Raw genomic sequence first — 57671 nt, forward strand, 5'->3', positions numbered from 1 at the left:
CTATTCGATACGTCAAAGAATTATTTGACTCACCACGAAGCTTATGTTGTTCTCAAAACATAATGAACTATGAATCGCCGTACTTTCCTCGGGTCAATTGGTATCCTCGGAGCCTCCGGGATTGCTGGTTACAGTTTCCTACGTCGCCGATTCTCGAGCTATCCCTACCTGCCGGACAATGCCACGAGTCTCTCGTACACTGTCCACCGTCGGGTAGACAACGGAATCCTGTTGAAGGGCGACTTCAGCGCCGGACTCGCGCTCGTCACAGATGCTGCTGGCCTCGGTCAGTTCCGAACCGACTGGCAAACGGCTGAGGACAAGGCATTCTTCAAAGAGACCGACTTCTCGACTTCGTTCCTTCTCGGCCCCCAAATTATCACGTCGGGGGATTCGACGGGCATCGACATCGTCGATGTCGTACAAACTCCCGACGGGGCAGTTCACTCGTACAGCTACGTGGAAAATCCCTCAATGCAGGACGATGCGTTCCTGCGGGGGTTCGTCGTCCGCGTCGAGCGAACCGGGACGCCACCGACTCAGGCGCACCACACGCATCGAGGAGGGAATACCGACATCGATGTGACGGCGACACCCGCTGGACAAGCCGAAGAGTAAGACGATATATGCACGCTCTGAGTGGGTCGAACAGATCCCTCACCAGTTGGCCGGTGGTTGGTACCCGATACGCACTCTCTGCTCAGCAGAGCTTCGACAGACGATCACCAGCCAAGGATTTCAACAGAGCCACCAGAGACTAACGCCCATATGCTGACTGTTCTATGACAATTAAGCCCGGTTATACTTGATACACTAAATATCTAAACAAGATGGAACGCAAGACAGGGCCGACGTCGTGTGTGCAGACACACCGCGTATTGAGGGAATTACTTCCTGTGGGCAGTATAAGCGGCAGTGAGTACAGGTGGGTCGCTCCTCTCGGAGAGCGTATCCCGTGCGCTGGGATTCGAATGATTAGGTTCGCGTCAGACACGCGCCTGACTGACCTTCTTGTACGTGAACGCCGATGTGTCTGCTATGGAATTCGCAACTGTCGCATGCGTCGCCGAGTTCGCCGCGACAGAGGAGGGTGCGTCGGCGTGACCGAACGGACCGTCCAAATCGAGATTTTAGTCGCCGACTGCCCGGAGGATGCACCTGAAGTGGAGGCGAACTCCCGCGTGGACGTCGCCGTGAACGGGCAGATGTATCCCACCGCAAAACTCGACGACGGCCGGTACGTCGCATGGTGGTTCGAGGCAACGGCACCGGCCCCCGACGACAGCATTACCACGGAGTGGGTCGCCGCCCCAACCCGGTACCTCGCGGCCGCAACGCTGAGTGAACTCTGGGAGGACCCCGCCGCGTTCGACTCTCTCATGAGTGCAAACTGTTAGAAACGGTCTCAAAGACGGTCGATGGCTGACGATCTGGTCGGTCGGGAGGAACTCAGCGACCCCGGGCGATAGCTTCTCCTACGCGATTCCTGTCGACGCTTCGGTGGATGGATTCGAGAACCTCTCTGAGGAACCACCGTCCGACCAGGACACTCACACAGACGTTGAACACGATAACCGGAAGCAGTTCCGACGTGATGAACGCGACGAACAGCCCGGTCAGTAGCACTCTGAGGCTCATCCCGAGCGCGAGCGCAACCGCCGCCGCGGTGAGTATGGTCCTCGTCCAGCCGTACGCCCGTCGCATATCTCCGCGCTTGAAGTGAACCGGCGAACGAGCGACGAACGTCTCTTTTATCCCTCCAACCCCGACTCTCCGGGCAATCGTCGCCGAAACAGTCGTTCGGCCGTAACACTGCGCTAACGATTCTCCCCCCCGACGAGCACGCCGCACCATCAGGAGTTCGTTCAACCGCCTCGATATTCAAACCGCGTCAGTCTCACGTCTGACAGCGCGTTGGTTCCCGACACCGACTGTCCCAAGTCACCCAGCTCCTCCGGTCGCTCTCGTCTCGACCCCTGCCGGAACTTCCACTTCTGTCCGTACGGTTCGTCTCGTCCCCTGAATTCCGAGTGAACTCCCACTGATTCGTCATTTCCTCTCCCAACGTCCTGTCAGATATTTGCTTCACCATCTCTTTGCGCGCGTACACGAAACAACACTATATAATTCGGCATCGAGAGGTTGCCGGACAGTAATGAGTTATTGTAGCGTGGGACGTGTCTGGACTTCACAATGCGCTCTCGATTCGACGTACTTAAATTCTACCGGGCATTTCGATAGAATGCGAACGACGCCTCGTGGTTTGCCCCGCGAGGTGGCCGCCCGAATCCGGCGCATTTACATATGCGATTCCGGGCTCGGGCGAACGAAAACCCAATCCAATGCCCTTAAGTGTATGGGGGCACTCGGATGTGATGTACACGGTGTCCCGCGGTTTGGGACGAACGGAACACACCCAATCCGGTGACCTTAAGTACTACAGGGCACTCGGATTGAATACGAAGCGCCCCCGGCCCACAATCGGCCGAGGGCGGGCGAAATCCGACGCCCTTATATGATAGGGTCGTCAGGATACAAACGCGAAGAAAGACACACAGACGCGATCTGTGAGGCGTTCAACTCGTCTCACAATCTCGGACAAACGAGGTTCGAAGGGTTTAATACCCTTCCTCGCCTCTACTCAAGTCCGAAGGAAATGAGGATTCCACCCCTGCGGTCAGCCGTATACGATGGAATCTGATGTTAGCCCTGGCAGTTCGGTGACACCCGTCCAGTTACTTGGTTCGGGGTCGTCGAACTGACGGACCAACGTATATGCGACACTATACATGCATTAGCATGTCTCCGCCAGACCCACCGAGCATTATGCTCGGCAACCATTCCGGTTGATCCTGCCGGAGGCCATTGCTATTGGAGTTCGATTTAGCCATGCTAGTTGCACGAGTTTAGACTCGTGGCGGAAAGCTCAGTAACACGTGGTCAAACTACCCTATAGACCAGGATAACCTCGGGAAACTGAGGCTAATCCTGGATAACGCTCCCCTGCTGGAATTGCAGGGAGCCGGAAATGCTCCGGCGCTATAGGATGTGACTGCGGCCGATTAGGTAGACGGTGGGGTAACGGCCCACCGTGCCGATAATCGGTACGGGTTGTGAGAGCAAGAGCCCGGAGATGGATTCTGAGACAAGAATCCAGGCCCTACGGGGCGCAGCAGGCGCGAAAACTTTACACTGCACGACAGTGCGATAAGGGAACTCCAAGTGCGAGGGCATAACGTCCTCGCTTTTGTGTATCGTAAGGTGGTACACGAATAAGGGCTGGGCAAGACCGGTGCCAGCCGCCGCGGTAATACCGGCAGCCCGAGTGATGGCCAATTTTATTGGGCCTAAAGCGTCCGTAGCCGGCCAGACAGGTCCGTCGGGAAATCTGCTCGCTCAACGAGCAGGCGTCCGACGGAAACCCGCTGGCTTGGGACCAGAAGACTCGAGGGGTACGTCTGGGGTAGGAGTGAAATCCTGTAATCCTAGACGGACCGCCGATGGCGAAAGCACCTCGAGAGGATGGATCCGACGGTGAGGGACGAAAGCTAGGGTCACGAACCGGATTAGATACCCGGGTAGTCCTAGCTGTAAACGATGCTCGCTAGGTGTGGCACAGGCTACGAGCCTGTGCTGTGCCGTAGGGAAGCCGAGAAGCGAGCCGCCTGGGAAGTACGTCCGCAAGGATGAAACTTAAAGGAATTGGCGGGGGAGCACTACAACCGGAGGAGCCTGCGGTTTAATTGGACTCAACGCCGGACATCTCACCAGCATCGACAATAGCTGTGACAGTCAGTGTGATGAGCTTACTAGAGCTTTTGAGAGGAGGTGCATGGCCGCCGTCAGCTCGTACCGTGAGGCGTCCTGTTAAGTCAGGCAACGAGCGAGACCCGCACTCCTAATTGCCAGCAGCACCCTTGTGGTGGCTGGGTACATTAGGAGGACTGCCGCTGCCAAAGCGGAGGAAGGAACGGGCAACGGTAGGTCAGCATGCCCCGAATGTGCTGGGCTACACGCGGGCTACAATGGTCGAGACAATGGGTTGCAACCCCGAAAGGGGGCGCTAATCTCCGAAACTCGATCGTAGTTCGGATTGAGGACTGAAACTCGTCCTCATGAAGCTGGATTCGGTAGTAATCGCGCTTCAGCAGAGCGCGGTGAATACGTCCCTGCTCCTTGCACACACCGCCCGTCAAAGCACCCGAGTGAGGTCCGGATGAGGCCATCAGGCGATGGTCGAATCTGGGCTTCGCAAGGGGGCTTAAGTCGTAACAAGGTAGCCGTAGGGGAATCTGCGGCTGGATCACCTCCTAACGAACGAGATCAGGCCGACGTGCCTGACTCACTTTGGGATTATCCTCGACGACCTCGACCACGTATCTGGTCGGGCACCTTTGAACTGCCAGGGTTAACATAGCCCTCGCCTCGTGGCGAGGCGGGCCCATAGCTCAGTGGTAGAGTGCCTCCTTTGCAAGGAGGATGCCCAGGGTTCGAATCCCTGTGGGTCCATAGCGTGGGACGGTTCGAATCGTGCCCCTTAAGTAGTGGGCGACGAAACGAACTACTCCCAACAAACCGATGCACCAACCCGTGAAAACGCGGTTGGGAAGGGTTCGATACACGCACTCGGCGACCACCGTGTCGTGTAATGACAACCGTATGTACGTGCAATCCAGACGTCCACTGGACTCACACATCGTGAGTTAACAGTGAAACCAAGTTATTCCAACGTGGCTACTGTGCCACCTGGTGAATGGCTCGGCTCGAGCGCCGACGACGGACGTGCCAAGCTGCGAAAAGCTGTAGGAAGCCGCACGGAGGCCAAGAACTACAGATCTCCGAATGGGAATCCCCCCGCAATTGCCTCGCGCAATGGGGAACGCCGAGAACTGAAACATCTCAGTATCGGCAGGAACAAAAAGCAAACGCGATGTCGCTAGTAACGGCGAGTGAACACGACAAAGTCCAAACCGAAGCCCTCACGGGCAATGTGGTGTACGGACTGACACTCATCGCCGGAACCGTCTCATGAAGTCTCCTGGAACGGAGCATGAAACAGGGTGACAATCCCGTAATGAGAATCAGTACGGCGTGCGTCAGCTCCCGAGTAGCAGGGGTCGGAAATCCCTTGTGAATGTCGCGGGCAACGACCGCGAAGACTCAATACGACTCGAGACCGATAGCGAACAAGTAGTGTGAACGAACGCTGAAAAGCACCCCGAAAAGGGAGGTGCAATAGGGCCTGAACTCAGGTGGCGATGGAGCGACAGGGCATACAAGGCCCACCGAAAAACGACCCGGGCGCAAGCCCGCAGTAGGAATCGGTGGGAGCCGGTGTTCTGTCGTACGTTTTGAAAAACGAGCCAGGGAGTGTATCTAATTGGCGAGCCTAACTCGAGTATCGAGGCAGGCACAGGGAAACCAATACGGCCGCAGCGCTTTGCGTGAGGGCCACCGTCTTCAAGGGCGGGGAGTCAATTGGATACGACCCGAAACCGGATGATCTACGCATGAGCAAGACGAAGCGTGGCGAAAGCCACGTGGAGGTCTGTTAGAGTTGGTGTCCTACAATACCCTCTCGTGACTTATGTGTAGGGGTGAAAGGCCCATCGAATCCGGCAACAGCTGGTTCCAACCGAAACATGTCGAAGCATGACCTTCACTAAGGTAGTTCGTGGGGTAGAGCGACCGATTGGGAGAACCGCCTCCGAGAGGAGTCGGCCTCCCTGTCAAACTCCAAACCTACGGACGCCGTTGATGTGAGGAATCCGGTGCGCGGGGTAAGCCTGTGTACCGTGAGGGAGACAACCCAGAGCCGGGTTAAGGTCCCAAAGTATGAGCTAAGTGCGATTGAAGGTGGTCGCAAGCCCTAAACAGCCGGGAGGTGAGCTTAGAAGCAGCTACCCTCTAAGAACAGCGTAACAGCTTACCGGCCGAGGTTTGCGGCGCCGAAAATGATCGGGGCTCAAGTTCATCACCGAGACCTGGCAGCGCTCTTGACCGAGCGATCTAGTAGGTTGGCATTCTGAATGGGTGGAAGCACGGGCGAGAGTTCGTGTGGACCGTTCAGTATCGAAAATCCTGGCCATAGTAGCAGCGTTAGTCGGGTTAGACCCCCGACGACCTTATGAGTAAGGGTTCCTCAGCAATGCTGATCAGCTGAGGGTTAGCCGATCCTAAGTCCTACCGTAATTCGAATAGGACAATAGGGAAACTGGTTAATATTCCAGTGCTAACACCATTCAAAGTCGACGCTTCAGGAAACATCAAGCCGGGCTTTCGCCCGGTCGAACCGTCAAAATTCGTGGAAGCCGTAATGGCAGGAAGCGGATGAACGGCGGGATAGCGAAAGTTGGTGGTACCCGGAGCCCGTGAAAAGACGAGCGTGTTAATCGTACCGAGATCCGACACAGGTACTCTGGCGGCGAAAGCCAAGGTCTGTCGGGAGCAACCGACGTTAGGGAATTCGGCAAGTTAGTCCCGTAAGTTCGCGATAAGGGATGCCTGCTCTGTATAAGAGCAGGCCGCAGTGACTCGGACGCTCCAACTGTCTAGTAACAACATAGGTGACCGCAAATCCGCAAGGACTCGTACGGTCACTGAATCCTGCCCAGTGCGGGTATCTGAACACCTAGTACAATAGGACGAAGGACCCGTTAACGGCGGGGGTAACTATGACCCTCTTAAGGTAGCGTAGTACCTTGCCGCTTCAGTAGCGGCTTGCATGAATGGATCAATGAGAGCGTCACTGTCCCAACGTTGGGCCCGGTGAACTGTACATTCCAGTGCGGAGTCTGGAGACCCCCAAGGGGAAGCGAAGACCCTATAGAGCTTTACTGCAGGCTGTCGCTGGGACGTGGTCGCTACTGTGCAGACATAGGTAGGAGCCGCTACACAGGTATCCGCGCTAGCGGATCACCGAGGCATCAGTGAAATACTACCCGGTAGTGACTGCGACCCTCACTCCTGGCGGAGGACACCGGTAGCCAGGCAGTTTGACTGGGGCGGTACGCGCTCGAAAAGATATCGAGCGCGCCCCAAGATTTCCTCACTCGGGTCGGAGACCCGAGGAAGAGCGCAAGAGCAAAAGGAAGTCTGACAGTGTCCTACACAACGAGGGACGCTGACGCGAAAGCGTGGTCTAGCGAACCAATGAGGCTGCTTGTTGCGGCCCATTGATGACAGAAAAGCTACCTTAGGGATAACAGAGTCGTCACCGGCAAGAGCACATATCGACCCGGTGGCTTGCTACCTCGATGTCGGTTCCCTCCATCCTGCCCGTGCAGAAGCGGGCAAGGGTGAGGTTGTTCGCCTATTAAAGGAGGTCGTGAGCTGGGTTTAGACCGTCGTGAGACAGGTCGGCTGCTATCTATTGGGGGTGTTACGATACTTGACGAGAACGTTCGTATAGTACGAGAGGAACTACGAATGGGTGCCACTGGTGTACCGGTCGTTCGAAAGAGCGCGTGCCGGGCAGCTACGCACCACGGGGTAAGAGCTGAACGCATCTAAGCTCGAAACCCACTTGGAAAAGAAGTATCACCGAGACCACTCGTAGAAGACGAGTTCGATAGGCTCGGGGTGTACGCACCGAGGCAACGAGGTGTTCAGCCCGCGAGTACTAACAGGTCAACGCCACACAATCATACCGCATACTGGTTTCGCACACACTCTCGTGTGTGAGTCCAGGCGTATACTGGATTGCACGTACATTACGGTTCGTTCGAACCATCAACGATTGGTATCCCTGTCACGGTTCGATTCCGTGAGTTGACGTTAAGGCGGCCAGAGCGACAGGGCGACACCCGTACCCATCCCGAACACGGAAGTTAAGCCTGTCTGCGTTTCGGTCAGTACTGGAGTGCGCGAGCCTCTGGGAAATCCGATTTGCCGCCTCCCACTCATACTCTCATTCATTACCTCCGCACGGAGCCGCTGCTCTGTGCGGGGGTTTTGCTATTTCTATCCGACCAAAAGATTCGTCTCTCTGTAACCATTCTCGGTGACATGTCGTCGGTAATGATTCGTTACCATGCGTGACATGCATACTTTCGAAAAGTGGACACTGAGACGAAAATGACAATTTCGCGGTCCATTGGCCTTTAATAATCTGTCTCGAGAAGGGTAGAAGTAGGAATGGTCTCCATCGACTCTACGAATCGGAAAGCTCTCATCGTCGCTCCGTTGGTCCTGTTGGTTGTGGTTGCGCTCGCTATCAATTTCGTGGACCTTCCGTTGGGCGGAAACCATGAGTCTAACTCCACGCCCTCGAAATCGGTGAAGCATTGCCAGAAGATTTCGAAGCCGGGAAACTACGTTTTGGCGGACGATTTTGGCGGTGCGACTGGGCTGACGGGGAGTTGTCTCGTGATCAACGCGAGTCACGTGACGGTGAACGGCTCCGGTCACACGATTAAAGGACGGGGCGTTACGGATACGACGGGTGTTCTCGTCGATAACGCGAGCGGCGTCTCGGACGTGACGATCCATTCGGTCCGGGTGGTTCGTTGGAATCGTGCGATTCACGTCTCGAACGCGTCGTCGGTGACGGTTCGAAACGTGAGCGCGGTTCGAAGCACGGAGGGAATCACGGTTTGGAACAGTTCCAACGTGAGTATCGAACACTCTCGCTCGGCGCGGAACCTGTTCGGTATTCTCGTCGATAACCGGAGCGAGAATGTGGACTATTCGACGCTCCACTATTACGAAAATCAGTTGAACAGCACGCGGGGACGCGGACAGGTGTCGAGCTAAACGGGCTGTTCGTCGCCCGGTGCTCGTTTCTTCCGTTTTTTGATGCTGGCGGCCCAGTCTGGGTACTCCTTGCGTTCGGTTCCGTCGTATTCCGGGTCGCCGGACATGGATTTGATGGCGCGAGCATCGTCCAGACTCCACACCGCACCGTCTTCGTGGAAGAGGCCGTTGAGGACGCCGTTTCGTCGCATGTACAGCGAAAACGCGGGCTTGAGCATGAGCGACCAGAAGAAGTTTCCGATGCCGGACGTTCGGATGGTGGGTGCGAGGGAAGAGTAGTCGGGGACGGCGGCGTTGCCGTCGACATCGGCGAAAAAGGACTTACCGGGTCGAATCCGCTGCCACTCCGAGAGCCACACCGGTTTTCCGAGTTTTTCTTGGAGGTTGTTCGCCTGCCGGAGCACGCGGTTGTAGAGCGCGGGGTTTCGGGCGAAGTTGTAGTGGAATTGGAGGATGTCCATGCCCCAGTCGAGATACTGGGCGTTGTTCGCCAGACTGGTGGAACCGACGGAGAGAGGGATTTCGCCGCGATAGTGCGTCATCGTGTTCACTATCTGCTTGAAAAATCGGATGTCCTTGTGGTTCCATCCGGGCTCGTTCGTCAGCTCGATGGCGAGGAGACGCTCGTCGTCCCGATACTCCCGCATGACCGAGATGATGAAGTCGCGCGGTTTGTCCCACATGGATTTGGTTCCCATCGTACGGGTGGACGGGGAGAACGATTGGACGGCGGTTTTCACGTCGTCGTGGACGAGGTTTTCGAAGGTTGGTTCGAGTCCAACGCTGTCGAACAGGCCGAGGAGGACGCGCATGTCGTATTTGTCGGCGGTGTCCAACATGTGTTCGAGCGATTCCATGTGGTCTTCGGGTTCAACGAGCCAGTATTCGTAGCTCAGCCACGTTCGGATGGCGTTCAGGTTGAGGCTCGCCGCGTAGTTGAAGTCGCGTTCGATGATGTCCGGGTCGTACTCGTTCCACATCTGATAGCGGTTAAATGCGCGGGCGGGGAGGTAAATCGCGCCGCGGACGTCCACGGGGGCGTCGGTTTCCGGAGGGAGATTCAGCTCCCGTTGCCGCTCGGTTTGTGCGTTGTGCCCGACTTTTCGGACGCTACCGGCACCCGCAACGCTGGAGAAGCCGATGCTTGCACCGATACCGGAGAGGAACTGACGGCGACCAACTCGTCTGCTCATACCGTCCATCCGATTTCGAGAGATAACAATCTATTCCCTGACGATGGCACGCGAAAAATACTGATACATCGAAAATTTTACCGTTTAGGTGAGGTTTTCGGTGCTAACCGCTATCTTAGTCCCACTCCATTTTCCCGCCGTTTCTGTCTGTTTCGATAGCATCCGGGTCGCGCTCCGCCGCCGGGCCGTGACCGCCGCCGCCCGGCGTCAGCACGGTGATGGTCGTCCCGGCCGTCACGTCGCGGGTCATCTTTGCCGGAACGCTCTCGCCGTCGATTTCGTTGCGTCCGGTGGTGCCGTCCGCGCCGCCGGCGATCCCGCGAGGTGCGACTCGCCGCCGTTCGGTGAGGAGCGAGACGGTCGCGTCGGTTTCGACGGTGACGGAGCGAACGACGCCGAGGCCGCCACGAAACCGTCCGCGCCCGCCGCTGTTCTCGCGGAGGGCGTACTCCTCGACGAACAGCGGATACTCGGCTTCGAGCGATTCGACCGGCGTGTTCAGCGTGTTGGTCATCCCGACCTGCACGCCGTCCATCCCGTCCTTCGTCGGTCGCCCACCGAACCCGCCCGCGATGGTTTCGTAGTAGGTGAAGCCGTCGTCGCCGCCGTCACGGCTCCCGATGGTGAGGTTGTTCATGGTTCCCTGTCCGCCCGCTGGCACGCGGTTCGGGACCGCGTGGGCCAGCGCGGCGAACACGACGTCCGTGACTCGCTGACTGGTTTCGACGTTGCCGCCCACGACCGCCGCGGGCGGTCGTGGATTCAACAGCGACCCATCGGGGACAGAGACGGAAATCGGGTCGTAACAGCCGCCGTTCGGCGGTATCTCGGGGTCGGTTACGCACCGAATCACGAAGTAGACGGCGCTCTTTGCGACCGCGAGCGGCGCGTTGACGTTGCCCGCCACTTGCGGCGCGGTTCCCGCGAAGTCCACCGAAATACCCTCGTCGCGTACCGTCACAGCGACCTCGATGGGAATCTCGTCGTCGGTCACGCCGTCCCCCTCTAGCACGTCGCGGGCGCTGTAGGTTCCGTTCGGCAATTCGGAAAGTTCGGCGAGCAGACGGTCGCGCGAGTACGATATCACCGCGTCGAAGGCGGCGACGACGCGGCTTCGTCCGTGTTCGCTCACGAGGTCCCGGAGTCGGTCCTCCGCCCGCTCGTTCGCCGCGATTTGCGCGCGGATGTCCGCCCGGCGCTCGCCGGGATTTCGAACGTTGGCGAGGAGCAAGGCCATCACGTCCTCGTTCACCTCGCCGCCTTTCACGAGACGGACCGGCGGTAGTCGAATTCCTTCCTGATAGATTTCGCGCGCCCCGGCGGGCATGCTTCCTGGCGTCATTCCGCCCACGTCGGCGTGGTGAGCGCGGGAGACGGCGTAGCCGAGGACCTCCCCGTCGACCGTGACCGGCGACACCATGGTCACGTCCGGAAGGTGCGTCCCGCCTTCGAAGGGGTCGTTCAGGACGAACACGTCGCCGGGTTCCGGGTCATAGTCGAGCACGGTGGTCACGGCCTCCGGCATCGCGCCGAGGTGCACCGGGATGTGTTCGGCTTGCGCGACGAGGCGACCCTCGGCGTCGAAGAGGGCGGTCGAACAGTCGCGTCGCTCCTTGATGTTCGGCGAGTACGACGAGGTGATGAGCACCTGTCCCATCTCCTCGGCGACGCCCTCGAACTGGTTGCGCATGATTTCGAGCGTTACCGCGTCGATGTCCGTGTCCGAGTTCGAATCCTCGTGGCTCATTGTTCGTCCCTCCCGAGGACCAGCGTTCCGTCACCGTTCACTGTCCCGCTCCACCTCGGCGGAACCACGACCGTACTCTCGTTTTGTTCGAGGATGCACGGCCCGCTGACGGAATCCGATGCGCCGAGGCCGATTCGGTCGAACACGGGCGTCTCGTGGAACCCGTCGCCGAAGAACGCCTCGCGGCGTCCCTTCTCGGCTTTTCCCTCCGTCCGATACGCAACCGACGGCGACTCGCGGCCGAGGACCGCCGTCGCCCTGAGGTTCACGAGTTCGATGGGGTCGTCCATGACGTAGCCGTAGGCGCTCTCGTGGGCGTCTCGGAACCGCTCGGCGACGGTCTCGGCGTCGAACCCCTCGTCCACCGGAACCGTGAGTTCGAAGCTCTGTCCCACGAATCGAAGGTCGGCGGCCCGCTGTACCGTCGCCTCCTCCGGCCGTTCCACGTCCGACAGCACGCCGTCCGTGAGGTCGTCGTAGGCCGATTCCACATCCTCGAGCGACGCGCCCGCGAGCGGAGTCCTGAGGGTGCGGACCGAATCGTGTTTTTCGTCGGCGGCGAGCAGACCGTAGGCCGACAGCACGCCGCAGGCGTGCGGGACCACGAGTGTGTCCATATCGAGGCTCTCGGCGACGGCGGCGGCGTGCATCGGTCCCGCTCCGCCGAAGGCGACGAGTCCGAACCCGCGCGGGTCGTGGCCCCGTTCGACCGTGACGGCGCGAATCGCCCGCGCCATGTTCGCGTTTGCAACTCGGAAGACGCCCTGAGCGGCCGCGAGGGCGTCGTCCAAACCGGCTTCGTCCGCCAATCTGGAGAGCGCGTCGTGGGCCGCTTCCACGTCGAGTTCGAGTTCGCCGCCGAGCGCCGAACTCCCGCCGATGTAGCCGAGGACGACGTTCGCGTCCGTCACCGTCGGCTCCGTCCCGCCGCGTCCGTAGCAGGCCGGACCGGGGTTCGCACCGGCCGAGCGCGGCCCGACGCGGAGGGCGTTTCCGGCGTCCACCCACGCTATCGACCCGCCGCCCGCGCCGACGGTGTTCACGTCCACCATCGGCGTCTTGATGGGTCGCCCGTTGATTTCGGCGTCCGTCGTCCGCTCGACTTCGCCGTCCCGGACGAGGCTCACGTCGCTCGACGTGCCGCCCATGTCGAAGGTGACGAGGCCGTCCACGTCGCCCCCTCCCGCGGTTTCGGCCGCGCCGACGACGCCCGCCGCCGGGCCGGACATCGTGGTCGTGACCGCGTGTTCGCGGACGGTCTTCGCCGACGCGATGCCGCCGTTGGCCTGCATGATTCGCGGTTCGGGAACGCCGCGTTCCCCGGCGCGCTCCTCCAAGCGGCCGATGTAGGCGTCGATGGCGGGCGTCACGTAGGCGTCGACGACCGTCGTTGAGGTGCGCTCGTACTCGCGGAACTCCGCGAGCACTTCGTGGGAGGCGGAGACGGGAACGTCCAGTTCGTCGCGGAGAACGGCGGCGACTCGCCGCTCGTTTTCCGGATGCTGGTAGGCGTGGAGCAGACTGACCGCGACGCTTTCGGCATCGCAGTCGCGGATTCGTTCGGCCACCTCCCGCACCTCGTCCTCGTCGGGTTCGGTCAGCACGCCGTCCACCGTCGTCCGCTCCGCGACTTCGAACCGTCGTCGTCGCGGGACGAGCGGCGCGGGTTTGTCCACGTCCACGTCGTAGAGGTCGGGACGGGCCTGTCGCCCGATTTCGAGCACGTCACGGAAGCCCTGCGTCGTCACGAGCGCCGTCTTCGCGCCGTCCTCTTCGAGGAGTGCGTTCACCGAAACGGTCATCGCGTGGGTGAACGCGTCCACGTCCGTCGGGTCGATGCCCGCATCCGCGCAGGCTTTTTCGATTCCCTGCACGACGCCGACGCTCTGGTCGTCCGTGCTCGGCACCTTCGCTGTCACGAGTTCGTCGTCCGGCAGGAGGAGAACGACGTCCGTGAACGTGCCGCCGACGTCCACGCCGACGCGCGTCGTCCCTGCCATTCAGAACACCCCCAGATTTTGCCCGACGGTGTAGAGCGCGCGGACGCCGAGCCAGACGACGACGAGGGTGACGCCGATTCCGAGAACGTTCTGCGTCGTGTCGTTGACGTACTCCCCGAGGATGTTCCTGTCGTTCATGATGTAGATGAGGAAGAGGGCGACGATAGGCAACAGGATTCCGTTCGCGACCTGCGCGAAGACGATGGCCTGCACCGGTTTATAGCCCGACGCGGAGAACACCACGCCGATGGAGAGGATACTTCCCCACACCGCGCGGAATTTCGTGGACTTGAGGTCGGTATCCCACCCGAACGCCCCCGCCGTGGCGTACGCTCCCGCGAGCGGCGCGGTGGTCGCGCTGGTGAACCCGGCCGCGAAGAGGCCGATGCTGAACAACACCGTCGCGTAGGGTCCGGCGAGCGGTTCTATCTGGTCGGCCATCCGACTCACGTTGTCGATTTCCGTTCCGACGGGGAACGCCGCCGCCGCGGTGACGAGGATGGCGATTGTAATCGCCCCGCCGATGACGATGGAGAGAATCGTGTCGGCGCGGGACTCCGGCAACTCGTCCGGCCCCGCCCATCGCTCCTGGACGCTTCCGGCGTGCAGGAACAGGTTGTAGCCGACGACGGTCGTTCCGATGAGTCCCGTGATGAGGAACGTCGAACCCTCGGGAACGCTGGGGACGAATCCCATCGCGAGCGCGCCGAGGTCGGGACCGATGACGATGGCGTCGATGAGGAACGATATCGCCATGATGCCGACGAGCGCGACGAGGGCTTTCTCGATGAGTTTGTACCGACCCGTCCAGAGGAGCGCGGCCGCACAGAGGCCCATGACCGGCCCCCAGATGTGTGCGCTGATGCCGGTGATGCCTTCCAGTCCGGCGGCACCGCCGAGGATGTTCCCCGTCTCGTAGGCCGCCGTCCCGATGCCGATGGCGCTCACCACGAGCGCGATGCTGAGAACCGACAGCACTCGATTGTCGAACTGGTCTCGCAGCGCTTCGCCGAGTCCGTGGCGGGAGACGACGCCGAGGCGGGCGCTCATCTCCTGCAGGACGATGGTGGCGACTATCGAGAACACGATGGTCCAGACGAGCGCGTAGCCGAACTCCGCGCCCGTCACGCTGGCGGTCGTGACCGTTCCCGGACCGATGAACGCCGCCGCGACCATCGCGCCGGGACCGATGGATCGTAGTCGTTCTATAATCTTCATGGTTGTCGTCGTGCTATGCCGTCACAACCCACAGAGGGGGCTTAAAACCCAGCTAAGAACGGTGTGCATCGAGTTCTCACGACGTATGAAAACGTATGAACGAGTAGGACCGGTTCATCCCTCGGAGCGAACTTCGGTCATGAGCACTTTCGAGACGCCCTCCTCCAGTTCGAGTTCGAACGACAGTTTGGTGGCGCTCCGCTCGACGAACCGCGTCATGAACCACTTGACCGATTCGGTGGGAAACACGACGTGATACGTATCGCCGTGCGTTTCGCGGACGGTCAGAAAGCCGCAGAACGAGAGCCAGTCGAGCAGTTCGCCGAGCGTTTCGAACCGATGCTCGTACTCGCGGGCGTGGTATCTCGACACTTGGTCGGCCAGTTCGAGGAAGTCCGGGTCGGGCGTGCCGGTTTCGTCTTCGACGTAATCGAGGAAGCAGTGGAGGAAATCCACGTCGAGCAGGACGTGTTCCCCGCTCGAAAGCATCTGGTGGTACGCTTCGAGGTTCGGCCCCGCTTCCGCCGTCGCGGCGTCGTAGTTCGCGGCGTAGAAGACGAGCGCCTCCCTGACGAGTTCGCTCTGGGGCTTTTCGGCCTGTCCCACGAGCTCGTCCAAGGCGACTTGCGCCTCGTCGTCGAGCGACACCGTTATCCGGTTCGTCATGACGGGTCCTACTGAACGAGCGCATTTATGGCTTTGTTCGACCCGTCTCGGGTCTTCCCGGCCACCGTTCCTCGGATATTTGGAAAAATTTTCCGCGACCGATTCCTGTCGGGGCACCATCTTTATTCTGGATACCGATGTAATCCGTTCGGGGTTTCCAGCAATGAGCACTGTCGATGCCACCGAGCGGGAACAGCTAACGAACACGATTCAGGACACGTGGCGACTTCTCATGGGCGTCGGCGTCGTGCTGACGCTCGTCGGCCTGCTGGCCATCGTGACGCCGTTTTTCACCGGTATCACGTTGTCCTTCCTGTTCGGCGTGTATCTCGTCGTCGGCGCGGTCGCCCACCTCGTCCACGCGTTTTCGGGCCGGGGGTGGACGGGGTTCGTCTTCCAGTTGATTCTGGCGATACTCTTCGCCGTCGGGGGTCTCGCGTTCCTCTTCAACCCGCTCGTGGGGTTGACCGCGTTGACGATTCTACTCATCGCGTTCTTCCTCGTCGAGGGGTTCACCGAACTGGCGATGGGGTTTCGTCTCCGTCCCGAACGCGGCTGGTTGTGGGTCGCCGTCAGCGGCGTCGCGTCGGTGCTGGTTGCCGTCCTCGTCTGGCTTTCGTTCCCGAGTTCCGCGGCGTGGGCGGTCGGACTCCTGTTCGGCATCGGCCTGTTCACGAGCGGCCTTTCGATGATAGCGACGGCCATGGGCGGCCGAGCGGCGGTGAAGGAGGCGACCGCGACGTCGGGGACCGAAACCGGCGGCTAGCGGCTCAGGTCGGGATGTTTTCGGTCATGAACTCCCGGTCTTCCTGCTCGATACCGAGCACGTAGAGCGCGCCGCCGAAGACCGCGAGTCCGACGAGTCCGCCGACGGCACCCTGCACCAGCGCGACGATTGTGGGCGACCCGATTCCCGTCACGTAGCCGGTGAGGACGGATTTCGTGCCGAGCATCGCAACCGCCGTCGCGGCCCCCGCGAGGAGGGGTTTGACGTACTTTCGTGAGTAGGGAAACAGGCCGACGGTGTACCACACCTCGACGACGCGAAGGACGTTGATGGCGACGATGACCGTCGCGGTGGCGAGCGCGGCCCCGATCAGGCCGTACTCTCGGATGAACAGGTAGTTGAGGACGACGTTACAGATGCCGAGTAACCACTGGTTTGCGACGGTCAGGTAGTGGTGGTCGGTCATCATCAGCACGTACCCGGAGGGACCGACGCTCGCGTTGGCGAGTTGCGCCACGACGAACAGCAACAGGACGCCCACTCCCTGCTGGGCGAACGAATCGCTGAACACGACCAGCAACTCGCGGGCGTAGATGGCCGCCCCGATGGCCGGAAATAGCCCCAGCGTGAACGTCCACCGGGTCACGCGGCGGAACAGCGCCTCCAAATCGTCCATCTTATCGTCGTTGTATAGCCGGGACGCGATGGACGGGAACAACTGGTTGAACCCGCTCAGCGGCAGGAGGAGGATGCCGCCGAGCACCGTGGCGATTTTGTAAATCCCGACGGCGTCCTTCGTGGTGATATAGGCGCTCGCCAGAAATCCCACCATCAGCAGGTCCACCTTGTTCGCGAGGACCTGTCCGGCGTGATTGAGCGTCAGTGGGAGCGAGAAATCGTAGAACTCGACGAGTTCCGAACGCGACGCACCACGGAACGTCGGCGTGATGTCCGCCCGCGTCATCACCAACCACACGGCGAGACAGAAGGTGATGCACATGGCGACCACCGTCGCGGCGACCGTTCCGATCAGCGCGGCACCGAGGAGAAGCGCGATGCCGACGGAGACGACGCGGACGAACGGAATCAGGACGTTCCGAATGGCGACCTGATATTCGGGGATTTCGAGGCTCTTGAACACGCTTTCGAAACAACTCATCAGCGTGTTGAGCGGGAGTAAGAACGCGAACAGGCGAACGATGTCCGTGAAGTACGGACGATACGCCGGTTCCACGTATCCGGTCAGCCACGGGGCGAGGAGGTAGATGAGTATCCCGATGGCGACCCCCGCGACCAGCGACGTGAGATAGGATAACCCCAGCATGCGCTGGCGTTTCTCGGGGTCGTTCTCGTACATCGGGACGAACTTCATGATCGCCTGATTCGTCCCGAGGTTGGTGAACACCTGCGCGAAGGTCAGGATGACCAATCCGAGCGTGTAGGCACCGAACAGCACACCACCGAGTCCGCGAACGAGAACCCAGTTCAGCAGGAAACGGAGGGCGTTGTCGAGCCCCTTCCCTGCCATGAAAAAGGAGGCACCGCGGGAGACCGATTTGAGCGACGAGTCGGAGGAGTTGCCTGCCATTCTGAGGGTAAGGCTATGCGATTCGGTCTGATTATCTCTTCCGCTTTCGTTGGTGTCCACGCTGTTACGTGTCCGAATTGATACCGAAAGGAGGGTGACGCGCTCGGCGACCACCCCGTCTCGCCCGTTCGCCTCGGCATCGACACCTACGTCGCCGAGGTGCTTCCCGACGAGAGGGACGAGCGGATAACCGAACTCCGAAACGAGGGCAAGCGCGTGGCGATGATTGGCGACGGCGTGAACGACGCCCCGGCGCTGACGCGCGCCGACGTCGGCATCGCCATCGGGAGCGGCACCGACGTGGCCATCGAATCGGCCGATATCGTCCTCGTGGAGAACGACCCGCTCGACGTGGTGAAACTCGTCCGGCTCAGCCGCGCGAGCTACCGGAAGATGCAGGAAAACCTCGTGTGGGCGACGGGCTACAACGTCTTCGCGCTCCCGCTCGCGGCGGGCGTTCTCGCCCCGTTCGGAATCCTCCTCTCGCCCGCCATCGGTGCCGTGTTCATGTCCGCCAGCACGGTCATCGTCGCCGTCAACGCCCAGCGGTTGCGAGGGACCGATTTGACGGTCTGACAGGGTTCGACTCGCCCGAGCACCCTATTGCCCGATTTGCCCGATTTGTCCGAGCCGCTTCGCCTCTACCCTTCACCATTTCGATTCGAAAAACCGGACAGATTGGTTGCCATCCGCTCGTTTAACCCGCCGCAGAACGATGGTCGAACAATCAGATGTCCTCTCGCTATCGCTCGCTGTCGCGGCAGTTCCGGGAGACGGTGCGCGGGCTTCGCGGCGACGGTCGCGGGTGGGTTCTCGTCGCCGTCGCCATCGGCTGGGCGTTCACGCTCGGGATGCGGTTCATCATTCCGACGTTGTTGCCCCAAATCGAATCGACGTTTCACATCTCCGACGCGCTCGCCGGACTCGCCATCACGACCCTCTGGATAGGGTACGCCCTGATGCAGTTTCCCGCCGGGGTGTTGGTCAACCGACTCGGCGAGCGGACGCTGTTGACCGCGAGCCTCTGCCTGTCGGGCGTGAGCATGCTCGTTCTCGGCGTCGCGCCGATATTCGGCGTCTTCTTCGTCGGCAGCGCCGCCTACGGCCTCGCCTCCGGGCTGTACGGCCCGAGTCGCGGAACCGTCCTCTCGCGCACGTTCACGCGGAACGCCGGTGCCGCTTTCGGCGTCACGCTGGCCATCGGCAGCCTCGGCTCCGCGTTCCTCCCGAACGTCGCGGCGACGGTCGTCGCCGCCGTCGGCTGGCGGGCCATCCTCGCCGGATTGGCCGTTCCGTTCTTCGTTATGGCGGCGTTGGCGTGGCGGGTCGTCCCCGAACGCTCCAACGCCGCCGACGGGTCGAGCGCCGACGGGGATGCGAACGCGGACGCTGATGCCGTTTCCGACGGCGGCGAATCCGCAACCGTGCCGGATTTCCGCGAACTCCTCGGGACGCTCTCGGACCGCTCCATCCTGCTGGCGACCCTTTCGGTCGCAATCCTGCTGTTCGTCTATCAGGGAATCACGGCCTTCCTCCCGTCGTACCTCCAGACCAAGGGTCTCAGTCAGGGGACGGCCGCGCTGCTGTTCGGATTCATGTTCGTCACGGGTGCCGCCTCCCAAATCGTCGCGGGCAGCGCCGCCGACCGACTGGGAATCAAACCCGTCCTCCTCGTCGTCACCGCCGTTGGCGTCGTCGCGCCCATCGCGCTCACGCTCGTCTCGGGGACCATCGCGCTCGTCGTCGTCGTCGGCATCCTCGGCACGCGAATGGCCGTCAACGCCGTCACGAACGCCTACATCGTCGGCGCGCTCCCCGACCACATCGAAGGCTCCGCGTGGGGATTCATCCGAACCGGCTTCTTCCTCGTCGGTTCGCTCGGCTCGACGTTCGTGGGTTTTTTCGCCGACGCGAACCGCTTCGACCTCGCCTTCGTCATCCTCGGCGCGCTGTCGGCGGTGGCGCTCGGCCTGTACGCACTGTTGCCGAGCGAGTGACTGCGTCACATACCCGCGAAACCCTTTTCCCCGCAACTCTCGGAGGGGAAACCGGTATGAGTTCATCCACGACTACCGGTGGTCGATTTTGGCCGCCCACGGCATAGATCGCTGATTCTCCCGCTTCGCTCCCGCAATCGTCCGTCCCTCGTCAGTTGCGCCGCCGCTCACTTCGAGGAGGTGGCCGATGACTGACATCGACCCGTGGGGCGACGTCGAGGTCGCCGATTACGCCGCGACGATGGCGCAGTTCGGTATCGAACCCATCGAATCGGTCGCGGACAGACTGCCGGACAACCGCCTCGTTCGCCGCGGTATCGTGTTCGGCCAGCGCGGCCTCGAAACCGTCCTCGACGCCCGCGACAGGGGCGACCCGTTCGCGGTCATGACCGGTCTGATGCCCTCCGGGGTCTTCCACTTCGGCCACCTCGCGGTGCTCGAACAGGTGCGCATGTTTCAGGAGATGGGTGCCGAGGTCACCCTCTGTGCGGCGGACATCGAGGCCTACGCGACCCGGGACATCCCCATCGAAGACGCCCGCGAACTCGTCGTCGAGGAGTACCTGCTGAACTACGTCGCGCTGGGACTCGACCTCGACGCGACCGACTTCTACTTCCAGTCGGAGGCGGGCAACGACCACCTCGTCCGGAGCAAACTGTTCTCGCGGTACGTCACGCAAAACGAGTTCGAGGCGACGTACGGCACCGCCGACCCCGGAAAACTCGCCTCGGCGCTGACCCAGTACGCCGACATCCTTCGGCCGCAAGCGCCCGAAAACGGCGGCCCGAAACCCACCGTCGTGCCGGTCGGCATCGACCAAGACCCGCACGTTCGGCTGACGCGGGACGTCGCGAACCGCTACCGCGAGACCGCGTACCTAAAACCGGCCAGCACGTACCATCGGTTCATGCGCGGATTGCAGGGCGGGAAAATGAGTTCGTCCGACCCGAGGAGCCACATCGCGCTCACGGACGAGGTTTCCGAGGCGAAACGAAAGATCGACGCGGCCAAGACCGGCGGCCGGACCAGCGTCGCGGAACACCGCGAGAAGGGCGGCGTCGTCGAGGAGGACATGGTGTTCGAACTCCTCGCCGTCCACCTCGTCCGGGACGACGACGAACTCGAACGCATCCGCCGGGAGTACGAGTCCGGTGCGATGCTCTCGGGCGAACTGAAACAGATTGCGAAAGACCGCCTCGACGCGTTCCTGCGCGAACACCACGAGAAACGCGAGGCGGCGCGGCCGGAAGTCGAGCAGTATCTCGCGGAACGCGAGTCCGCGAACGCCGGGTTCGAGGTGGGGACCTGATGCGAATCCGGCGACTCCGGGGGACCGAACTCGTCCAGTTCGTGGACGAACTGTGGCTCCCGTTCGCCCGCGAGATGGCGACGATGGACGATTTCGACACGCTCGCGGACAGCGGCGTCAGGGTGAACGTCCTTTCGTACGTGAAAGACCGCTTCTCGGATGCGGACATCGCCACCTTCGTCGCCGAGGACGACGGGTTGATCGGCTACGTCTCCGTCGAAAAGCGGGCCTCGCCGCCGGTGTTCGCCCGCGGTCCGCGGGGCTACATCGATGGCCTGTTCGTCCGTCGCGGTCGTCGTCGGGAGGGTATTGCGAGCGCCCTGCTCGAGCGCGCCGAGGCGTGGGCGCGGCGATTGGGGTGCGAGTTCGTCTCGCTCGACGTGCACGCCGACAACCACGTCGCCCAATCGCTCTACCGCCGCGACGACTACGTGACGAAACGCCACCGAATGACGAAACGGTTGTAATCCCGCTCGAAATCGTCCGTTTCTCGGCTATCGTTCGAAACCGGATTCCGTCTCGGACCGTGGTGTACGCTTATTGTGCTCGCCGCCGTCGCCATACTCTGGAAACGGGGGACCACGATGGGTGTTGCATCAGTAACTCCGCAACTCGAAAAATCCGAACGCCGGAGACTCATCTGGTTGCACGGCGTTCTCGTTCTCCTCGGCGTGTGGATTACGTTCTCGCCGCTTACGCTCAGTTCGGAGTTTCGCGTCCCGGACCACGCGTTGCTGGGAGTTGCTATCGTCCTGTTTGCGGGATTGTACGTCGTCGGACTGTTGCGAAACCGGGCGCTCTCGTTCGTCAGCGAGTGGATGATCGCCCTGTTAGGGTTCGTCGTCCTCGGCATCTCGCTCGTCTCCACCCTCGTCTCGGACGCCGTTCTCTGGAGCGACGGCATCGCTGGCGCCCTCGTCACGCTCATCGCGGCGTACGTTATTTACACGCTCTATCGAACGCGACGACGGGAGGAATCCGGTGAGTAGCGTTACCTCCTCCGACGAATCGTGACGGAACGGCTGGGCCTCACGGAAGCGGTCTCGTTCGCCCTCGGCGGAATCATCGGCGGGGGAATCTTCGCCGCACCGGGCGTCGTGGCACGGGTTTCGGGGCCGACCGCGTGGGTCGTCTGTCTCGTCGCCGGTATCGTCGTCATGGCGACCGGCTATTCGTACGTCAAACTCGACGACCTGGCTTCGGCGACCGAAGCGTCCGGCGGTGCGGTCGCCTTCATCGAGACCTTCCTTCACCGGCCGACGCTGGCCGGAATGGTCGGCTGGACGCTGCGGTCGGCTACGTCGGCACGATGGCGATGTACGCCTACGCGTTCGGCGCGTATTTCGGTGCCATCTTCGACGTCGTCCGACTCCCGTTCCTCGGCCTTCCGTCGCGCCCGGTCCTTTCGTTTCTCGTCATCGTTGGCTTCGTCGGACTCAACCTCTTTGGCGTCCACGAGTCCGGAGTGGTCGAGGACCTCCTCGTCGCCCTTCGGACACGGAAACGGCGATACGTCGGTTCGCCCCTCCTGCCGATAAGAAAACTTATGCGACCCGTCCCGCGTCTTCCGTCAAATGCCCTCCAGACGTGACGTGCTCGCCGCCGTCGGCACCGGTTCGGTCGGTCTCCTCGCCGGGTGTACCGGCGACGATTCGATTCGAGGCGACTGGCCCCGCGCTGGCTACGACGTGCGAAACAGCGGCGACGCCCCGCGGCATCGCGGGCCGAAGTCGAACCCCGTGGTGAAGTGGTCGGCCCGCATTCCCGAAACCTACAACGTCTCCTCGCCCGTCCTCGCGGACGATTCGGTGTACGTCGGCTACGGCAACGACGAGTATTCGGACGGTCCCACGAACGTCGGTATCCGCGTCCTCGATATCGATACCGGAGAGACGAAAGACGATTTCACGGTCGCAACCGGGAAGGGAACGCTCGATACGGTCAACGATGTGTACCGCGATTCCGTCGTCTACGCGAACGGAAACCTCTACCTCCAGTGTTTCGACGGCCTCCACAGTCTGCCCACCGACGGGGAGGAGCGCTGGCACGTCCCGATGCACGGCGGACCCACCAACGGCGGTTTGCGGTCGGCCCATCCGGTCGTTACCGACGGATTCGTCTACGCGCCGACGGCGAGCGTCACGGCCGATTCCGACGGCCCGAAGGCGACGGAGGCGCTGTACGCCATCGACGACTCGTCCGGGAAGGTCGTCTGGAAACACGTTCCGCAAACCGACGGACGGGGGTGGACCTTCCCGCCAGCGTACGCGAGGGGCGTCGTCTACCTCGCCGCGCTGGACTACGGCGTCGTCGCGCTGAACGGAAAATCGGGACATATGCTGTGGAAGAAAGAGCTAGCGGCCAACGGTCCCCCCGTGTTCGCCGACGGTCGCGTCTACGTTTCGGCGGAATCTGACGACGGCGAGGGGGCGTTCGTCGTCGCGCTGGACGCGGAGACGGGCGACGAGCAGTGGCGGGTTTCCGGCCGCGGAACGCGACTCGGCCGCCGACTGGGGGTTGCGGGCGGGAGAGTGTATTTCAGCGAAAACCTCCGGAACTTCGTCGCGTTGGACGCGGCGACGGGCGATGAACTGTGGCGACGCAGCTACCCGTCGGGGGTCGAGCGATCGACGCCCGCCATCACGGACGAGGCGATTTACGCGGGCGTCGTGACGAATCGGTCGAACGACGGAATCGCCGTTTTGGACCCGGAGACCGGCGAGGAACTGGCGTTCGGCGGCATCGAAAGCGGGATGGGTCTCCGGTCATCTGTCGCGCTCTCGGACGGCCTCGCGGTCGTCACCGCCAATTCCGACATCGTGTACGCGTTCGAATCGTGCGGATTCTCGCTCGCCGGTCACTGTCTGGATTGACCACGTATTTTCCGCGGGGCTGAAATTTATGCTCCCGCGGCACCCTCCCACACGCATGTACCTCGCCGACCAGACGTGGCCCGAACTCGGGGATTACGTGGCCGAAGAGTCCGTCGCCGTCGTTCCGCTCGGTTCGACCGAACAGCACGGCCCGCACCTGCCGCTCGCGACCGACCACCTCATCGCGGAGGCGCTGGCCCGCGAGGCGGCGGACCGCGCGGGCTACCTCTGCACGCCGACCATCAACGTCGGCGTCAGCACGCACCACATGCAGTTTCACGGAACGATGTCGGTGGACCCGCCGCAGTTCCGCGATTACGTCGAGAGTTTTTCGCGCAACCTCACGTACCACGGCATCGACCGCATCGTCTACGTCAACGCCCACGGCGGCAACATGCAACACCTCCGCGAAGTCGGTCGCCGCTTGCGCGAGGACGAGGCGGCCTTCGCCGTCGAGTGGATGTGGGACGAGTCGATTCCCGACCTCGTCAGCAGCATCTTCGAACACAACGGCCCGCACGGCGGCCCGAAGGAGACGGCGATGATCATGCATATCGCGCCGGAACTCGTGCGCGAGGACAAACTGGAAGCGGCCCGCGACGGCGGCCTCCGCGACATGCGCGATGGTACCCCCACGATTCATGGCGCGCGGAACTACTACGACGCCATCGACAACAGCGAAAACGGCGTCTTCGGCGACCAGACCGACGCGACACCCGAAAAGGGCGAAGAAATCTTCGAGGCGGCGACGGAGCAGTTGGTTCAACTGCTCGATTGGCTCGACGACGCGCGGTTCTCAGACCTGATGGCGAAACCGCACGTGGACCCGCAACCCGGCAGTCGGCGATAGTCGATAGTTGACTACAGTCGCTGACAGACACTGTTCAGTATTTTTCGATGACAAATAGTAGAATTCAGTATTAATTAGTAGATAATAATATATATCAGTAACCATCGTTCAGTCGCGAAGCCCCGCGCACTGTGTGCTCGCGGCGTCGGACCATGATAAATGATATCATTTTGCACTAACCTTTTTATTCCGAGCGGATGCAGTGTAGAACACGACATGGAGACCCTTTTCCTCTTCTGAGTCGGCGCTCGGTTCCCGAGGTCCCGACGGACCTCCGTGAGCGCGGCTTCCGTCGAATTTCGAGTTCGCGTGTCGCTCGAACGGCGCTCGGACTCGTGAGCGGTCGGTATCGCCACCCAACCTGTAGCAGCCATCCCACGACATGACAGATAGTTCAACACCACCAGCACTCGTCGCCAAACGCGCCGACAGCGCGCCGGTCGAAACCGACGAAATCACCGCCCTCGTCTCCGCGGCGGGGTACGAGGTCGTCGGCGAAGTGACGCAAACCCGCGCGGAAGACCCCGGAACGTATCTCGGAACCGGGAAAGTCGAGGAACTCACGGACGCCGCGGCCGACACCGGCGCTCGCCTCGTCGTCGTCGACGACGAACTCACGCCCGGACAGACGAAGCAACTCCGGGACGCCCTTCCCGACGAAACGCGACTCTACGACCGATACCGCCTCATCCTCGAAATCTTCGGCGAGCAGGCGAGCACCAAACCGGCGCAGTTGCAGGTCGAACTCGCGCGTCTGAAGTACGAACTCCCGCGTATCGAGGCCGAGTCCGACCCGCAACGCATGAACATCATGCTGGAGACGGGAACGCGCGTCCACGACGCCGAAAAACGCATTCGGGAACTCGAACGGAAACTCGACGAACTGCCGAGTCCGGCGGAACGATTCCGCGAGCGGCGTCGGGAGCAGGGTTTCGACCTCGTGACCATCGCGGGGTACACGAACGCCGGGAAATCGACCCTGCTGCATCGTCTCGCGGACGAACTCGACCTGTCGAGCGCCGAGCCGAACCACTCGGATAAGAACGCGACGGCGGCGATAGAGGACCGCCTGTTCAAGACGCTCGAAACCACGACGCGGCGGACGACAATCGACGGTCGGCCGGTCCTCGTGACCGATACGGTCGGCTTCGTGCAGGAACTCCCACACTGGCTCGTGAAATCGTTCAGCGACACCCTCTCCGAGGCGGCGGCCGCCGATATCGTCGTCCTCGTCGCGGACGGGAGCGACCCCCTTTCGGACCTTCGGTCGAAACTCCGCGTCTCGCTCGACGTCCTGTCGTCCCAAGGCGTCGAATCCGAGTCCGTCATCGTGGCGCTCAACAAAATCGACCTGCTCGACGAGGACGAGCGAGAAGAGCGCCTCGAAGCGGTTTCCGAGCTGGCTCCCATGCCGATTCCCATCAGCGTCACGGACGGCACGAACGTGGACCAACTGACCGACGTGCTGTACGAACGTCTCCCGACCGCCACGGCGGACCTGACGATGCCGAACTGTTCCGACGCGATGTCCGTCGTGTCGTGGCTCCACGACCGCGTGACGGTCGAGCGCGTCGATTACGCGGACGGAACCGTCTCGGCGACGATACGCGGGCGTCCGTCGGTCGTCGAACGCGCGAGAGCGAAGGCGAACGAGGTTTCGGCGACCGACACGTAGGAACGCGCCGAACCCGAACCGCTCGCGTTTCAGCGCCGATAGCTCACCGCGATACCCTCGCCGAGCGGGACGACCGAGGTTTCGAAATCCCGGTCGTCGCGCACCGCCAGCAGGTACTCCGCGATTCCGCGGGTTTCGGCGTCCATCTCGGGGTCCTCGCCTTCGATGGCCGCGAGAATCGCGTCGAAGTCCTGTATCCCGCTGACCATCGCGTTGTCGGCGATGACGACGCCGCCGGGTGCGACTTTTTCACGAATCGACTCCCACGCTTCGGGGTAGCCGTCCTTATTGTGGTCGATGAGCACCACGTCGAAGGGACCGTCGTGACGCTCGACGATTTCGTTCGCGTCGCCGTTCTCGAAGACGGCGCGGTCCGCGAACCCGCCGCGTTCGAGGTAGTCGCGCGCCTCGCGGAGTTCGTCGTCGTCGAACTCCGTGAGGACGATTTCGCCGTCCTCGGGAAGCGCCTCGGCGAACCAGTAGGCGGAGTAGCCGAACCCGGACCCGAACTCGAAGATTCGCTCCGCGTCCACGGCGTACGCGAGCAACCGCAGGAACTGCCCCACGTCGCGCCCGACGGTCGGGAAGTCCTCGCCGCGCTCTTCCATCTCTTGTAGCGTCTCGTCGGGGTCGGCGATTGCGGCACGAAGGAAGCGCTTCGTCTCGTCCGGCAGTATCTCCGTCATGTTCCCGGCTACGCTCGGCGGGAAGATAGTTCTCATGGGCACGGACGACGAGTCAAACCGCAATCTGCCATCCGCCATCTGCCGCCCGTCACTCGTCGCCGCCGTCGTCGGCTATCGCCAATCGTCCGACACCCGTCACTCCGACGGCCTGTTCTCGACCCCCGCGCCGTCACCAACCGCACACGGGAAGATGTCGGGTTCGATGCCGGTCTCCGCGGCGTACGCCGCTCGAACCGTCTCCGCGAACGATTCGACCGAATCCGCCCGGACGAGGCTCACGACACAACCGCCGAATCCGGCCCCGGTCATGCGCGACCCGAGTTCGGCGTCGACCGATTCGGCGGTTTCGACCACGAAATCAAGCTCCTCGCAACTGACTTCGTACGAATCGCGGAGGCTTCGGTGGGACGCTCCCATCAACGCCCCGATGCGCTCCATGTCGCCGGTTTCGAGGGCGTTCGCGGCCGTCTTCACTCGTTCGTTCTCGCGGACGACGTGTTCACAGCGGTCTCGCACCGTTTCCGGGAGCGTTTCCGCTCTCTCTTCGAACTCGGCCACGGACACGTCCCGGAGCGCGTTCACGTCGTTCGACGGCGACTCGGCGAGCAGTTCGACGCCCTCCCGACACTGCGCGACTCGCTCGTTGTACGCCGAATCGACCAACTCGTGTTCGACGTTCGTGTTCGTCACGACGACCCGAACGTCCTCGTCGAGGGGATACCGTTCGTACTCCCGCGTCCGGCAGTCGAGAAACAGCGCCCGGTCCGGTTCTCCGAGCGCGACCACGAACTGGTCCATGATGCCGCACTCGACGCCGACGAACTCGCGTTCGACCCGCCAACAGCGGTCCGCGAGCTCCGTCCGGTCGTGGCCGAGCGTCCACGTTTCGTTCAGCGCGGTCGCGGCCGCCAGTTCGAGCGACGCGGACGAGGATAGCCCGCCCCCCATCGGCACGTCGCCGCGTACCGCGAGGTCGAGGCCAGAAACGGGGGACGGCGCTTCGTCGGCCAGCGACCGAGCGACTCCTTCGACGTAGCCGACCCACGACGATTCCTCGGTCGCGGGCGAGTCGAGCGAGAACGTTCGCGTCTCGCCGACGTTCGTCGAAAACACCTGGACGGTGCGGTCGGTGCGGGGTCTGGCGGCGACCGCGGTCCGGCGGTCGATGGCGACGGGGAGGACGAAGCCGTCGTTGTAATCCGTGTGCCCGCCGATGAGGTTGACCCGGCCGGGGGCCGACGCCACCGTCACGTCCGCCCCGTCGCCGCCGAACCGCTCGGTCACGACCTCGGCGAGGTCGGCCGGTTCGCTACTTCTCATCCGTCACCGACCTCCGGTCTGAGGGACGCCGGTCGTTTCCGACTGCATCGTTCATGCCCGCCCGTTCGGTAGCGACGGTGATAAGGGCCGAGACTCGCCGACGAAGTGGTCAGTAATCGAACCGCTCGGTCGGCGGGCGGTCGGTGGGTGGGTCGTCGGTGGGTTCGCGGTTCGGCCCCCGGAGGTCGACGAAGAATTCGACGGTCGTCGCCGTCAGCGCGAGCGCGACGGGTGCCGAGAGAACCGCGCCGGTGACGATGCCGAGAACCCCTAGATTGATAAACAGCGTTCCGACCAGTGACGCCACGAACACGAAAACGAGGTAGCCGACGCCGAACGAACCGTAGGTCGTGTCGGCGTCCGAACCGCCGACGGCGAGGTCGTTGCTCCGCCGGAGCGCCTCCCCCAGCGAGCAGTCGTCCACGACGACGAGGAACGGCGTGCCGTAGAACAGGTAGCTGAGTATCAACATCACGGGAAGCGCGACGAAGAGCAGCGGCGCGAACGCCACTCCCACGCCGAACGCCAACAGCAGGACGGCCCACACGAGGAGCGTGTAGCCGAGCATGGGGACGAAGTACTCCTTCGCGTTCCGGGCGAAGTCGTAGCGTCCGGTTTCGATGGCGTCGCGGACGCTCCCCAGATAGCCCGCCGCGAGGACGCTCTCGACGACGATGGTGACCGGCGCGAAGTACACCGTCGGCGAGACGTAGACGCCGACCCCCTGATTCGGGAGGCTCACGAACGTCCAGAACGTCGGAATCGCCGTCGGAAAGCGGAAGGTCGCCCCCAAGTGATAGCCGGTGAAACCCGTCGCCCTTCGGACGTTGTCGAGGTGGAGAAACGTCGCACACAGCGGGACGAGCGCCAGCGGTAACAGCGTTTTGAGGCGGTCGAATCCGTTCGAGAGGTAGTCGCCGAAACTCACGCGTGACCACCGCCGGTACGACCGGGACGTTCGTTCCGCGCTGGAGGGCGCATACGGTACGCGACGTTTGGAACGGAAATAATTGTTTTCCACCGACCAGTCCGTTTGATGACTTACGGCCGACGCCCGCGTCTCCCTCTCGTGAGGATGAAAAACACGACGACGAGCAGTATCCACAGCGCGACCGTCTTCACGCCCTCCCGTCCGGTTTCGGACGGTTGCGTCGGCACGTCGGCTTCTTCGGTCGAGAGGAGTGCCATGGCAACGTGGGACGACGAGCGCGAGAATAAACCTGGTGGGCTCGCTCGTCCGTGCGGACCCGTTTCGCCACCAATCGTTATGACGAACCGTCACGTGTACGGAGTATGGGTGGGAGCGAGGACGACGTGATAGAAACGTCGCTTGGGGAGGAGGACCTCTACGACGTGACGACGTGGGAGGAACGCACGCGAACCGACCGGGCGGCGGTGGCCATCTACCGCGGCCTCACGGACAACTGGCGGCGGGTGTTCGTCGCGCTCGCGGTGTTGCTGTTCGTCGCGCAACTCGCCGCGACCGGATTCATCCTCTTCCTGCAACCGGCGCTTGGCGTGTTGACGTTCCTGTCGGTCATCCCGGCGTTCGTGCTCGCCGCGCTCATCTGGTACGGCGACGACGTGCAGCGCGAACCCCTTGCGCCGCTGGCGGTGACGTTCCTTCTGGGCGTGCTGTTCGCCGGGTTCGCCGCCCTGCTCAATACGACCTTGCAACCCGTCTTCCAACTGATTCCGGTCGTCGGAACGGTCGCCTTCTTCTACGTCGTGGTCGGCCCGGTCGAGGAGACCTCGAAATGGCTCGCCTCCCGACTGTACGCCTATCGGACGCCGTACCTCGGTGCGGCCATCGACGGCGCGGTGTTCGGCGCGTTCGCCGGACTCGGCTTCGCCACCATCGAGAACTTCACGTACATCACGAACGCGCTGTTCACGGCGGGACGACTCCCGATGTCGAGGCTCGCCAGCATCGCCGTCGGCACCGCCGCACAGCGGTCGTTCGTCGGACCGGGGCACGTCATCTACGCCTCGTTTGCGGGTTACTACCTCGGCTTGGCGAAGGGGAATCCAGAAAACCGCGGTCCCATCGTGGTGAAGGGCCTCCTCATCGCCGTTCTCATCCACGCGACTTACGACGCGCTGGTGACGTATCTGCCGCTCTCCGGGGTGGCGTTCATCGCCTTCGTCGTCGTGTACGACGGGTTCTTCCTCGCACTGCTCTACCGGAAAATAGCGGCCTATCGGCACAAGTATCGGGAGGCGACGGAGCACCCGGAGCGAACCCCGTCGTAATCGGTGAGTGACCGAATGGAATCGGACCCCACGGACGACGGTCGAAACGGTCCCGTCAAAACCGTCCTTCCCATCGCGGACTGGCTCCCCCGATACGACCGGTCGTGGCTCCCTGCCGACGTTCTCGCGGGCATCACCGTCGCCGCCGCGGTCCTGCCCGAGGGGATGGCCTACGCGTCGCTGGCCGGACTCCCGCCCGAAACCGGTCTGTACGCGGGATTGCTCGCCCTCGTCGTCTACGTGTTCGTCGGCACCTCCCAGCAGGTCATCTACGGCCCCACCTCCGCGCTCGCCGTGCTGGTCGCGACGGGGGTCGGGTCCGTGGCCGTCGGCGGGTCGCCGACCGAATACGCGACGCTCATCGGGGCGACGACGGTGCTCGTCGGAGTCATCTCGGTTCTCGCGTGGCTGTTCCGGCTCGGATTCGTCGTGAACTTCATCTCCGAGTCCGTTCTGACCGGCTTTTCGGCGGGCGCGGCGCTGTACATCACCGCCACGCAACTCGACAAACTGTTCGGGATTTCGGGTGCCAGCGGCACCTTTTTCGAGCGCGTCGGCTTCGTCCTGACCCACCTCGGCGCGACCAATCTCCCGACGCTCGGTATCGGACTGGGCGCGCTCGTTCTGCTCGCCCTCGGCGAACGCTACGCGAAGCGCGTTCCCACCGCCCTCCTCGTCGTGCTCCTCGCCACCGGACTAATCGCCGTGACCGACCTCCAGCGGCGCGGGGTCACGGTCGTCGGACGGATTCCGAGCGGACTGCCGCCGATTTCGCTACCGACGCCGCCGCCCGGCACGCTTCCGGACCTCGTTCCGGTCGCGTTCGCGCTCTTCTTGCTCTCCTACGTCGAGGGAATGGGTGCCGTCGAGACGTTCGCCCGGCGACACGACCAGCGGGTCGATGCCGACCAGGAACTGCTCGCCGACGGCCTCACGAACATCGCGGCGGGTCTCGGTCACGGCTTCGTGGTCGGCGGCAGCATGTCCAGAAGCGCCCTCAACGACGAAATCGGGGGCGAAACGCAACTCGTGAGCGGCGTCTCCGCCGTCGTCCTCGCGCTCGTCCTCGTCTTTTTCACCGACCTGTTCACGACGCTACCCGAAACGGTGTTGGCGGCGGTGGTCATCGTCGCCGTCGCGGGCCTCGTCGACGTGCCCGAACTCCGCCGCATCTACCGCCTCGACAAACTGGAGTTCGTGACGGCGGCGTCCGCCTTTCTCGGCGTCCTCTTCTTCGGGATGCTCGCGGGCGTGTTCATCGGCGTGTTCGTCTCGCTCCTGGTCGTCGTGGCGCGGGCGACGTACCCCAACACGGCCACGTTAGGTCGCCTTCCGGGGTCCGACGAGTTCGGCGACCTGTCGCGCCACCCCGAAAGCGAGCGCGTTCCCGGGGTGCTCGTCTACCGCGTCGACGCCGAGCTGTTCTTCGCCAACGCGCCGACCATCCGCGCGGAGGTCATCGACGCCGTGGACGACCGCGAGACGCCCGTCTCCCTCGTCGTCTTCGACATGCGGTCCTCGCCCACCATCGACCTCACCGCCGCCGACATGCTCGCCTCGCTGGCCGAGGACCTCGACGAACGCGGCATCGACTCCCGATTGGCCGAGGCCGACGGCGCGGTCCGGGACGTTCTCACCGCCGCCGCCGCGGCGGGGCCGTTCGACGACATGCCCCTCAACGAACGCGTCGTGACCGTCATAGAAGAGTGGAAGCGAGAGCGGTAATCGCCGTCCCGACGTGATATTTCGAAATAGATATGGCGAATTAACGGAAAGAATCCCTATGAGCGGAACGACCGATATGCTCCTCTTTTCCATCTTGCTCGTGCTGTTTGCTATCTGGCTCACGCTTCCCACGGGTAACTCTCAGACATTCGCCCTCGGTGGCCTTCTCATCGGTCTGTTCGCGGTGGGAGGCAGCCTTCTGCTTCCGATACTCGCCACCGACGACGGGTCGGACTGACCCCATCAAATTATCACGCTACTTGATGTATCTCGTCCCAATCACGGGAAATGCTATGAAATTCGGACGCGACGACGGCCCGAGTAGGAACGAACTCGGCTGGTGGCTGTTCGCGGCCTCTCTCGCCCTCGTCCTCGTCACGTCGCTCGATACGTATCTCGGCTGGCTCGTGTTCGGCGTCTTCCTCTACTACGTCGCCCGTCCCATCGCCAGACGGCTGGTGGGCTTCGGGCTCCCGCCGGGCATCGCGGCGTCGGTCACGCTGGCGGTCATCGTCCTCCCGTTCATCGCGCTTCTGGGTACCGTCGCGGTCATCGCGTTCGGGCAACTCTCGACGGTTCGAGTCGCCGACGTCGAGCGCCTCGTTCGGACGCTCTTTCCCGGCTTCGATTTCCGAGCGATTCCGACGACGCCCGAGCGATTGTACGATTCGGTCACGAAGCTGCTTCGAAACCCCTCTATCCGCTCGTTTCTCTTCCAGTTTCGCGGCCTCGTCGGGGCGTTCGCGACCCAATCGTACAACCTGTTTCTCACGCTCATCTTCGTCTTCTTCCTCGTCCGCGACGAGCGGAAAATCGCGGGCTGGTTCCGGCGGACCGTCGCGGACGAGGAAACGCGGACGGGCGAGTACCTGTACGCGGTGGACCGCGGGCTGAACTCCGTCTTCTTCGGCTACACGCTGACCATCTTCGTCATCATCGTCCTCTCCGCCGTCATCTACACCCTGTTGAACATCGTCGCGCCGCCGGGCATGGCGATTCCACAGACGATGCTCGTGGCCATCGCGACGGGGCTCGCCACCATCGTCCCGCTCGTCGGTCGGTCCATCGTCTACTTCGTGGTGGTGTTCTACCTCGCTTTCGTCGCGCTTCGGACCGACCCCGTTTTGCTGTGGTTTCCGGTCCTGTTCCTCGCCATCATGGAGTTAGCGTTCGATAACGCCGTCCGAACCTACATTCGTCCGATACTCTCCGGTCGGCTGTTTCCCACCGGCCTCATCATGTTCGCCTACCTGCTCGGTCCGCCGGTGTTCGGCTGGTACGGCATCTTCCTCGGGCCGTTCATCATGGTCGTCACGGTGCAGTTCCTCTGGGTCGTGTTCCCCGGTCTGCTCGGTCGGAACCCGGTCGAAACCGACGACGTCCCCCACGACGACCGCTCCGACGCCGACCCGACTCCGGCCGACGACCGCTCGGAGTGACGGTCGAAAGCGGAATGCGCCTCGGATGGCGACGAGACGTCTACTCGCCCAGTTCGTTCTCCCCGACGACGAGCGCGTTTGAGAGCAGGTTCGCGTACGCGCGCCGGAGCCGTTCGGACAGCGCTTGGTGCGAGATGCCGAGGTCCGCGGCCAGTTCCGTCCCCGAGATGTCGCGCGGGATGTCGTAATAACCCCCCTCCAACGCCGTGATGAGCGTCTCGTACTGCTCCTCGGTGAGTCCGTACTTCCCTCGCTTGGGCGACTGGTCGAGTTGGTATATATGTTCGATCGTGAGCGGAATGCCGTGCTCCTCGCAGTATTCGTACGTCGCCCCGAGCGCGTCGCGGGAGGGGAACAGGATTCGGAGTTGCCACTCGTCGTCCGTCCCCGTCGCGTCGATGATCGTTCCGCTTTCGTCCACGAGAACGTGGATGACGAACTGGGTTTTCCCTATCCACGTCATGCGGAACAGCCACTCCTCGTCCAAATCGACGAGCAGTTCCACGTCCTCCGTGGTCGGGTCGTCTTCGAGCGCGGCTTGGAGGGCGTCGAACTGGTCCGGGTCGGCCGTCGCCCAAATGTACGGCATCACCCGCTCCGATTCGGGCGCGACGACGCGCTCGACTTCGAAGGAAACCCCCGGAACCCTTTCGAGCGTCGCCTCCAGTGCGAACTCCGAAGCGGGTACCCGCACGACGGCGATGGTACTCATGGGGTGAGGCTAGGGGCTTCCAATGGATTACTCTGCTGGCGGCCTGTGCAAGCAGTTCGATTGCTTGCGTATGCGGCCGGTACGCTCTTTATCTCCCGCTCTCGTGTGCTGAACGATGAATTCCACGGACGATCTGTCGGTCGTAGGGAAGCTCCGCGAGACGACGCTCACGGGCGTCACCGTCGTCGTTCCCCTCCTCATCACGTTGTACGTCGTCGTCGTCTTACTCAAATTTGTCAGAAATATGCTGTTGCCGCTCCTCTCGTTCGTTCCGGTCGATTCGGTACTCGTCCTCGGCGGCATCGCTACGGGGGGCGTTTTCCTGCTGGTTCTGCTGGTCGGGTTCGTCGCCCACTCCCCGTTCGGCGAGCACGCCATCGATAACTTCGATTACGCCATCAGCCAAATTCCCGGATTCGGAACCATCTATCGGAGCTTCCGTCGGATGGGCGACGCGATGATAGAGAGCGACGAGGACCACTTCCGCGACGTGAAGCTGCTCGAATTCCCGACCGACGACACCTATACGTTCGCGTTCGTGACGGCGGAGACGCCCGAGGAGGTCACGAACGCGGTCGGCGAGACGGACATGACGACCGTCTTCCTTCCGATGGCTCCGAACCCGGTCATGGGCGGCTTCGTGGTCAACGTTCCGTCGGACGACCTCGTGGACATCGACGTTCCGCTCGAAGTGGCGTTCCGCGCCATCGTCACCAGCGGCGTCGGTCTCGACGAGATGGATTCCGACACCGGCGGTCTCAGCGAGGACCAACTCCGAAAGCTGACCGGCCAAGACGTGCTTCGATATCAGAACTGAGTCGCTCTCCCGCGCTACTCCTTTTCGTCCTCGTCCCCGATCCCTGCTCCGTTCCCGTTCTGACTCCCCCCACTCAGCGCGCCAGCGACGCGAGCCCCTCGGCGAGCGCCCGCGTCGCCGTCGCACAGTCCTCCCACGCCGTCCACTCGCCGGGATTGTGTGAGATTCCGTCGCGGGACGGCGCGAACAGCATCGCGGCGTCGGTCACCCCCGCGATGTACATCGTGTCGTGGGCCGCGCCCGAGTGCAGGTCGAGCGTCTCGATACCCGCGTTTTCGCCCGCCTCGTTCACCGCTCGCCGACAGCGCTCGCTCATTTCCGTCGGCTCGAGGTCGAACCCGCGCGAAAGGGTCGTCTCCACGCCTCGTTCGGCTTCGAGCCGCGACAGCGATTCCTCCGCCCGTGAGACGAGTTCGTTCATCGCGTCGTAGCTCACGTCGCGGATATCGACGCTCATCTCGACCGTGCCGGGGACGACGTTCGTCGCGTTCGGCCGCACGTCGAGTTTGCCGACGGTACCGACCGTCGTCTCACCGATTTCCGTGGCTCCCCGCTCCACGTCCCGAACGAACTCGCTCGCCGCGGCCAGCGCGTCGGTCCGCTCGTCCATCGGCGTGGCTCCCGCGTGGTTCGCTTCGCCGCGAACCGTCACGTCGCAGTGCGTGATTCCCGTAATCGTCGTGACGAGACCGACCGGAATGTCGGCCCGTTCGAGGCGTCTGCTCTGTTCGACGTGCAGTTCCAGCCACGAATCCCACTCGCTCGCGTCGAGTCGCCCCTCGCCCCGGAATCCCATGGATTCGAGCGCGTCCGCCAAGGTCGTTCGGCCGTCCGTCAGCGCGAGCGCGTCCGCCACCGACCGCTCCCCGACCGCGACGGAGGACCCGAGCAGGCCGCTTGCGAACCGCTGGCCCTCCTCCTCGGTGAACGAGACGACTTCGACCGGTCGGTTCGGCTCGATACCGACGTCCTGCATCGCCCGAACCGCTTCCAGCGCGGAGTAGACGCCGAGCGGCCCGTCGAAGATGCCGCCCTCCGGGACCGAATCGAGGTGGCTCCCGGCGGCGACCGCGGCCGCGTCAGGGTCCGCGCTCTCGGGCGTCCACCGTCCCGCGATGTTGCCGACCGCATCCACGCGAACGTCCAATCCGGCGTCTTCCAGTCGCTCCACGAAGTACTCGCGTGCCCGTCTGTTCGCTTCCGTCCCCGTGAGGACGGTTCGACCGTGCTCTTCGTCTTCCAGCGCGCCGAACTCACCGGTCGTCTCGATATCGGTCCGCAATCGCTCCCTGTCTATCTCCATGGGTTCGCTGTCGGCGACGGGAGGGAAGAATGTGGGGGTGGTCGGTACGGCCTGCCGCAATCCCCGAACCTCCGCCGCGCCATTCTACGATGCGTCCGCCATTCGCTGCGTGAAATCCCAACTGTGGAGGCGGTCCGGTTCGATTCGGATGGTCACCTCCGTCCGGTCGTCGGACAACAATCGCCGGGCCAGTCGGGAGTCGGTCCCGCCGAGATACCGACGCAGCAACTCCCGGAGCAGGTCCTTTTCGGGGTCCGGTTCCACGCTCGTGGTGCCGTTGCCGCGCACCCCGCTGTACGGCGGGTCGTTCGTCGATATTTCGAACGCGACGGTCGAATCGTTCCGGAGCAGGCCGACGATATCGGCGTTCGCACCGGTGGCACAGCGCAGGGTATCGTCCTCGAAGACGTACCACAGCGACACCACCCAGAGGCGTCCCGACGGCGTGTTGCAGGCGAGTCGAAGCGGAACGGTCGTCCGGTCGAAGAACGCGACGATTTCGTCTTTCGACCAGACGCCGGAGAGTTCGGTCATGGAACATACACCGAGGGGATAGTCGTCCCCGATGACCGAATACGCTCTGTCCGCTTTCCCCTCGTCCGTCCGGTCTCGCCTCGACCGACCGGTTGCTCCGGCCGTCTGCTTTTGCTCCGACCGACCCCGTTCCGAATCGGGAATCATGAGTGTAACCCCGGACCGGCGTTATTTTTCCGTTCCCCGCCGTTCGTGGTATGGAGTAGGGTTTAGACTGTCGGGATGCTAACGCTTCCTATGGCAGCAAGCCACTCGGGGACGGGTTCCGACGAGGGGCCGAGAGACGCGGTGACACTGACCGACGTTCGCAAAACGTACTTCCTCGGCGAGCCGGTTCACGCGCTCGACGGGGTGAACCTGTCGATTCCACGGGGGTCGTACACGGCGGTGATGGGACCGAGTGGGTCGGGAAAGAGCACCCTGCTCAACCTCATCGGCTGTCTCGACACGCCGACAGAGGGGACGATTCACATCAACGGTCGTGACGTCACCGACCTGTCCAATACGGAGCGAACGAGGGTTCGCGGACAGGAGATAGGCTTCGTCTTCCAGACCTTCAATTTGATGCCGCGCCTGACCGCCCGCGAGAACGTCGCGCTCCCGCTCGTCTTTCAGGGGGTTTCGCGTGCCGACCGACGGGAGCGCGCCGACGAGCTCCTCTATCGCGTCGGCCTCCGGGGTCGGGAGGACCACCGACCGAACGAGCTCTCGGGCGGGCAACGCCAGCGCGTGGCCATCGCCCGCGCGTTGGCGAACGACCCCGCCATCATCCTCGCCGACGAACCGACCGGCAACCTCGACACCGAGACCGGCGACCAGATCATGGGACTGTTCGAGGAACTCAACGACGAGGGCAACACCGTGTTGATGGTGACCCACGAGCGCCACATCGCGGAACACGCGGAGCGCGTCGTTCACATCCTCGACGGGACCGTCGAGCGCGTCGAGAAAATCGACTCACAGCGTCGGGTCGAGGGACGGCGATAGCGGAGGTGGGCCGTGGAGTTCAGCGAAACGCTTCGGATGAGCCTCAGGGCGATTCGGAGCCACCGCGTTCGCTCCTCGCTGTCGACGGTCGGCGTCGTCATCGGCGTCGCCGCCGTCATCACGCTCGTCACGCTCGGAACCAGCCTCCGCGTCGATATCCTCCGGGAGTTCACCGGCGGCCACGCGCCGAACATGTACGTCTGGGCCGGTCCGCCCGGCGGCCAACCCGGGTTCGGCGCGCAACCGGTGTTCACCGCACACGACATCGCCCGACTCCGCGGTATCGACGGCGTGGCGACCGTCGTCCCGCGCGGCGTGCTCCCCGTCATCGCACTCACTCACGGCGGGCAGACGGTGAGCCAGAACGGCATCGTCGCCACCACGCCCGACCAGTTTCGAACCCGGACGTTCGCCCGCGGCGAGTCGTTCGAGCAGGGAAAACGTGAAGTCGTCCTGAACCCGGCGGCGGCCCGCCTATTCGACGACCGACTCTCGGTCGGCGACCGCATCGGTATTCGAACGGCGGACGGGGGCACCGAAACCGCACGCGTCGCCGGAGTTCTCAAGCGGTCGAGCGGAAACGGCCAGTTCGACAGCGGCGGGTCGCTCCCGCAGGTGTACGTCCCGACGGACCCGTTCTACGGCTCGACGGTCGAGAGTCCGACGCAAGGGTCCACCCAGCGCGTCTATCCGCTGGTCACGGTCGTTGCCGAAAACCACGGGACGATTCCGGAGAGCAAGCGGGCGGTGAAAGCCTACCTCCGTTCGAACTCCGACGCGGCCCGACTCACGCCCGACGAGTACGCCATCCGGGTGCGAACCGACCGGGACCTCGTGAATCGCGTGAAAGACGTGCTCACGACGCTGACGACGTTCATCACGAGCATCGCGGTCATCTCGCTCGTCGTCGCGGCCATCGGCATCGCCAACATCATGCTGGTGAGCGTGACCGAGCGGACCCGCGAAATCGGCATCATGAAAGCCGTCGGTGCGCAGAACACCGACGTCCTCCAGTTGTTTTTGATGCAGGCGGTCCTGCTCGGCGTCATCGGGTCCGTCTTCGGCGTCGCGCTCGGCGCCCTCGGCGGATACGCCGCCACCCGGTACGTCGGGCTTCCCCTCGTCTTCGCGTACGAGGTGGTCCCCGTCGCCATCGGCGTCGGCCTCCTCGTCGGCGTGGTGACGGGCCTCTACCCCGCGTGGAACGCCGCGCGGGTGGACCCCATCGACGCGCTTCGTTACGAGTGAACTCCGAACCCGTACGGATAGCCGTCGCCGGAAACGTAGAATTGGTTCCCGTAGTACGTCCCCGTCGGTTCCGACGTGACGCTCCGGTTCCGACTCTCGTCGTCAGTTCGTCAGCGTCCGAGCACCGTTCTCACGACGGAGATGCTTTTAGCGAAAATTTTGCGATGAAGACTCGCGGAGGACGTCCCCCGCGAGGTGACCTCATCAAAATCCATTCGAATTTGCGGTGACGACGTAACCCTTCCGCCGTACTCACGTCGGGCATCGACCCCGGGCCAAAATCGGTCGAAGACCTGACTGATTCGGGGACTCGAGAAACCATAGAGACACAGATGGACTACCCGTACGACCGATGAGCAAATTCGGTCGCTGACCCCCGGAAACGCTCGTTTTCCTCCGATGCTTTCACAGCAGGGTTAAGTCCTCGACCGTCCCCATTCTGACTATGCGAGCCTACCGGGCCAAAGTCGTCGAACCGATTCACCTCCCCGACCGCGACGAGCGCGAAACCAACATCGAAGAAGCCGGTTACAACGTCTTCAATCTCGACTCCGAGGACGTGTTCATCGACCTGCTGACCGACAGCGGGACGGGCACGATGAGCGACGAACAGTGGGCCGCGATGATGCGCGGCGACGAAGCCTACGCTGGCAGTGACAGTTTCAAACGTCTGCAGGAGAGCGTCGCCGACGTGATGGGCTTCGAGAACGTCGTTCCCGCCCATCAGGGCCGCGGTGCGGAGAACGTCCTCTACGGCGTCCTCGTCTCCGAAGGCGACTACGTTCCGAACAACACCCACTTCGACACGACGCGGGCGCACGTCGTCAACAACGGCGGACAACCCGTCGATTGCCCTATCGATGCCGCGCCGGACGACCCGTTTCAGGGCAACCTCGACCCCGAAAAGGTCCGCGAACTGGCGGACGAGGTGGGTGCCGAGAACATCCCCGCGCTCGTCGTCACCATCACGAACAACTCGATGGCGGGCCAACCCGTGAGCGTTCAGAACCTCCGCGAGGCGCGCGAGGTGGCCGACGAAATCGACGCCACGTTCGTCATCGACGCCTGCCGGTTCGCCGAGAACGCCTACTTCGTCCAACAGCGCGAAGCGGAGTTCGAAGGGTCGAGCGTCGCCGCCATCGCCCGCGAGGAACTCTCCTACGCCGACGCCATCGTCATGAGCGGGAAGAAGGACGCGCTCTCCAACATCGGCGGCTTCGTCGGCGTGCGCGACGACGAATTGTTCGAACACGCCAAACAGCGCGGTATCCTCTACGAAGGCTTTTCGACGTACGGCGGCCTCTCCGGGCGCGACTTGGAGGCCATGGCGGTCGGCCTCCGCGAGGCGGTCACGCAACCCTACATCGAATCCCGCGTCGAACAGGTGTCGGAACTGGGCGACCTCCTCCTCGACGCCGACGTCCCGATTTACGCGCCGACCGGCGGCCACGCGGTGTACGTGAAGGCGGAGGAGTTCCTGCCGAACATCCCCCGCGAGCAGTTCCCCGGCCAAGTGCTGGTCGGCGAACTCTACCGCGAGGGCGGCGTCCGCGCCGTCGAACTCGGCGAGTTCGCGTTCCCCGGCGAGGACCGCCCGCAACTCGTTCGGCTCTGTCTGCCCCGCCGAACCTACTTCCGCGAGCATCTGGAGCACATCGCGGAAACATTCGAGAAAGTCGGTGAACGGCGCGACGAACTCTCCGGCCTCGAAATCGTCTGGGAACCGCCGATGGAGGAGCTTCGCCACTTCAGCGCGAAACTCGAACCCGTCGAGTAGCGGCGAGGCGACGGTTTTTTGCCGCTTTCGAACCGTTCGACTGGTCGTCGTGTCAACGAAACATCTACGGAGAACTATTGAGTGCTATATGTCCTTCCGGGCTACGCTCTAGCAAGGTATTTTAGCTCCGTGGCGAACTCTCAACTAGCGAACCAGCACCCCCCCCCGACAGAATGAGCACGAACGCCACACCGATAACGGTCCTGTTCACCGTCGATTCGCTCCGAGCGGACGCACTGCCCGACGACGGCACGATTGCCGACCTCGCAACGCACGGAACGTCCTTCGAGAACGCCTTCGCGCACGGCAACTGGACGCCCTTTTCCTTCCCGTCGATTCTCGGCGGGGGAGACGTCTTCACCGATTCGCGGGACATCGGTCTGCCAGACCGCCCGACGCTCGCCGAAACGCTCCGCGACGCCGGAATCACCACGGCGGGATTCAACGGCGCGAACGGATTTCTGACCGACCACTGGGGGTACGACCGCGGATTCGAGACGTTCGAGACGTTCACGTCGAGCACGAATGACGCGTTCTACAGCAAGTATCTCACCGCCCACCCGACCGTCCAAGCGTGGCTGCAGGTCGCAGCGTCGCCGTTTCGCCGTCTCCTCGGCCGCGACGGCGGCGCGCGGAACGTCTCCCGAATGAAGGACGTGGAGGAACACGCCATCGACTTCATCGAACGGGCGGAGCCGCCCTTCTTCCTCTGGGTGCACTACATGGACGTTCACACGCCCTACGTCCCCGCGCCGAAGTTCGTCCGCGACGAGACGGGTGCCAACGTCGGGACGCTGAAGATGCTCAGGGCGCACGCCCAAGCGGGTCTCGGCAAGGAAGTCGGGAGCGACACGCTCGACAACCTCCGGTCGCTCTACCGCGCCACGATTCGGCAGGTGGACGAGAGCGTCGGCCGCGTCATCTCCGCGCTGTCCGGGGAGGGATTCCGGGACGACGCCTGCCTCCTCTTCGCGGGCGACCACGGCGAGGAGTTCATGGAACACGGTCACCTCGCGCATTACCCGAAACTTTACGAGGAGTTGACACACGTCCCACTCGTCGTCTCGAATCCCGACGGGGACGCGGAAACCGTCGAGCGGGCCGTCGGCCTCGACGCGATTCCGCCGACCGTTTGCGACGCGATGGGCGTCGAACACGAGTTCGACGGCGAGAGCCTGCTCGACGGAACTCCCGACCCGTCGCCCGTCACGTCCGTCGCGGTGCGCGGACCGAGCGTCACCTATCAACCGATTCCGCGCCGATTGGACGACGGGGAACTCCTCGTCAGCGCCAGAACGCGCGAGTGGTCGTACATCTATCACACCGAATCGGAAGCGCGTGAACTGTACGACCGAACCGCAGACCCGTCGGAAACCGAAAATCTGCTGGACGGCGCTGGCGACGACATCCGCGTTCCCGACTACCTCCACGAAGCGGTGGAGAAGCGAATCGACGCGATGGCGTCCTCGAGCGTCGAAACCGACGAGAACGACGAGAACGAAGGTGAAGCGCCGCCGTCCGCCGTCACGGACCGGTTGAAAGCGCTGGGCTATCAGTGAACTACTTTCGGCCCCCTCGGATACCGACCGCCTCGGAATACAATTTTAGGCGATGCCGTCGAACGGACGTGCGGGGGACAGACAGTGCAATCCATTTCGAGTGACGAACGTACGTATTCGAACGGGGGCGGAAACTGATGGCGCGGGTACTCGTGCTCTACGGTTCGACCGAGGGGCAGGCCGCGACGGTGGCCGAACGGGTCGCCGAGGTGCTCGAAACGTCGGGCCACGACCCGGCCGTCGTCCACATCAGACATCGACCGGAATCGTTCGACCTGATGGACTACGACGCCGTCGTCGTCGGCGCGTCGGTACACATGGGCAAACACCAGAAGTACGTGCGAAAGTACGTCAAAGCGCACGCCGACGAGTTGAATCGGCTTCCGTCGGCCTTCTTCTCTGTGAGCCTCGCCGCCGCCGAGGGGTCCGAGGAGGGGTGGGAGCATGCCCGCGAGTACGTTTCCGAGTTTCTCTCCGAAACCGGGTGGAACCCGGACGAGACGGCCGTCGTCCCCGGCGCGCTCAAATACAGCCAGTACGGGACGCTCAAGCGGTTCGTGATGAAACAGATAGCAAAGCGGATGGGCGGCGATACGGACACCGCTCACGATTACGAATACACCGACTGGAACGAAGTCGAGGGGTTCACGGCCGACTTCGCGGAGTCGCTGACGTGACTACTCGCCGAGCGATTCCAACACTCGGTCGAAGCGCGCTTGCACCTCGTCCGCGATGTCGTCCATTTCGGCGTTATCCACGACCGAGAGCATCGCCTCGGGGTCCACCATACTGACGACGACGCCCTCGTCGGTTTCGTAGACGGCGACGTTGCAGGGGAGCAGGACGCCGAGGTTCTCCTCCGCGTCGAGTCCCTGCTTCGCGAGCGGCGGGTTACAGGCCCCGAGAATCCGGTAGTTCGGGTAGTCCTCGATGTCGAGCTTTTTGGCGAACGCGTCGCTCACGTCGATGTCGGAGAGGACGCCGAACCCTTCGTCTCCGAGCGCCTCGGTCGTTCGCTCCACGACCGCATCGAACTCGCCCTCCACGTGCCGTTTGTCGTAGTAGGTCATCGGCTGACGGTTCGCCGCGAAGGATGTTAATGGTTGAGGTTTCGCCCAGTCTGTATTGTGGCTGGCAAACAATACAAGTGGCTGCGGCACCTACTTACTGGTACGACCGTCATCGCCGAATCGCGTCGCAGTATTTCGGCGATGTCCGTCGAACGGTGTTCGAACCATGACCGACCGAACGACGCCGGAACGCACGATGGCCGAACGGAACGAGTCCGGCGAGGCGTGCGACGTGGACGACGGGCCGAGCTGTCGCACCTCCCCGGTCGAGGAGTACGTCTGGCTCGTGAAACGGGTCGGACGAAAGATTCAGGACGCGGTTGGCTCCGCGTCCCGAACGGACGACTGAGCCGACGGACACGGAACGGCTGATTTTTGGACCGTCATACGCTACGGACGACGAAATCGGGAATCCACAGGTTTATCACGACTCTCTTTCATAGTATTGTGTATGTCGAGCAATACAGACATCAGCCCGACGGAAGTAGCCGCGCGGTTGCGGGACGGTGATGAAGACCTCTACGTCCTCGACGTTCGCAACGAGGACGAGTACGAGGAGTGGAACATCGACGGAAGCCACAACGTTCCCGTTTATGACCAGTTGTCCGGCGGCAACACCCTCGGACTCGAACATTCGCTCGACGACGTTCCGGAGGACGCCGAAGTCGCCACCGTCTGCGTGGCTGGCGTCGTCTCCCAGCGGGCCGCACAGGTGCTTCGCAACAACGGCTACGACGCGAAGTCGATGCGAGGCGGCATGCGCGGCTGGGCGATGGTGTATCAGGCCTACGACGTTCCGGACGTCGATGGCGTCACGCAAATCGTCCGACCCGGAACAGGCTGTCTCTCCTACGTCGTCCAAGACGGGGACGAGGCGCTCGTCGTCGACCCAGGTCAGCACGTCCAAGTGTACCAGAATCTCGCCGAATCGCGCGACCTCGAAATCGTCGCCGTCGCCGACACGCACGCCCACGCGGACCACATCAGCGGCGGCCGTGACCTCGCGGCGGCGGAGGACGTTCCGTACTACCTCCACGAGAAGGACGCCCGCGAACTCGACCGCTACACCGCCGTCGAAGACGGCGACGAAATCGCCGTCGGGGAGCGCGACGTGGACGTGTTGTTCACGCCGGGTCATACCCGCGGTAGCATCTCCTTCCGCGTCGGCGACGCCGCCCTAACCGGCGACACGCTGTTCGTTCGAAGCGTCGGCCGACCGGACCTCGAAGGCGGCAGCGACGTCGCCCGCGAGGGCGCGACGCTCCTGTTCGACAGTCTGGACCGCCTCGCCGACCTCCCCGACGGGACGGTCGCCCTCCCCGGCCACTTCAGCGACGAGGAGATGCGCCCGCTCGCTGCGACCATCGGCGAACTCGAAGCGAACAACGGTCTCTTCGGCGTGGACACGAAGTCCGAGTTCGTGGACACCATCCTCGAAGACCTCCCCGACACGCCCGCGAACTACAACCGTATCAAGCGCGTGAACACGGGCAAGGAACAGGCCACCGCGGAAGCCGAGACGCTCGAACTCGGCCCCAACAACTGCGCATCGAACTGAACATCACACCCCACTCACGATGAGCCACGTTCAAGGCATTCGACGAAACTGGCAGCAGTTCGCGCTCCAACTGTTCGTCGTCTTCGCCGTCGGTCTCACCATCGGTTCCGAGCGAACCGTCGTGCCGGTCCTCGGCCGCGACGTGCTCGGCGTCGAGTCCATCCTCGTCATCGGGTCGTTCGTCGTCAGCTTCGGCGTCGTCAAGGCGCTGTTGAACCTCTACGGCGGAAAGTGGGCCGAGGAGTTCGGTCGGCGGCGCGTGCTCATCGTCGGCTGGCTGGTCGCGCTGCCGATTCCGTTCGTCCTCATCTACGCGCCGAACTGGTGGTGGATTACCGGCGCGAACGTGCTCCTCGGCGTGAACCAAGGACTCGCCTGGAGCATGAGCGTCAACGCGAAAATCGACCTCGCGGGGAGCGACGCCCGCGGTCTCGCCGTCGGACTGGACGAGGCGTTCGGGTACGGCGGCGTCGCGGTCGGGTCGTGGGTGACCGGCGTCATCGCCGCCCAGTACGGGCTTCGGCCGGAGCCGTTTTACGTCCTGCTCGGCGTCGTCGTTCTCGCCACGCTCGTCTCCCTGCTCTTCGTCGAGGAGACGCTTCCGTACGCGCAGACGGAGGCGGACGGGGAGGACGACGAGGAGTTGTCCTTTTCGGAAGTCGTCAAGCGGGCGACCTACGGCGACCGGACGCTGTTCGCGGCGGCACAGGCGGGGCACGTGGAGAAGTTCGTGGACGTGCTCGTCTGGATAGCGTTCCCCCTCTATCTGAGCAAATCCGGACTGTCCGTCTCCCAAATCGGCCTCGTCGTCGGCGTCTACGGCGGCGTCTGGGGCGTCCTGCAACTCGGAACCGGCCGCCTCGCGGACGAAATCGGCCGCCGCCCGCCGGTCATCGCGGGCATGTTCGTCGCCGGTCTGGGGGTGCTGGCGACCGTCCTCGTCTCCGGGTTCTCCGCGTGGCTCGTCACGGCGGCCGTGACGGGGCTCGGCATGGCGCTGTTGTACCCGAACCTCATCACCGTCGTCGGGGACGCGGCCCGCCCCTCGTGGCGGGCGACCGGACTCGGCGTGTATCGGATGTGGCGCGACGCCGGATACGCGGTCGGCGCGGTCGTCGTCGGTCTGCTCGCCGACGTCGCTACCATCGAAGCCGCGTTCTACGCGACAGCGGGTGTGATGGTCGCATCGGGCGTCGTCGTTCTCACGATGATGCGGGAAACGCACCCGACGCTGGGCGAGTACGACCGCCCGAACCCCGCCGAACGGAATTCGGTTTCGGAGGACTGAACGCCCCCAAATCGAACGTGGAAATCGAACGAAAACGGAAGTCGAAATCAGTCGGCGTGCGCGGCCACTTCTTCCTGTTCACCGCTCGATTCGAAGTAGGTCACGTACACCTGCGCGAGGAAGACGACAGTGAATATCACGTCGAGCACCGTCGTGTAGGCGTGCGGAACCGACCCGCCCGTCGCGTTGTGCTTCGGAATCAGTCCCCCCGCGAGCCACGCGTAGTGGGTGACGATACCCGCGAACGTCGCCACGCCGAAGATGGAGACGAACAGCACCGCCGCCAACCGCTTGCCGTAGTATTTCCGGTACATGTCCACGATGTGCGGGACGATGAGGTCGGCGTAGATGAACGACATGACGCCCCCGAACGGGATGCCGGCGTTCCACAGCACGAGCGCGAAGGGGACGTTGGCCACCGAGCAGACGAAGGTGACGACGCCGACCATCACGCCGATGGCCGCCCCGAGGACGACCCACGCGACGGTTCCCTCCGGGGCCAGCGTGAACAGTTGCGCCCACCACGACCGCGGGACGAAGGCGGCCAACAGCGAGGCCACGATGAACCCGACGATGAGGTCGTCCCACAGCATCTCCCACTCGCCGATGGCGTTGCGGAAGGCGTTTTTCCACCCGGACACGGTGAGGAGCTTGTCCTTCCACGTCGCGTCCTCCCGTTGATTGACGAACGTCTCCTTGCAGGACTGCGAGCAGAAGTATTCCGTTCCTCCGTCCGTTTCGACGCTGAGCGTGTCGTCGTCGTTCGGGTCCACTTCCATGCCGCACACCGGGTCGCGGACGGTGCCGTTCTCCTCGTCGCCCGACCGAACGTGGTCGCGGGCGGCCTCGAACCACGTGTCCGGGACGACGTACTTCGTGATGGCCGCGAGCACAAGAATCATCAGGATTCCGCCGAAGATGTCCGCGGCAACGAACTGCCATCCCAGCAGAATCCACATCACGAGACCGATTTCGATGACGAGGTTCGTGCTGGCGAACTGGAACCCGGCGAAGGAGGCTTCGGGCGATGCACCCTTCTTGAACAGCGATTTCGTGGTCGCTACGGCCCCGAACGAGCAACTTGACGAGAGGAACCCGAAGAAACTCCCGATGCCGATTTCTCGTAGTCCGCGACCGCCGAGCAGATTCGTCATCCGCTCTTCGCTCACGAACGCCTGTACCGCCCCCGAAATCGTGAACCCGAGGACCAGCGCCCACCACGTCTTCCACGTCATCTCGCCGAAGAACGTGGCCGCGTCGGTCAGACTCCCCGCGATGCTCATATCCGCTAGTACGGTCGCGGGCTTTTCTACGGTTGCGGCTAATAGCGCAAATCCACGCGCGCCCGGCGCGAATTCACGGATTCCGGAATTCAGTGCCGGAGATATCGGATTTTTCGGGGTTGTTCCCCCTCCGAATCCCACTTCGATTACTTCGGGACGGTTCTGGCCTTACCTTCCGAAATTCTATCGCTGACGAACCAAAATATCTGATCACACACCACGGGCCTATCTCGGGATATTACCCCGCGTGCTACTGACGGATTTCCGCGCTCGTGTTCGCCATCAACCACTGGTCGTCCGCGTCGTCGGGGTTTCGAATCTCGACCCATCCGTTATCACAGAACAGCATTTCGTACTCCGAATCTGACGGCGCGTCCGCCTCCGATGGCGTGTTCGCTTCCGACGACAGCTCTTCGTCTTCGGCCGCCATTTCAGATACCTCCACGGACCGCGTGTCGGTCGAACTGGACGTCGCTTGGCCGGACGGAATCGTGAACTCGAACCATGGGTTTCCTCGACTCGTTAGGCGACCGTTTCTCACTTTGTTATGCGGCGCGAACCCCGTTATAAAGGGTGCCTACCGCCGAGAAGGGAGTGGTTTCCGTCCTCCGATTCGTCAGTCGTTCCCGGCGACGATGTTCGCCACGCGGGTTCTGTCGAACAGCCGCTCTTCCTCCGGTATCTCGGGGTAGGGACTGCCATCGGTGTACTCCGGCCACTCGCCGAACTGCTCGGGATACAGCTGTTTCGCTGTCATCTCCAACTGGAACAGGTTCATTATCGGTCCTTGAACCGGGTTTCCGGACGGGTACACGGCGTCGTTTGCCACGGCGGTCAGCTTGTTTCCGACGGGGTGGTCCGCGATCGTCTCGCTGATTTGCGCGACGTCGTAGTACGAGGCGACGCCGAACTTGTGGAGGATGACGTCGGGATCGACTTTCAGCATCGTCTCGTAGTCGTACGTCGTCTGATACGTCACGTCGCCCTCGGCGAACGCGTCGGTCGCCCCGAGCGGTCGAACGTGGGCGTTGGCGAATCCATCCGTGTTTATCTTCGAGGGGTAGAACGTCCCCTGCATGAAGATGACCGACGCGACGGTCGGTCGCTCGTCCTCCGGCGGGAGGTTCGACCGGATGCGTCCGAGGAGGTCGTCGTGCACCGACGCGAGCGCCTCGTATCGTTCCCGCTCCCGGAACACGGCGGCGACCTTCTCCGCGATTTCCCAGAGCGTGTAGTACTCGTAGCTGTCACGGTACGGTTTCGGCGGTCGGCTGTGCTGACGGCTGTACGTGTTGCCGAACCACGGGGCGACCGTCCCGGCGATTTCGTCGACGTCGGATTTCGACCACCCGTCGAACGACAGCACGAGCGCGGGGTCGACCATGTGGAGGTCGGAATCCAACTCGTAGAACAGTTCCTTGTCGATGTTCACGCCACCGGAACCGGTGTTGAGTTGGGTCAGACCCTCCCGGTCGAACGAAACGCCGTCCAGTCGTTCGTAGTACGCGTCCAGCGTGTTACCGCCCGCTTCCGAGTCGAATCCCAGCGAGTTCACCGCGTCGCCGTGTCCGTAGGCGACCGCCATATCGGCGTACAGCAGGCTGTACACCATCACGTTTGCCGGGACGCTTTCGAACTTGACGGTTCCCATCGGTGACATCGTGACCGAGTACGGCTCGGAATCCCCTCCGCCCGATTCGGTCGCCGTCGCGTCCGAGGACGTCGCTTCGGCGTCCGTGTTCGTCGGGGTTTCCTCGCCGCTCGACTTCGAATCGCTCGTACACCCGGCCAGCAGACCGCCGCCGACCACCGCGCCGCCGTATTTGAGGTACGTTCTTCGTGTCGGTGCCGCTCGGTTCGTGCGTTCGTTCGTCATGTTCAGAACGCTCCCTTGACGATGTTTGCGACGCGCTCGCGGTCGAACAGTTCATCGTCGCCCGTCACCTCGCCGAAGATGTCGGGATACAGCTGTTTGGCCCCCCGCTCGGTCAAAAAGAGGTTGTGAATCGGCCCTTGGTAGAGGTAGCCGCCGCGGTAGACGCGCCCGTTTTTCACGGCGGTCAGCTTGCTGGCGACGGGGTGGCCGCGCATGAATTCGAGCACGGTGTCCCGGAATTCGGTCGCGGACTGGCGCTCGTGTGCGCGAAGCAGTATCGCGTCGGGGTCGATTTCGAGCATCGTCTCGTAGTCGATTCGCCCGCGGTCGGTGGTGCTGATGCCGTCGATGCCGCTGCTCGCCAGCGCGTCGCTGACGCCGAGGTCGCGCCACTGCTTCTTGCTGGTTCCCTTGTCGTTGAGCCGATACGGCGAGAACTTCACCGGTTCGTTGCTCCCCTCGTACACGAGCAACACGTTCGGCCGCTCGTCGGCCGGTGGGAGCTTGGTCTGGATTTTTGCGACGAACTCGTCGTGCAGTTCTTTGAACGCCTCGTATCGCTCCCGCTCCCGGAATAGTTCGGCTATCTTTTCGAACGCCTCGTAGAGCGTGTAGTATCGGTAGTCGTGCCACTCGTCCTCGCGGCGGAATATCAGGTTCCCCACGAACGGGCCGACGTTCGACGCGATTTCCTCGACGTCCTTCTCGCTCCAGTCGAACCAGTTGACGAGCATTCGGGGGTCCATGACGTGCACGTCGTTGTCGAGTTCGTAGAACAGCTCTTTCCCCATCCCCGCCTTGCCGATATCGTTGTTTTCGAGCTTCGTTCGGTCCACGCTCACCCCGGGCAACTCGTCGTAGAAGCCCGTGTAGTAGCGGTCCGCGCCGCCGATTCCCGTCATCCCGTCGGCTTTGCCGAGCGCGACGCCCATGTCGGCGTAGCCGCCGCCGTACGCGACCCACCGACCGGGAACGGATTCGAACGTGACGCTTCCGGTCGGTGCCATCGTGACCGAATAGGAGTCGTCCTCGGTCTTCGTGGTCCCATCGGACGAACTGGTCGTGTCCGCCGTTGTCGTCGATGTCGTTTTCGATTCCGAATCTCCGGCACATCCGGCGAGCAGACTTCCGCCGAGTATCGCGCCGCCGTACTTAACGTAGTCCCGCCGTGTTCGTCCCGAGTCTGTCGTACGTTCTTTCGACATGTGTTTTAGGCTCACCTAAAATTATAAAACGTTTTCGAATTTTTAGGTCTGCCTAATCCATGCCGTATTTAATACGGCGACCCGCAACGCGGACACATCGGCGGCCCGACGTCCGGAAGCGAATGCCCGCAACTCGGACACACGCCGGTCCCGTCCTCGGCCGTCATCTCCTCGACGGCCTCGTCCGTCGTCGCACGGAGTCCGGAGAGCGTTCCTTCTCCGCCGTCGTCCCCCGATTCCCGTTCGCCCCCGCCGATTGCGTCGAGCGCGAACCGCGCCCTGTCGCGGACGAACGACGATTCGTCCTCGCGCCTCTCACGTAGCCGCTCCATCGCTTCCGCTGGCACCGAACTACCCTCGTCGACGCGGACGAGGAGACCGACGGCCTCGGCCGCCCGTCCCCGAACGTGGTCGTTTTCGTCGTTCAACCGCGCCGCGAGCGCGTCGGCCTCCGCTCCGAGTGCCCTCGGTGACACGCACCCGACGGCAGCGACCGCCGTACAGAGATAGTAGCGGACGAGTTCGTCCCCGTCGTCGAGATGCTCCGCGAGGTTCGGTACGCGGTGGTCGAGACGGTCCGGGTCGCCCAGCGCGATGTCGGCCAGCGCTTTCGCCAACTTCTCTTTCACCTCCGGTTCGTCGAACGACAGTCCGATCTGTAACTCCGCGACGACTTCCGGCGACGCGACCGCATCCGGGTGGTCGAGAGCGACGTTCCCCAGCGCCTCGGCCGCGCGAGCGCGAACGAAGTAGAGTTCGTCGTCGTCCGCGAGGCGGTCGGTCAGAATGGGGAGGACCGGAACCACGGCGTCGGGGTCGCGTTCGGCGACGGCGACGAACAGTTTCGCCGTCGTCAATCGAATCGAGCGCTCTCCGTCGGTCACGAACGGCGACAGGGCCGGAAGCAGCGGTCCCACGACTCCCGGCGACTCCGATTCGACGCGCCGAAGAACGTCGAGGGCGGCTTTGCGCTCCTCCGTCGGTGCCGTTTCGAACCGCTCCAGACACGCGATAGCGTCGTCGTGTTCCCCCGAATCGAGCAGTTCGGCGAGTCGCTCGGCGGAGGGTCGGTGAGATGACTCGTCCATCGTTCGTTGCCGTGGACGTCTCGCGGCGACACCAAAAACACGAGGTGCGGCGAACCGACGCCGCGAAACCGGTTATTCCAACATCGCAACGCTCCGTTCGACCGCCTCCCGGTTCCCGATGAGCGTCACTAAATCCCCTTCTTGGACGACGACGTTCGGATTCGGAACGATAAACTCGTCGTCCCGTCGGACGAGCGCGATGACGGCATCGTCACGCAGTTCGATGTCCTGCACCTGCTGTCCGGCGGCCGACGTCGATTCGACCACCACCTCGGCGATGTCGTTCTCGTCGCCGACCCCGGTGAGCCAGTCGTAGAAGTTCGGTCGGAGTATCAGGTCGTCCATCATGTCCACGGTCGCCGTGACCGGCGTCACCGGTCGCACGCCGAGGTCCGAGAACGCGTCCGCGTTCTCGGGTTTGTTCACCTGCGCGATGAGCCGCTGGATTCCGAACGTCGTCCGCGCCGTCTGGCAGGCGAGGATGTTCTGGTCGTCGTCGCTCGTCGCCGCGACGACCATCTTCGCGCGCTCCGCGCCCGCTCCTTCGAGCACGGCGGCGTTCGTCCCGTTGCCGGGAACGACGGAGTAGCCCGCCGCTCGTAATTCGGTGACGGTCGCGTCGTCGCGTTCGACGATGATGGGATTTTCGCCGCGCTCTTCGAGTCTGTCGGCCAGCAGCCGTCCGGTTCGGCTGCCGCCGATGATGAGTACGGTCATGGGTATGATGTCGAGTGCTTTGGCCGCTAGCGGCGCGCCGCCCGCCTCCACGACGACGGTCACGAGGATGACGAGGAAGACGACGTGGACGACGCTCGTCGCGTTCGGAACCCCCGCGTTCGCCAGTTGGAGGGAAAACAGCGTCGCCGTGGAGGCGGGGATGATACCGCGCGGACCGACGGTGGCGACGAACAGCCGTTCGTTTCGCGTGAACTGCGTGTTCGTCGTCGAGATGAGGACCGAGAGCGGGCGAACGACGAGCATCGTCAGGACGACGATGGCGAGGCCGCCCGGTCCGAGCGTCAGGAGGTGGTCCAATTCCAACAGCGAGGCGAGGATGATGTACACCACGCTCAACACTATCGACGTGATGTCGCCGCTGAACCCCGCTATTTCCTCGTCGTAGGGGATGTCCACGCTTCCCAGAATGAGTCCCGCGACGGCCACCGTCACGACGCCCGCCTCGTCGACGAACGCGTCCGCGATGGCGAACGAAATCAGCGCCGTGCCGATGACCGTGATGCGCGAATCCTGTGGGGACCGGCTCAAGTACCGGAGCACGTAGGCCGCCACCAGCGCCGTCACGATGCCGATGAGGACGCCGGTGCCGATTCTCGCGACGAAGACGAGGATGACGTCCAGTCCGACGCGTCCCTTGACCGGGTCGGGGTCGATGTCCAGCACCGCGACGCTGAAGATGACCGCTCCCAGCACGGAGGCGGTGACGTCGTTGACGACGCCCTCCGTCTCCAAGAGCGTCCGTACGCCTTCACGAACCTCTATCTGGTCCAGTACCGGCGTGATGACCGTCGGCCCGGTCGCCACGAGCAACGCCGAGATGAGAAACGAGAGGTTCCAATCGAGGGATAGAAAGACGTGAATCAGTCCGCCGAGGGCGAAGAACGTCACCCCCGCGCCGACCGTCACGAGTCGAAGCGTCGATTTCGGCGTCTCGCGTATGTCCGACGCACCCAGCGTAAAGGCTCCCTCGAAGATGATGATGGCGACCGCCAGCGAGACGAGGGCCGAAAGCGAGTCGTCGAACAGTTGCGGGTCGACCAGACCGACACCCTCCGGACCGAACAGGATGCCGAAGCCCAGCAGGAACACCACGTTCGGAATCCCGTACCTGTCGGCGAGAAGTTTCGACACGGCTCCGAGAGCGATTATCGACGCCGACACGAGCAGGAGGTTCGAGGACATTGGTCGAAGTTCAGCCGGTTCGACTCGCCGTCGAACCGCGACTACTCGCGTCATGTGAACGTCATGAATCACGATAGTTCTTGCTCCGACGCGCACTCGGTCGCGATTTCGGACGATGATTTCGTTGTGTAACGTCCTTTCGCCGTGTGAATCGTCGAAAAACTACGCTTCTCCGCTCGATACTGGGAGCCTTTACAATCGGGAGACGGGCGGACGGGATGGTCGATTCGAGACGTCGCTCATCCTCGACTTTTTACGGTAACGCACTCCACGTCAGTGTATGCGATACCTCACGGTTCGTATCGAACCGGATGGTGGCGGTGCCTTCCATCCACTCGGCGGTCAGCTGACGAACGAACCGTCTATCGAGCGGCGGGCCATCCATCGCGTCGAGCTTCTCGCCGACGATACCGTACTGTTATTTGCCGAGGCGAGCGGCAATCAGGACCGCTATGAGCAAATAATGGAGGACTCGCCTCACGTCATCGATTTTCTCGTGTCCGGGGAGGACCGTTGGATGGCCATCAGTCAATTCGAGCCGACAGAACGGGTTCGCCGCTCGCTGGAACTCCAACGAGAATCACAGTTGGTAATCGAGACGCCGATTCACTTCACTTCCGATGGGTCGCTCGAGGTGACGTGCTTAGGGACCGACGAGACGTTTGCGACGTTGTTTGAAGACGCTGACGAGGGTGCGTCCATCGCGCTCGAAATTCTCGAGATGGGAGAGTACGACCCCGACGAATCATCGTTCAGCAGGCTGTTCACGGCTCGACAGGAGGAAGTGCTGGAGGCGGCAGTCGAGCGGGGATATTACAGCGTCCCTCGCCAAGCGACGCTCGAGGACATCGCCGAGGTCGTCGGAATCACCCCTCCGACGGTGAGCGAGCACCTTCGAAAGGTCGAAGAGCGCGTGTTCAACGAAATCGTTCGCTGATGCTGCTCACTCGACGGGATTCGGGTCGAACTGTCGGTTTAAAAATACCCCTACGACTGGGGCAGTAACGGTATCCAGTTACGTCGTTTGTTTTCACTTACTCGATTCGACGTTCCATGTACGCGTCACGAATGCTGAATCCGGTTGAACTTCCGAGCCAATACCGATGACAGACGCAAAAACACACCCGACCACTGATGCATCGCTACTCGATGATGACCGTGTTGAATCCGACTATCGCACTGTCAATGGCGTCCGGTTACACGTCGCGACCGCGGGCGACCCCGACGCACCGCTGGTCGTCTTACTGCACGGTCATCCCGACTTCTGGTACGGCTGGCGCGACCAAATCATTCCACTCGTCGAGACCGGCTTCCGTGTGGTCGTTCCGGACCAGCGGGGCTGCAATCTGAGTGACGCTCCCGACGGAATCGATGCCTATCGGCAATTGGAACTGTCGGCTGACGTTCGCGAATTGATTCACAGCGAGGGCCGAGAATCGGCCCACGTAGTCGGGCACGACTTCGGCGGGTTCGTCGCCTGGAACGTCGCACTCCGTCGGCCGTCCATCGTCGACCATCTCGGAATCTTCAACGTCCCACATCCGACGGTGTATCGAACCGTCTTGCGTTCTAGCCCCCAACAGGTCGTCCGGAGCTGGTACGTGTGGTTCTATCAGGTACCGACGCTCCCCGAGTGGCTGTTGAGTCGGAACGATATGGACAATATGGTCGCCTCTCTCGAGATAACCTCCAATCCCGGAACGTTCGACGAGGAAACGATCGACCGCTACCGGGCGGCCTGGCGGCACACCGGCGTCGGTCCACGGGTGAACTGGTATCGCGGGTTCCGCCGCTCCGAAAGTCCGCCACGCGACACCGTTACCCAGCCGACGCTGATCTGTTGGGGTGAAGACGACATCGCGCTCCTCCCCTCGATGGCCGAACAGAGCGCCGACTACTGCGAAAATGGTCGGCTACGGATGTTCCCGAAAACGTCACATTGGGTCCATCATGAGCGCGAAGAAGTGACTGAAGCGCTGCTCCGTCACCTCTCGTAAACGATACGCCGAATCGTCGCATTCTCGAAAAACGGACCTCTCACGGGCGACGTTCCGGGTCAGCTTCGAGACGGTTGCCGACCGTTGCGTCGTCCTTGACACCCGTTCGAAACGGAACTGCATGCACCGACGCCGGAGGAAAGAACCGGCCACGAATGCCCCCGAGCCGAATTCTTTTGCCACCCCCGCGCACAGACTGGGATATGTCGGATGCTCGCTATCCACTCACGCGCTATCTCGGTATCGACTCGGCCGGGTCGCCGACGATGACCGTCGACGGGTCGCTCGTCTTCCTCGCCGATACGACGGGGACGCCGCAGGTCTGGTCGTTAGACGAACCGGGGGCGTTTCCGTCCCGCCTGACCGCTCACGACGAACGAGTGTCGTTCGTTTCGGCGTCGCCGACCCGTTCGGAAGTCGTCTTCGGCATGGACACGGGAAGCGACGAACACGACCAACTGTACCGCTACGACCTCGACGGCGGAACGGAGACGGCGCTGACCGCGACCCCCGAGGCCATCCACCTGTGGGGTGCGTGGCGTCCCGACGGCGACCGAATCGCCTTCACCGCGAACCGCCGCGAGGGGTCGACGTTCGACGTGTACGTGCAGGGGAGGGACGACGCGGAGGCGACGCTCGTTCACGAAGGGTCGGGCGGCTTCCTGAGTATCGAAGCGTGGGGCAAACCGGGAATCGTCTGCTCGAAAGCCAACGCCAGTTTCGACCAGAACCTGTTCCTGCTCGACCCCGAGTCGGGCGACTATCGGAAACTCACCGACGACACCGATGCCCGGTATCGCGACGTGACGTTCGGTCCCGACGACGACCTCTACTGCGTGACGAACCACGGCGCGGACACCGCGTACGTTGCCCGTCTCGACCTCGGCGACGGCACGCCGACGGTCGTCGAGGGGGCTGGGGAGTGGAACGTCTCCCACCTTTCGCTTCACGGCGGAACGGGCCGGGTGGTGTGGGTGCGAAACGTCGACGGCTACTCCGAGGTTCACGCCGGACGACTCACGGCCGAGGACGACATCGAACCCCTTTCGACTCCCGACCTCCCCGATGGTGTCGTCTTCGCCGCGGGGTTCGGTCCCGACGGCGACTGTGCCATCTCGATGAGTCGGAGCGACGACCCGAAGAACGTCTTCGTCCTCGACCCGGACACCGGGACCGCCGAGCGATGGACGAACTTCGGCACGCTCGGCATCCCCCGCGAGGCGTTCCTCGACCCCGAAATCGTGCGGTACGAGTCGTTCGATGGGCGGGAAATCCCGGCGTACTGGACGCTTCCGCCGAACGCCCAACCGGGCGAAACCCCCGTCATCGTGGATATCCACGGCGGTCCGGAGCACCAGCGTCAGCCGTGGTTCTACCCGATGAAACAGTATTTCCTTCAGCAGGGGTACGCCGTTCTCGAACCCAACGT

50 protein-coding genes, 1 tRNA gene, 3 rRNA genes and 1 pseudogene (1 of these 55 cut by a window edge) are annotated in these 57671 nt (G+C 63.0%); 33 read left to right on the forward strand and 22 right to left on the reverse strand.

What is annotated here, in order from left to right; translation table 11 throughout:
• Positions 1–69: 69 nt before the first annotated feature.
• The gene (locus V5735_RS16895) at positions 70–618 is read left to right on the forward strand and encodes a hypothetical protein (protein WP_423746278.1); all 549 of its coding nucleotides are present in this window, start codon (positions 70–72) and stop codon (positions 616–618) included.
• 440 nt (positions 619–1058) lie between these two features.
• Positions 1059–1397, forward strand: coding sequence for a hypothetical protein (locus V5735_RS16900; protein WP_423746279.1), 339 nt, complete (start codon positions 1059–1061; stop codon positions 1395–1397).
• Between the two features lie 52 nt (positions 1398–1449).
• On the opposite strand, the gene V5735_RS16905 is transcribed toward V5735_RS16900, so the two are convergent.
• Positions 1450–1704, reverse strand: coding sequence for a hypothetical protein (locus V5735_RS16905; RefSeq protein ID WP_423746280.1), 255 nt, complete (start codon positions 1702–1704; stop codon positions 1450–1452).
• A 1135-nt stretch (positions 1705–2839) separates the two neighbouring features.
• On the opposite strand from V5735_RS16905, the gene V5735_RS16910 reads away from it, so the two are divergent.
• From V5735_RS16910 to V5735_RS16930, 5 genes are all read left to right on the forward strand, one after another.
• Positions 2840–4312: ribosomal RNA gene (locus V5735_RS16910) — 16S ribosomal RNA — on the forward strand.
• A 125-nt stretch (positions 4313–4437) separates the two neighbouring features.
• Positions 4438–4509 (forward strand) — tRNA-Ala (locus V5735_RS16915).
• Between the two features lie 216 nt (positions 4510–4725).
• A 23S ribosomal RNA gene (locus tag V5735_RS16920) occupies positions 4726–7644 on the forward strand.
• A gap of 133 nt (positions 7645–7777) precedes the next feature.
• Positions 7778–7899, forward strand: a 5S ribosomal RNA gene (rrf, locus tag V5735_RS16925).
• The 16S, 23S and 5S rRNA genes sit together here with 1 tRNA gene alongside, the layout of an rRNA operon.
• 468 nt (positions 7900–8367) lie before the next feature.
• Positions 8368–8754, forward strand: coding sequence for a right-handed parallel beta-helix repeat-containing protein (locus V5735_RS16930; protein WP_254663334.1), 387 nt, complete (start codon positions 8368–8370; stop codon positions 8752–8754).
• Here the strand turns inward: V5735_RS16930 and V5735_RS16935 are convergent.
• The 5 genes from V5735_RS16935 to V5735_RS16955 form a co-directional block, all read right to left on the reverse strand.
• Complete coding sequence (locus V5735_RS16935) at positions 8751–9947, reverse strand: glycoside hydrolase (protein ID WP_423746281.1); 1197 nt, start codon at positions 9945–9947, stop codon at positions 8751–8753. The genes V5735_RS16930 and V5735_RS16935 overlap by 4 nt on opposite strands.
• Positions 9948–10062: 115 nt before the next feature.
• On the reverse strand, positions 10063–11694 hold the full coding sequence (locus tag V5735_RS16940; RefSeq protein WP_423746282.1) for a hydantoinase B/oxoprolinase family protein: 1632 nt from the start codon (positions 11692–11694) through the stop codon (positions 10063–10065).
• Positions 11691–13694: a hydantoinase/oxoprolinase family protein gene (locus tag V5735_RS16945; RefSeq protein WP_423746283.1), complete on the reverse strand. Its 2004-nt coding sequence runs from the start codon at positions 13692–13694 to the stop codon at positions 11691–11693. The genes V5735_RS16940 and V5735_RS16945 overlap by 4 nt, the downstream gene beginning before the upstream one ends.
• A complete protein-coding gene (locus tag V5735_RS16950; RefSeq protein WP_423746284.1) occupies positions 13695–14912 on the reverse strand; it encodes an Nramp family divalent metal transporter in 1218 nt (405 codons plus the stop codon). It abuts the gene before it with no gap.
• A 114-nt stretch (positions 14913–15026) separates the two neighbouring features.
• Positions 15027–15578: a ribbon-helix-helix protein, CopG family gene (locus V5735_RS16955; protein WP_423746285.1), complete on the reverse strand. Its 552-nt coding sequence runs from the start codon at positions 15576–15578 to the stop codon at positions 15027–15029.
• Between the two features lie 163 nt (positions 15579–15741).
• Here V5735_RS16955 and V5735_RS16960 point away from each other — a divergent pair, with 163 nt between their 5' ends.
• Positions 15742–16344 carry an HdeD family acid-resistance protein gene (locus V5735_RS16960; protein WP_423746286.1) on the forward strand — a complete coding sequence of 201 codons (603 nt, stop codon included), beginning with the start codon at positions 15742–15744 and terminating at the stop codon, positions 16342–16344.
• A gap of 4 nt (positions 16345–16348) precedes the next feature.
• Here the strand turns inward: V5735_RS16960 and V5735_RS16965 are convergent, their stop codons facing one another.
• The gene (locus V5735_RS16965; protein ID WP_423746287.1) at positions 16349–17893 is read right to left on the reverse strand and encodes an oligosaccharide flippase family protein; all 1545 of its coding nucleotides are present in this window, start codon (positions 17891–17893) and stop codon (positions 16349–16351) included.
• A 117-nt stretch (positions 17894–18010) separates the two neighbouring features.
• Between V5735_RS16965 and V5735_RS16970 the strand changes: the two are divergent.
• Positions 18011–18469, forward strand: a pseudogene (locus V5735_RS16970) (HAD-IC family P-type ATPase); the annotation flags it as partial.
• 155 nt (positions 18470–18624) lie between these two features.
• The gene (locus tag V5735_RS16975; protein ID WP_423746288.1) at positions 18625–19890 is read left to right on the forward strand and encodes an MFS transporter; all 1266 of its coding nucleotides are present in this window, start codon (positions 18625–18627) and stop codon (positions 19888–19890) included.
• 72 nt (positions 19891–19962) lie between these two features.
• Here the strand turns inward: V5735_RS16975 and V5735_RS16980 are convergent, their stop codons facing one another.
• Positions 19963–20088 carry a hypothetical protein gene (locus V5735_RS16980; RefSeq protein WP_423746289.1) on the reverse strand — a complete coding sequence of 42 codons (126 nt, stop codon included), beginning with the start codon at positions 20086–20088 and terminating at the stop codon, positions 19963–19965.
• On the opposite strand from V5735_RS16980, the gene trpS reads away from it, so the two are divergent.
• The 7 genes from trpS to hflX all read left to right on the forward strand — a co-directional run bounded on the left by trpS (position 20078) and on the right by hflX (position 26597).
• Positions 20078–21199 (forward strand): tryptophan--tRNA ligase, encoded by a 1122-nt coding sequence (trpS, locus tag V5735_RS16985; RefSeq protein WP_423746290.1) that lies wholly within the window; start codon positions 20078–20080, stop codon positions 21197–21199. The two genes, V5735_RS16980 and trpS, sit on opposite strands and share 11 nt — an antisense overlap.
• Complete coding sequence (locus V5735_RS16990; RefSeq protein ID WP_423746291.1) at positions 21199–21666, forward strand: GNAT family N-acetyltransferase; 468 nt, start codon at positions 21199–21201, stop codon at positions 21664–21666. Before trpS ends, V5735_RS16990 begins: the two co-directional genes overlap by 1 nt.
• A 117-nt stretch (positions 21667–21783) precedes the next feature.
• The gene (locus tag V5735_RS16995; protein ID WP_423746292.1) at positions 21784–22188 is read left to right on the forward strand and encodes a hypothetical protein; all 405 of its coding nucleotides are present in this window, start codon (positions 21784–21786) and stop codon (positions 22186–22188) included.
• A 21-nt stretch (positions 22189–22209) separates the two neighbouring features.
• The gene (locus tag V5735_RS17000; RefSeq protein ID WP_423746293.1) at positions 22210–22737 is read left to right on the forward strand and encodes an amino acid permease; all 528 of its coding nucleotides are present in this window, start codon (positions 22210–22212) and stop codon (positions 22735–22737) included.
• A 36-nt stretch (positions 22738–22773) separates the two neighbouring features.
• Positions 22774–24072 (forward strand): PQQ-binding-like beta-propeller repeat protein, encoded by a 1299-nt coding sequence (locus V5735_RS17005; RefSeq protein ID WP_423746294.1) that lies wholly within the window; start codon positions 22774–22776, stop codon positions 24070–24072.
• Positions 24073–24127: 55 nt separating this feature from the next.
• Positions 24128–24922 carry a creatininase family protein gene (locus V5735_RS17010; protein WP_423746295.1) on the forward strand — a complete coding sequence of 265 codons (795 nt, stop codon included), beginning with the start codon at positions 24128–24130 and terminating at the stop codon, positions 24920–24922.
• Positions 24923–25304: 382 nt separating this feature from the next.
• Entirely contained in the window at positions 25305–26597 is a 1293-nt protein-coding gene (gene hflX / locus V5735_RS17015) for a GTPase HflX (RefSeq protein ID WP_423746296.1), read from the forward strand.
• 29 nt (positions 26598–26626) lie between these two features.
• Here hflX and V5735_RS17020 read toward each other — a convergent pair whose 3' ends face one another.
• The 4 genes from V5735_RS17020 to V5735_RS17035 form a co-directional block, all read right to left on the reverse strand.
• Positions 26627–27283, reverse strand: coding sequence for an O-methyltransferase (locus V5735_RS17020; RefSeq protein ID WP_423746390.1), 657 nt, complete (start codon positions 27281–27283; stop codon positions 26627–26629).
• Positions 27284–27418: 135 nt separating this feature from the next.
• Positions 27419–28603, reverse strand: coding sequence for a galactokinase (locus V5735_RS17025; protein WP_423746297.1), 1185 nt, complete (start codon positions 28601–28603; stop codon positions 27419–27421).
• 109 nt (positions 28604–28712) lie between these two features.
• Complete coding sequence (locus tag V5735_RS17030) at positions 28713–29531, reverse strand: hypothetical protein (RefSeq protein ID WP_423746298.1); 819 nt, start codon at positions 29529–29531, stop codon at positions 28713–28715.
• Between the two features lie 113 nt (positions 29532–29644).
• Positions 29645–29791: a hypothetical protein gene (locus V5735_RS17035; RefSeq protein WP_423746299.1), complete on the reverse strand. Its 147-nt coding sequence runs from the start codon at positions 29789–29791 to the stop codon at positions 29645–29647.
• A gap of 105 nt (positions 29792–29896) precedes the next feature.
• On the opposite strand from V5735_RS17035, the gene V5735_RS17040 reads away from it, so the two are divergent.
• The 4 genes from V5735_RS17040 to V5735_RS17055 are packed head-to-tail and all read left to right on the forward strand — an operon-like array spanning position 29897 to position 34020.
• Positions 29897–30856: a PrsW family intramembrane metalloprotease gene (locus V5735_RS17040; protein ID WP_423746300.1), complete on the forward strand. Its 960-nt coding sequence runs from the start codon at positions 29897–29899 to the stop codon at positions 30854–30856.
• A gap of 3 nt (positions 30857–30859) precedes the next feature.
• Complete coding sequence (locus tag V5735_RS17045) at positions 30860–32581, forward strand: SulP family inorganic anion transporter (RefSeq protein ID WP_423746301.1); 1722 nt, start codon at positions 30860–30862, stop codon at positions 32579–32581.
• Between the two features lie 58 nt (positions 32582–32639).
• Positions 32640–32819, forward strand: coding sequence for a hypothetical protein (locus V5735_RS17050; protein ID WP_423746302.1), 180 nt, complete (start codon positions 32640–32642; stop codon positions 32817–32819).
• Between the two features lie 55 nt (positions 32820–32874).
• On the forward strand, positions 32875–34020 hold the full coding sequence (locus tag V5735_RS17055; protein WP_423746303.1) for an AI-2E family transporter: 1146 nt from the start codon (positions 32875–32877) through the stop codon (positions 34018–34020).
• Between the two features lie 40 nt (positions 34021–34060).
• On the opposite strand, the gene V5735_RS17060 is transcribed toward V5735_RS17055, so the two are convergent.
• Entirely contained in the window at positions 34061–34732 is a 672-nt protein-coding gene (locus tag V5735_RS17060; RefSeq protein WP_423746304.1) for a helix-turn-helix domain-containing protein, read from the reverse strand.
• 115 nt (positions 34733–34847) lie between these two features.
• On the opposite strand from V5735_RS17060, the gene V5735_RS17065 reads away from it, so the two are divergent.
• Positions 34848–35549 (forward strand): DUF502 domain-containing protein, encoded by a 702-nt coding sequence (locus tag V5735_RS17065; protein ID WP_423746305.1) that lies wholly within the window; start codon positions 34848–34850, stop codon positions 35547–35549.
• A gap of 73 nt (positions 35550–35622) precedes the next feature.
• Here the strand turns inward: V5735_RS17065 and V5735_RS17070 are convergent, their stop codons facing one another.
• Together V5735_RS17070 and V5735_RS17075 are read right to left on the reverse strand one after the other, a co-directional pair.
• Entirely contained in the window at positions 35623–36852 is a 1230-nt protein-coding gene (locus tag V5735_RS17070) for a M20 family metallo-hydrolase (protein ID WP_423746306.1), read from the reverse strand.
• An 84-nt stretch (positions 36853–36936) separates the two neighbouring features.
• Complete coding sequence (locus tag V5735_RS17075) at positions 36937–37533, reverse strand: pyridoxamine 5'-phosphate oxidase family protein (protein ID WP_423746307.1); 597 nt, start codon at positions 37531–37533, stop codon at positions 36937–36939.
• A 90-nt stretch (positions 37534–37623) separates the two neighbouring features.
• Here V5735_RS17075 and V5735_RS17080 point away from each other — a divergent pair, with 90 nt between their 5' ends.
• The 5 genes from V5735_RS17080 to hemG all read left to right on the forward strand — a co-directional run bounded on the left by V5735_RS17080 (position 37624) and on the right by hemG (position 43634).
• A complete protein-coding gene (locus V5735_RS17080; protein WP_423746308.1) occupies positions 37624–38373 on the forward strand; it encodes an ABC transporter ATP-binding protein in 750 nt (249 codons plus the stop codon).
• Between the two features lie 12 nt (positions 38374–38385).
• Positions 38386–39621, forward strand: coding sequence for an ABC transporter permease (locus V5735_RS17085; protein WP_423746309.1), 1236 nt, complete (start codon positions 38386–38388; stop codon positions 39619–39621).
• 445 nt (positions 39622–40066) lie between these two features.
• Positions 40067–41398: a tryptophanase gene (locus V5735_RS17090; protein WP_423746310.1), complete on the forward strand. Its 1332-nt coding sequence runs from the start codon at positions 40067–40069 to the stop codon at positions 41396–41398.
• Positions 41399–41571: 173 nt separating this feature from the next.
• Positions 41572–42957: a sulfatase-like hydrolase/transferase gene (locus V5735_RS17095; protein WP_423746311.1), complete on the forward strand. Its 1386-nt coding sequence runs from the start codon at positions 41572–41574 to the stop codon at positions 42955–42957.
• 137 nt (positions 42958–43094) lie between these two features.
• Positions 43095–43634 carry a menaquinone-dependent protoporphyrinogen IX dehydrogenase gene (gene hemG, locus V5735_RS17100; RefSeq protein WP_423746312.1) on the forward strand — a complete coding sequence of 180 codons (540 nt, stop codon included), beginning with the start codon at positions 43095–43097 and terminating at the stop codon, positions 43632–43634.
• Here hemG and V5735_RS17105 read toward each other — a convergent pair whose 3' ends face one another.
• The gene (locus tag V5735_RS17105) at positions 43635–44027 is read right to left on the reverse strand and encodes a DUF302 domain-containing protein (protein ID WP_423746313.1); all 393 of its coding nucleotides are present in this window, start codon (positions 44025–44027) and stop codon (positions 43635–43637) included.
• Positions 44028–44193: 166 nt separating this feature from the next.
• Here V5735_RS17105 and V5735_RS17110 point away from each other — a divergent pair, with 166 nt between their 5' ends.
• The 3 genes from V5735_RS17110 to V5735_RS17120 all read left to right on the forward strand — a co-directional run bounded on the left by V5735_RS17110 (position 44194) and on the right by V5735_RS17120 (position 46873).
• Positions 44194–44376, forward strand: coding sequence for a hypothetical protein (locus V5735_RS17110; protein ID WP_423746314.1), 183 nt, complete (start codon positions 44194–44196; stop codon positions 44374–44376).
• Positions 44377–44478: 102 nt separating this feature from the next.
• Positions 44479–45585: an MBL fold metallo-hydrolase gene (locus tag V5735_RS17115; RefSeq protein WP_423746315.1), complete on the forward strand. Its 1107-nt coding sequence runs from the start codon at positions 44479–44481 to the stop codon at positions 45583–45585.
• 19 nt (positions 45586–45604) lie between these two features.
• The gene (locus V5735_RS17120; RefSeq protein WP_423746316.1) at positions 45605–46873 is read left to right on the forward strand and encodes an MFS transporter; all 1269 of its coding nucleotides are present in this window, start codon (positions 45605–45607) and stop codon (positions 46871–46873) included.
• A gap of 47 nt (positions 46874–46920) precedes the next feature.
• On the opposite strand, the gene V5735_RS17125 is transcribed toward V5735_RS17120, so the two are convergent.
• The 6 genes from V5735_RS17125 to V5735_RS17150 all read right to left on the reverse strand — a co-directional run bounded on the left by V5735_RS17125 (position 46921) and on the right by V5735_RS17150 (position 54299).
• The gene (locus tag V5735_RS17125) at positions 46921–48156 is read right to left on the reverse strand and encodes a permease (RefSeq protein WP_423746317.1); all 1236 of its coding nucleotides are present in this window, start codon (positions 48154–48156) and stop codon (positions 46921–46923) included.
• A 250-nt stretch (positions 48157–48406) separates the two neighbouring features.
• Positions 48407–48586: a hypothetical protein gene (locus tag V5735_RS17130; protein ID WP_423746318.1), complete on the reverse strand. Its 180-nt coding sequence runs from the start codon at positions 48584–48586 to the stop codon at positions 48407–48409.
• Between the two features lie 186 nt (positions 48587–48772).
• On the reverse strand, positions 48773–50032 hold the full coding sequence (locus tag V5735_RS17135; RefSeq protein ID WP_423746319.1) for an ABC transporter substrate-binding protein: 1260 nt from the start codon (positions 50030–50032) through the stop codon (positions 48773–48775).
• A 2-nt stretch (positions 50033–50034) separates the two neighbouring features.
• Positions 50035–51237, reverse strand: coding sequence for an ABC transporter substrate-binding protein (locus tag V5735_RS17140; RefSeq protein ID WP_423746320.1), 1203 nt, complete (start codon positions 51235–51237; stop codon positions 50035–50037).
• Between the two features lie 68 nt (positions 51238–51305).
• Positions 51306–52325: a HEAT repeat domain-containing protein gene (locus V5735_RS17145; RefSeq protein WP_423746321.1), complete on the reverse strand. Its 1020-nt coding sequence runs from the start codon at positions 52323–52325 to the stop codon at positions 51306–51308.
• A gap of 72 nt (positions 52326–52397) precedes the next feature.
• Positions 52398–54299 carry a cation:proton antiporter gene (locus V5735_RS17150; protein WP_423746322.1) on the reverse strand — a complete coding sequence of 634 codons (1902 nt, stop codon included), beginning with the start codon at positions 54297–54299 and terminating at the stop codon, positions 52398–52400.
• Positions 54300–54525: 226 nt separating this feature from the next.
• Here V5735_RS17150 and V5735_RS17155 point away from each other — a divergent pair, with 226 nt between their 5' ends.
• The 3 genes from V5735_RS17155 to V5735_RS17165 form a co-directional block, all read left to right on the forward strand.
• Complete coding sequence (locus tag V5735_RS17155; protein ID WP_423746323.1) at positions 54526–55182, forward strand: helix-turn-helix domain-containing protein; 657 nt, start codon at positions 54526–54528, stop codon at positions 55180–55182.
• 166 nt (positions 55183–55348) lie between these two features.
• Positions 55349–56242 carry an alpha/beta fold hydrolase gene (locus V5735_RS17160; protein ID WP_423746324.1) on the forward strand — a complete coding sequence of 298 codons (894 nt, stop codon included), beginning with the start codon at positions 55349–55351 and terminating at the stop codon, positions 56240–56242.
• A 203-nt stretch (positions 56243–56445) separates the two neighbouring features.
• Positions 56446–57671: the 5' portion of an alpha/beta fold hydrolase gene (locus V5735_RS17165; protein ID WP_423746325.1), read on the forward strand. It continues 562 nt past the right edge of the window; the window shows 1226 of its 1788 coding nt (coding positions 1–1226); the start codon lies at positions 56446–56448; the stop codon falls past the right edge of the window.

Source organism: Haladaptatus sp. SPP-AMP-3 (assembly GCF_049568665.1).
In the GTDB taxonomy this organism is placed as follows: domain Archaea; phylum Halobacteriota; class Halobacteria; order Halobacteriales; family Haladaptataceae; genus Haladaptatus; species Haladaptatus paucihalophilus.

What these genes read in the sequence shown, in the direction of transcription:
- V5735_RS17025 (WP_423746297.1), bottom strand. Translation starts at nt 28,603, where the DNA reads ATGAGAAGTAGCGAACCGGCCGACCTCGCCGAGGTCGTGACCGAGCGG.
- V5735_RS17140 (WP_423746320.1), bottom strand. Translation starts at nt 51,237, where the DNA reads ATGTCGAAAGAACGTACGACAGACTCGGGACGAACACGGCGGGACTAC.
- V5735_RS17160 (WP_423746324.1), top strand. Translation starts at nt 55,349, where the DNA reads ATGACAGACGCAAAAACACACCCGACCACTGATGCATCGCTACTCGAT.
- V5735_RS17115 (WP_423746315.1), top strand. Translation starts at nt 44,479, where the DNA reads ATGTCGAGCAATACAGACATCAGCCCGACGGAAGTAGCCGCGCGGTTG.
- V5735_RS17060 (WP_423746304.1), bottom strand. Translation starts at nt 34,732, where the DNA reads ATGAGTACCATCGCCGTCGTGCGGGTACCCGCTTCGGAGTTCGCACTG.
- V5735_RS17035 (WP_423746299.1), bottom strand. Translation starts at nt 29,791, where the DNA reads ATGGCACTCCTCTCGACCGAAGAAGCCGACGTGCCGACGCAACCGTCC.
- V5735_RS17150 (WP_423746322.1), bottom strand. Translation starts at nt 54,299, where the DNA reads ATGACGCGAGTAGTCGCGGTTCGACGGCGAGTCGAACCGGCTGAACTT.
- V5735_RS16965 (WP_423746287.1), bottom strand. Translation starts at nt 17,893, where the DNA reads ATGGCAGGCAACTCCTCCGACTCGTCGCTCAAATCGGTCTCCCGCGGT.
- V5735_RS17070 (WP_423746306.1), bottom strand. Translation starts at nt 36,852, where the DNA reads ATGGAGATAGACAGGGAGCGATTGCGGACCGATATCGAGACGACCGGT.
- V5735_RS17055 (WP_423746303.1), top strand. Translation starts at nt 32,875, where the DNA reads ATGAAATTCGGACGCGACGACGGCCCGAGTAGGAACGAACTCGGCTGG.
- V5735_RS17050 (WP_423746302.1), top strand. Translation starts at nt 32,640, where the DNA reads ATGAGCGGAACGACCGATATGCTCCTCTTTTCCATCTTGCTCGTGCTG.
- V5735_RS16960 (WP_423746286.1), top strand. Translation starts at nt 15,742, where the DNA reads ATGAGCACTGTCGATGCCACCGAGCGGGAACAGCTAACGAACACGATT.
- V5735_RS16905 (WP_423746280.1), bottom strand. Translation starts at nt 1,704, where the DNA reads ATGCGACGGGCGTACGGCTGGACGAGGACCATACTCACCGCGGCGGCG.
- hemG (WP_423746312.1), top strand. Translation starts at nt 43,095, where the DNA reads ATGGCGCGGGTACTCGTGCTCTACGGTTCGACCGAGGGGCAGGCCGCG.
- V5735_RS17095 (WP_423746311.1), top strand. Translation starts at nt 41,572, where the DNA reads ATGAGCACGAACGCCACACCGATAACGGTCCTGTTCACCGTCGATTCG.
- V5735_RS17065 (WP_423746305.1), top strand. Translation starts at nt 34,848, where the DNA reads ATGAATTCCACGGACGATCTGTCGGTCGTAGGGAAGCTCCGCGAGACG.
- V5735_RS17005 (WP_423746294.1), top strand. Translation starts at nt 22,774, where the DNA reads ATGCCCTCCAGACGTGACGTGCTCGCCGCCGTCGGCACCGGTTCGGTC.
- V5735_RS17105 (WP_423746313.1), bottom strand. Translation starts at nt 44,027, where the DNA reads ATGACCTACTACGACAAACGGCACGTGGAGGGCGAGTTCGATGCGGTC.
- V5735_RS16900 (WP_423746279.1), top strand. Translation starts at nt 1,059, where the DNA reads ATGCGTCGCCGAGTTCGCCGCGACAGAGGAGGGTGCGTCGGCGTGACC.
- V5735_RS16980 (WP_423746289.1), bottom strand. Translation starts at nt 20,088, where the DNA reads ATGTCAGTCATCGGCCACCTCCTCGAAGTGAGCGGCGGCGCAACTGAC.
- V5735_RS17145 (WP_423746321.1), bottom strand. Translation starts at nt 52,325, where the DNA reads ATGGACGAGTCATCTCACCGACCCTCCGCCGAGCGACTCGCCGAACTG.
- V5735_RS16940 (WP_423746282.1), bottom strand. Translation starts at nt 11,694, where the DNA reads ATGAGCCACGAGGATTCGAACTCGGACACGGACATCGACGCGGTAACG.
- V5735_RS17075 (WP_423746307.1), bottom strand. Translation starts at nt 37,533, where the DNA reads ATGATTCCCGATTCGGAACGGGGTCGGTCGGAGCAAAAGCAGACGGCC.
- V5735_RS17155 (WP_423746323.1), top strand. Translation starts at nt 54,526, where the DNA reads ATGCGATACCTCACGGTTCGTATCGAACCGGATGGTGGCGGTGCCTTC.
- V5735_RS16990 (WP_423746291.1), top strand. Translation starts at nt 21,199, where the DNA reads ATGCGAATCCGGCGACTCCGGGGGACCGAACTCGTCCAGTTCGTGGAC.
- V5735_RS17010 (WP_423746295.1), top strand. Translation starts at nt 24,128, where the DNA reads ATGTACCTCGCCGACCAGACGTGGCCCGAACTCGGGGATTACGTGGCC.
- V5735_RS17040 (WP_423746300.1), top strand. Translation starts at nt 29,897, where the DNA reads ATGGGTGGGAGCGAGGACGACGTGATAGAAACGTCGCTTGGGGAGGAG.
- V5735_RS16895 (WP_423746278.1), top strand. Translation starts at nt 70, where the DNA reads ATGAATCGCCGTACTTTCCTCGGGTCAATTGGTATCCTCGGAGCCTCC.
- V5735_RS16995 (WP_423746292.1), top strand. Translation starts at nt 21,784, where the DNA reads ATGGGTGTTGCATCAGTAACTCCGCAACTCGAAAAATCCGAACGCCGG.
- trpS (WP_423746290.1), top strand. Translation starts at nt 20,078, where the DNA reads ATGACTGACATCGACCCGTGGGGCGACGTCGAGGTCGCCGATTACGCC.
- V5735_RS16935 (WP_423746281.1), bottom strand. Translation starts at nt 9,947, where the DNA reads ATGAGCAGACGAGTTGGTCGCCGTCAGTTCCTCTCCGGTATCGGTGCA.
- V5735_RS16975 (WP_423746288.1), top strand. Translation starts at nt 18,625, where the DNA reads ATGTCCTCTCGCTATCGCTCGCTGTCGCGGCAGTTCCGGGAGACGGTG.
- V5735_RS16945 (WP_423746283.1), bottom strand. Translation starts at nt 13,694, where the DNA reads ATGGCAGGGACGACGCGCGTCGGCGTGGACGTCGGCGGCACGTTCACG.
- V5735_RS17110 (WP_423746314.1), top strand. Translation starts at nt 44,194, where the DNA reads ATGACCGACCGAACGACGCCGGAACGCACGATGGCCGAACGGAACGAG.
- V5735_RS17020 (WP_423746390.1), bottom strand. Translation starts at nt 27,283, where the DNA reads ATGACGGAGATACTGCCGGACGAGACGAAGCGCTTCCTTCGTGCCGCA.
- hflX (WP_423746296.1), top strand. Translation starts at nt 25,305, where the DNA reads ATGACAGATAGTTCAACACCACCAGCACTCGTCGCCAAACGCGCCGAC.
- V5735_RS16950 (WP_423746284.1), bottom strand. Translation starts at nt 14,912, where the DNA reads ATGAAGATTATAGAACGACTACGATCCATCGGTCCCGGCGCGATGGTC.
- V5735_RS17135 (WP_423746319.1), bottom strand. Translation starts at nt 50,032, where the DNA reads ATGACGAACGAACGCACGAACCGAGCGGCACCGACACGAAGAACGTAC.
- V5735_RS17130 (WP_423746318.1), bottom strand. Translation starts at nt 48,586, where the DNA reads ATGGCGGCCGAAGACGAAGAGCTGTCGTCGGAAGCGAACACGCCATCG.
- V5735_RS17080 (WP_423746308.1), top strand. Translation starts at nt 37,624, where the DNA reads ATGGCAGCAAGCCACTCGGGGACGGGTTCCGACGAGGGGCCGAGAGAC.
- V5735_RS17125 (WP_423746317.1), bottom strand. Translation starts at nt 48,156, where the DNA reads ATGAGCATCGCGGGGAGTCTGACCGACGCGGCCACGTTCTTCGGCGAG.
- V5735_RS16955 (WP_423746285.1), bottom strand. Translation starts at nt 15,578, where the DNA reads ATGACGAACCGGATAACGGTGTCGCTCGACGACGAGGCGCAAGTCGCC.
- V5735_RS17090 (WP_423746310.1), top strand. Translation starts at nt 40,067, where the DNA reads ATGCGAGCCTACCGGGCCAAAGTCGTCGAACCGATTCACCTCCCCGAC.
- V5735_RS17120 (WP_423746316.1), top strand. Translation starts at nt 45,605, where the DNA reads ATGAGCCACGTTCAAGGCATTCGACGAAACTGGCAGCAGTTCGCGCTC.